A 57,671-nucleotide genomic window follows, 5' to 3' on the forward strand; every position below is an offset into this window, starting at 1 on the left:
CTTGCTTGGCGAATCGGCAATCACACTTTTGATATAACGATTTACCGCCCAATAGCTGCCAGTGAAGCCGTAACTGTTTACTAATTTCTGATGGATAGTGCTACCTTGAACGCCACTTTCAATCCACCTATTGACCTTCTCAGCATAGGGTAGGACGGAAGACATACTTGATGATGGTGTGTGCACGGTGACGTTAAGTACCGTTGCCAGTTGCGCGTTATCAGGCAGTGGATTAAGTTTATCTATCCAGCCATGCTCAATCGCTATGTCCCTTAGCTTCTGTGCCTTCTTGCGACCCATTAGGCCACTTTCGGCAATAGCACGATTAGATTCACCCATTCGCATTCGAACGAGTATTTGTCGATATTGATACATTTCAAACCTCTTGTTTGCCATGCGCATCTCCTTGTCTAAAAAGTAGACTTGAAGATACGCTATTTACAATGAAGTTTGAGGGGAAAAAAGGTGCCTAAAGTGGCACCATTAACCGCAAATCGGGTGGCGCCATTAGGTGCAAATTAGGTGGTGCCATTACGCCGCAAACGAAATGGCTCCATAGCGGTGCAAATTAACAACATGCTTCAGATCGATGAAAAGTACCACTTTTAAGTTATCTAGTAAGTATTTAACCAGTATTATGTTACTTGTAGCTTGAAATTTATTCGTTTTGGATTTTCGAATTACATAAAACTGGTTATCACACCAGAATCCAGTTATCTCAAAAGCTAAATCACCAGAATGGTGTTATCTAACGCTGCTAATCTCTGCAGAACTTAAGATTTAACACCAGATTCATGTAGCCTAAAACAAATAAAAGCCAGAATAGTGTTATTTAATGTAAGCTTTCACTGCGAATTAGCGAGGGATAAGAGTAATACATCACTTCAGGTTACCAAGCACACCATAATAATGTAATCACAACCGTAAAGATGACACTATTATAGTCTATAACACCATAAATATGTATTTATAAATATGTACACATGACTGATAACATCCTTTTTAAACCTAAAAACAACACGGTAGGCTAGTGTCGATGAATTCACTTTACATAAAGTTGGTGTACTACACCACTTTTATGTAAACATAAAAATCAATAACAAATTACTACCCACCTAGGAAAAATAAAACAAATAAATTTTAAATCAATAGATTATAACAAAGTCTATTGTCCTAAATTTATAATATATAAGGCAAGATAGCCTAAAGTGGTATTCATAATCCCAATATAATGACACATTTATGGTGGAAAGCTGGTTTCATTACAGATTTATGGTGTAACTCACCACTTTTGTGTATTCTCAACCATAAAAAACACCATTAAAATGTATTTATAGGTTTTATGTTTACATATTTCTGGTGAAAAAAACCAGTATTGTGTACACTCAATAATTATGAATACAGATTTGTGGTGATAGTCAGATGACCAAACAGTTAAGTAATAAGCCAATTTCACGAAATAACCTGCCTAAACATATAAAGCAAGGCCATAAACTCGTGTTTAGTCGTAAAGATCTATCACAACGTGAAGCTGATTTGTTTGCGTTAATGATGGCTCAAATGAAAAGCGGCGACTGGGTAAATACAACACCACAATATACTTTTACCGCAAGCCAGTTATCTGAATGGCTAAATATCGATTCAAAACATGTTGGTTCAATTCTATCTCCTGCTGCTGAGCGCCTTTCTAGCTATAAGATAGGTATTAAAGTCGAGAACGAAGATGGCGACGAAGACTTTGATTACAAACCCTTATTTAAACGTATTAGGTATAAAAAAGGGCTACTGACCATGGTACCAAACGATATGCTGGAGAGTGAGTATATCGAATATCGTCAAGGATTTGCGTTGATCACAACAAAAACCTACCTTGATATTAAACAAGAGTATGCAAAGCGCCTGTATGAGATTTTGAGCCGCTTTAAGAAAGATGGCTACGAGATGCATTTCATTAAAATTGAAGAGCTTAAAGGACTATTTGGGCTACTAGATGAAAAAGGTAAATTAAAGAAAAACAAAGCATCATTCGCTAATAACGGCGTTTTTATGAAACGTTGCATTAGAGATAGTATAGGAAAACTAAGTAATCACCCCATAGCAAGAAAAGAGTTTTTATTTTTAAAGAGTGAAAACAACGAAGTAGGGTATGAGTTAAGAACTCAAGGTAAAAAAATATCAGAAATTAAGTTTTTAGTTCACTGGGTAGACAAAGGAACCGTAGAAGAGCTTAATACTCATGATGCATTAAAAGTAGTTAAAGAGCTTATTTCTAAACAAGTGACTAGCAAACAAAAACTTTCACCAGCTGAGTTAACACAATTAATGCTGGCATATAGGTATTTAGGCCAAGATGAAGAAGCTGATAGAGTTGAAAGAGCACTACAAGCATTTCAAAAATCAGAGCCCGAATTTGAAGAATATGAAGAAGAGCAGGGCGTTAAAGGCGAATTAGCGTCAATAATGCAATTAACTAAAGATATCGAATACTAAACTAAAGCACACCATAAAGGTGTTATCTTAATACCAATTTGCTGATCAATAACACCAATATTGTGATCAACTTGACCAGTAAAATGATCTAAAACACGAGTTTTGTGATCAACAACGCCATAAATGTGATCTAAAGTAGCCTTTAAGTTATTTTAAATCAGTATGTTACAAGGCCTATAGATCTAATACTATTTATAGTTCTTTATATTAATAATAGAATTTATAGTGTATGTGGATATGTTGATAACTATAAATGTATCGCTGTGATTGCAGATAATGTAGATTTATAAACCAACGAAGAGTCATTTTATTTAAACCTAATAAAAAAGGTTATCGTTCTAGTTACTAAAGCTGAAAAAAATTATTGAGATAACACAAGCGTAGTAAATTGGTCTGCTCATTGAAAACAAAGCCCGAATAACTATTTCAGCCCATAAGCAAAACGTTACTTAAAGCTACCTCCTGCTTTAAACAAAAAATCAATTATATAAAGAATACAGAAATCTTCAAAACACCAAGTAAAACAAAACCAAACATGTAATAAGCTATTCTTAGCTTATTACATGTTAATTTCTACTAGAACTAATGATACACTTAAATCAAATTCAATCACAAAGGTTTAAAAATAGTCATGAAAATAGCATTAATGATTGAAAACAGCCAAGCGGCTAAGAACTCAATAATTTTGAATGAACTTGAAAGTGTTGCTTTACCGTTAGAACACAGTGTTTTTAACGTTGGTATGAATAGCGAAAACGATCACCACTTAACTTACATTCATTTTATAGGTTGTACTTAAGAAAATCTTAAGTACAGCCTCTATGTTTAATTATTAATCACCATATACGATAGTGACTTAAGCAATAAGTTTTTTCCTACGCTGATTTGATTATATAGACGATAAAGTATCAACAAAACTGTTGTTCAAGTCCAAATAAAAAACACAATCTATTCAACATCTAACTTTCATTTAATTGCCACACTTTAAAGTTTCGATACTGAAATTTTGTCCACTTCTCCACTTCATTTGGCGAAAACCTATTTTCCCAGAGCCTAAAAGCTTTCCAATATTGACTTCATCAATGACCTCGATATTATCTTTATAATCGTAAGCGTATAGCCAACGACACCTAGCTTTGTTTAATGTTCCAAGGTAACAGCGGTTCAAGGTTATCTGGCTGCTCAGCAAAGTGCTGTAAGCACGTTGATATATAGTCATGCACTACAAGGTTATTTGCCTTTGCTGTTTCAACAAGACTATAGAGTATCGCACTGGCATGTGCCCCCTTGCTGGTATGTGATAACAGCCAGTTTTTTCGCCCTATAATGAACGGTTTTATGGCTCGCTCTGCGCGGTTGTTATCAATTTTAAGTCTGCCATACTCTAAGTAACGTCGGAATTTTTCAAATTGATTTATCGCGTAGTTAATGGCTTGACCTAGCGCCATTTTGGGCGGAATTTTATCTTTGTGCTTGTGCAACCATTGGTATAACTCCGCAACAATGGGTTTGGCTTTTTGTTGTCTAACAGTGTACTTTTCCGTGGCTGATTTATCTTTGATGGCTTGCTCAATACCGTAGAGCTTGCCAATGAGGTTGGGCGCCACATCCGCTTTGCCTGTTTTCTTATTATTGAATCGCCCCGTGCTTGCCAGAGACTCAATAACTTGAGAAATTTCAGCACCATTACTATCAAACACTATTGCCTAATAATAAGTAACATCAGGAACAGCTGTGATATCATCAAACTTAGTTTGACCTGCGCCTAGAGTACCATCACTTACGCAACCTGCGACATTGTCAGAAGTGTTTCTAAATATCTCAACGCTTTAGCATCAATACCGTCTAAATACACATAAAGAACAACCTACAAAAATGATAAAACGTGAACTCGGTTACGAGTGGTATTAAGCTTTGATCGGCAAAATCATTAAGAGCATAAAAGTGATCATTTACAAGTGATTTTAGTGATCAAAGCTGGAGAGAATATGCACTATGACAACTTCATACAGCAAATGGTGATCTGTCGCCAATTGAATATGAGCAAAGTTCCTTAAAAAAAGTGTCCTGATTTAGTTGCGCAGAACACTAGGAGGTGCAATACTGTTCGCTAAATGAACAAATATTATTGTTTTGGTTGTTTGTTGTACAGGTTTTTGACGTGATAAATGGAATGAAATCGTGGATAATGCTGTGAGTGAGCGTTAGTTTTTTGCAATTAAGAGGGATGATTATCGTAACTTGCTCCAGGCAGTGACACTCCTCCTTACCGATTAAATTATGCGTGTTGTTTATTCAGAATGGCGAAATATTTGATTTAAAATGCATCTGAAATAATAAAATGTGCGTCAAATAAAAAGCAAAAAAGCGTTTAAAGTCATTTGCAGGGATATATGGATTTGAATAAAAAGGTAAATTTATGAAGGCGTATATTTTCCCCGGGCAGGGGTCTCAGCATAAGGGGATGGGCGAGGAGTTATTTGATCTATTCCAAGAGTATGTTCAGCGAGCCGACGATGTACTGGGTTACTCTGTCGTTGACTTATGTCTTAATGATGACAAGGAAGTGCTTGGACAAACCCAATTTACTCAACCTGCTTTGTATATAGTCAATTCATTAAGTTTTTTGGCAAAAGTAAGACGTTATGAAGTGTCTGCCGATTTTATGGTAGGGCATAGTTTAGGTGAATACAGTGCCTTGTTTGCAGCCGGAGTGTTCGACTTTGAGGCAGGCTTAGAAATAGTGAAAAAGCGCGGCGAACTCATGTCGCAAGCTCATAATGGCGGCATGGCTGCTGTGGTTTCCTGTACTGCAGAAAAAATAAAACAAATCCTATCCCAAAACAGTATCAGTTCGATTGATATCGCAAACTTCAACTCTCCAAATCAAACGGTTGTTGCCGGCCCTGTCAATGATCTGGATACATTCAGAAAAATTATGGAAGAAGCTGGAGAAATAGTTATCCCCTTAAATGTGAGTGCTCCATTTCACTCTCGTTATATGAAAGAGTTTGGCGAGGAGTTTGGCGAATTTCTCACCCAGTATCGATTCGGAGCGCCGCGTATCCCGGTTATTTCCAATGTGTCCGCTCAACCCTATAAAAAAGAAACGGTGACTCGACTATTAACGGAACAGTTAAGCAGTTCGGTCCGATGGACAGATTCGATTAATTACCTTCTGAGTATCGGAGTTAATGACTTTGAAGAGTTAGGGCCAGGAACTGTGCTGAGCGGATTGGTTCGACAAATCAAGTCAAACTACCAAGAAGTAGAGAGTGTTTCTTAACGACAAGGTAACATATCTTACTCTTAGTGATACTGTTTTGTTAAGGCATCGTTTTCTAACAACATAAATTGTGAGAGCAGGGCTTTTTTAACCCTTGAGGGCTTTAATCGTTGAGGACTCTGTCACCTGACAGACACCTGACAACGATTGATAATAAAATTTTGGTTGGTTTTTGGTTTAGGTATGCTACCTAACCTTGTTAATTAAGGAGCTTGTAGTCTTTGGATTCATTAAGTATTTTTCAAACTTTGGTTCGTCATGCGAGCCATGTCTTAACCGATGTGGATGCTAACCTCATCACTCGCGATAGCAGTTTGGTCGAATTAGGTGCTAATTCAATGGAGCGCTCTGAGATTTTATTAAACGCTCTTGAAGAAATGGATATTTCAATTCCAGTGGTGTCGTTATTTGGCCCTAAAAACCTTGGTGAGTTGTCGGATAAAATTGAGGGCATGGTTAATCTTGACTAAGGCAGTCATTTCAGGTGTTGGCGTTGTTTCGTCTATAGGTGCCGGCAAAGAAGCTCTGGTGGCTTCTTTACGTCGAGCCAAACGCGAGTTTGGTCATTTACAACGGCCAGGGCGGGAGGGTGCGCTACCATTTATTGGTGCCGAAATTCCAGATGAGTTGCTCGTTTATTCTGCTGATGATCGTCAATTTAGAAACACCTCTTTAAGTGCGAGAGCTGCTATACAAGTGGTCGAAGAAGCTTTGGTTGATGCTGATATTGATCATATTGACGCTGAAGATATTGGATTGGTGGTCGGCGGTAGTAATTTTCAACTGCGACAGCAGTTATTGCTGCAAAGAAAATATCCTGAGGCGTCCCCATTTGTTCCGGCACATCACGCTCTCGGATTTATGGATACGGATCTCTGTGGGCTTTGTACCAGCCATTTTGGAATTAAAGGTCTTGCTTATTCGGTGGGTGCGGCATCGGCAAGTAGTCAGGTTGCATTGATCAAAGCTGCCCAGGAAATTGAAGCCGGGAGATTAGCAGCCTGTGTTGTCGTGGGTGCCTTGGCAGATTTGTCTTATTTAGAGTTACAAGCCTTCGCCAATACGGGGGCGATGGCAATTAATGCTTATGAAGGTAACTATCAGCAAGTTTGTCGCCCGTTCGATCGGGATCGCACGGGCTTTTTATACGGCGAATCATCGGCAGCGGTTGTTCTGGTAGCTGCTGAACATAAGCGATATCCCTCAGCCAAGAAATCTTATGCTCTGCTTGAAGGCTATGGATTAAATGTCGATGGTAACCGCGGACCGGATCCCAGTGTTGAAGGAGAGTTAACCGCTATCGCTCATTGTTTGCAAATGGCGCAATGGTCGGCCGATCAAGTCGAATATGTGAATAGCCATGGCACAGGTTCGTCTCTAGGCGATAAGACAGAGTCCGAGGCTTTGCGAAAAGCTCGACTAGTTAATGCAAAAATAAATGCCTCTAAATCTTTGCTAGGGCATGGTCTTACTGCCGCCGGTTTAACTGAGACGGTTGTCACTGTATTACAAATGCAACAAAGCTTTATGCACGCTAATCCCAACCTTCTTAATCCAGTGTGTCACGAGTTAAATTGGGTTGGACAAGAGGTTGAAGAAAGGCCTTTTGATAAAGCAATCACCTTAAGTATGGGGTTCGGTGGAGTGAATAGTGCGCTCGCACTGGCAAAATTATAAAGTTTAAACCGAAGCTATAAACAGTTTAAAACAGGAGATTTTAGGGAAGATGAACGTTGGTATAGAAGACATTTCAATTTACGGTGGGACCGCGTGTTTAGACGTGATGGAACTTGCAAAGCACCGTAAACTGGATGGCAACCGCTTTGAAAACTTATTAATGAAGCAAAAGGGTGTTGCACTTTTAAATGAAGATGCCGTGACATTTGCAGTGAATGCCGCAGCGCCCATGGTTCAGCGGTTAAGCCAAGAAGAAAAATCCAGAATTGAAATGGTCATTACCTGCACTGAGTCTGGAATCGACTTTGGTAAATCCTTGAGTACTTACGTTCATGATTATTTAGGCCTAGAAAAAAGCTGCCGTTTATTTGAAATTAAGCAAGCGTGTTATTCCGGAACTGCTGGTTATCAAATGGCTTTGAATTTTATTTTATCTGGTGTTTCTCCAGGTGCCAAAGCGTTGGTTATCATGACGGATCTAGCCCGTTACACGGTCGCCGAAGGAGGAGACAGTCTCACCGAAGATTGGTCGTATGCGGAGCCTTCAACCGGGGCTGGTGCGGTTGCATTATTAGTAAGCGATAATCCAAAAGTGTTTATTGCTGATGTCGGTGCTAATGGCTATTACGGGCATGAAGTGATGGATACTTGCCGACCGCTACCTGACAGTGAGGCGGGGGACTCCGATTTATCTCTATTATCCTTTTTGGATTGTTGTGATAAGTCTTATCAGGAATACAAGAAAAAAGTTCCCGAAGCCGATTACCTTAAGTCTTTTAATTATCTATCCTTTCATACACCCTTCGGCGGAATGATCAAAGGCGCTCATCGTAATATGATGAGAAAGCAGTTTAAAATGGAACCCGATGCTATTGAAACGGACTTCCGTAAACGCGTGGAGCCCAGTTTGGTGTTTTGTCAACAGGTTGGAAATATTATGGGCGGAACGGTGTTTCTTGCGTTGGTAAGCACAATATATAATTCTGACAATTTGGATGCCGCCCGAGTTGGCATATTTTCTTATGGTTCTGGTTGCTGCTCAGAATTTTACAGTGGCGTTTTCACCCAATACGGGCAGCAATATGTCAAGTCATTGAACTTTGCCCAATTACTGTCACAACGTTACCGTTTGAGTATCGATGAATACGAAACCTTACTAAGAGAAAATGCATTAGTCGCTTTCGGCACTCGGAATATCCAACTGGATCAAGAATTACACACTAAGTTTTACACGCCCAGTTCAGAGAGTAGTTCTGGTAATAGTCCTAGCAATAATGTCAGCAAAAGTTCCGGCAAAAGACTGTTTCTCTCAAAGATCAACGAGTTTCACCGAGAGTATCAGTGGGTATAAGTATGACGGAGCCACTAAAAATTGATTATCAGCAAAAGGTGTTAACTATCACCTTTAATCGGCCCAATCAAAGAAACGCCATTAACAGCGAAATCATTTTTGAATTTGAGCGTATTTTGAATGATCTGCCTCATGATATTAAAGCTCTGGTGCTGCGAGGTGACGAATCGTATTTTTGTTTTGGTGCAGACTTCGACGATATTGACGAGTTATATCAGAGTCGTCACGTATCCGATATTCCGGTACGGTTATTCGACATATGGAATAAGATTTCAAATGGTCCCTTTACTTCAATTGCCGTAGTAGAGGGTAAAGTTAATGCCGGAGGACTTGGGTTTGTTGCTGCCTGCGATATCGTCTTGTCTTCTGAAACGGCAACTTTTTCTTTGTCGGAAATGTTATTTGGGTTATTTCCCGCCTGTGTGATGCCTTTTATGATGCGAAAAACTGGACCTCAGGCCTGTCATTACATGTCTCTTGCAACTCGCCCTATTGATGCCAGCCGCGCCAAAGACTGGGGGTTGGTTGATGCAATTGATAACAACATTGATATTTTGCTTCGGCAACATTTGATAGGCGCAAGGCGACTGTCCGCTAAGGCAATAGGCCGTTACAAGAGGTATATGAATCGATTGATTGCTTTGAATACCCATGAAATAAAGTCCATCGCGGTAGAGGCTAACCGAGAAATTTTTAGCGACCAGGAAAATATTCAAGCAATAAAAAACTATCAACAATCAGGACTGTTTCCTTGGGAAACGCCCTAATAAACTCATTGAAAGAAATACGATAAAAATACTATCAAGAAACAGTTTATAGCAACACGAAAGAACAAAACGAAAGAACAGTACTAAAAAGAATTACCAAAGAGAATCACCAAAAAGGTAGCTTGGAATTCAATTAATGAGGGGAATTATATGTTACAGGTCAAAGAGATCTGCAAAAGTTATCGAGATCAACAAGCGTTAAAAAATGTTAGCTTTCAGGTTAATCCTGGCGAAAGGGTCGCCTTACTTGGGGCGAACGGTGCGGGTAAAACTACAACTATACGAGCTATATGTACCCTGATTGAATATGAAAAGGGAGACATTTTATTTGATGGCGAGCCGATCAAAAAGAAGAAAGATTACTTGTCTTGTATCGGTGCTGTACTCGAAGGCCGACAAAATTTAAATTGGCGTTTATCGGTTGCGGAAAATGCTTATTACGCGGCAGGTATTAGAGGCGTGGCCCCGGCAGATGTTAAAGCCAATTTAAAAGAAATTACTCAGCAGCTGGGGCTGGAGCAATACGGTAAGCGAATCGTTGGTCAGCTTTCGTCTGGCAATCGACAAAAGGCTGCATTAGCCAGTGTTTTGTCTTACGAGCCTAAACTATTGTTACTTGATGAGCCCACCCTAGGACTTGACGTAGCAGCCGTTGACGACTTGAGTAATATCATCATAGATCAATCCAATCAACATGAGCGTGGTTTGATCATCACCTCACATGACATGGGTTTTATCGATAAAGTTTGTACTCGCGTGGTTGTTCTGAGCCATGGAGAAGTTATCTTTGATGGCTCTAAAGAAGATATTCGGACCAATTTCTTTAAATATGTTTTCAAACTCAATTTACCGAACAATGATATTAAACGATTGATTAAAGACAATGAAATTCATTTACAAACGGGTAAATTGAACTGGAATGTTAAAGATGATTCTTTCTTTATGGAGTACGACGATATTGATCGGCCATTGCCGCTCATCAATTGGATTCATAAAGAATCATTGGTGCCTAAAGAATTACAGATCTCACCCATTTCTTTAGAAGAAGCGTATAAAAATAGTTGTGTTATTAATAAGGTAGCTTAGAGGACTCATTATGCCATTTTGGAGGTTATTTCAAGCTGAATATCGACTGCATATGTCAATGACAATTCAGTATTGGTTTGAAAGTATTTTATTTGTATTGATCTACAGCGCGATATTTCTTGGTTTATTCTATGGTGCTAAAACGTTTATTCCAGGTCAAGTTGAAGACCTTAATAGTTCATTAAATGGCCTTATGTTCGGCTATTTTATGTATATTTTTGCCATGCTCGCGTTTAACTCCGCACCCCATGGTGTGGTGGAAGATAACAACCGAGGCTATATCGATCAGCTCGTGATGTGCCCCAAGGGATTTTTAAATCTGTTATTTGCTCGTGTGATCGTTAAAGTATTTTGGAGTCTGGTTCAACTGGTGGCAATTGTTTACGTCGCTATGGCGTTATCGAGCAATTGGATCGATTTGAATTTCTTCAAACTCTTTACGTTGCTGATTATTTCCGCACCTTCGTTGGTGGGCATTGGTTTAATCAACTGTGGACTGGCATTGGTGTATAAACGGGTGGCTATTGTGACCGGCTTGATGACTATGTGTTTGATGGGATTGGTTGCGTTAGACGCATTTCCAGTGAACGCATTCAGTTTCTTGCCATTTGCGTTCGGTGCGTCAGCCGCTAAGGCATCCATACTGAATGGTGCAGAGCTAGTCATGACCGATTACTTAATTATTTTGTTGAACTCATTTGTCTATATGGTGATTGGTATTTTTCTTTATAAAAAGATGGAAAAACGAGCAAAAAGATTGAATTTAATCGGCATCTATTGATCTTATTGATCGAGTTGAATTCGTTATGACCAGCGCCGAACACCAAACGGTGTTCGGCGCGTCGGCTTAGCAAGACTTACATTATTAATGATTTCTAGATGAAGCACTGAGTTGGCTGGTGTTAGTAGAAGAAGATATAAATATGGATGTTTGTCATTATGATAAAAACAATAACTGTAATTGATAATTTACGCGATTTTTCTCAGCGACAGGGGAATACTCAAGCGTTAGTGGCGGGAACAGAGAGCGTTTCCTATCAGTCGCTTGACGAGTTAACAAACCAGTTGGCTCATTACCTGATTTCTCAGGGCATTGGCAAAGGTTCGGTGATCCCGATTGTGATGGAACGATCCGCGGAATATGTCATTAGCACGATTGCGGTCATGAAGACGGGCGCTGCTTATGTGCCCTTGGCCGTCGATCTTCCGATTAATCGGTATCGAACCGCATTTGCTATGGTGGGGGCAACTTTCTGTCTGTGTCATGCTGGTCACAGTGTCTTACTATCCGCGACAAACACAGACACTTCTCTAATAACCCTTGATTATGAACTGCTCACTAGTCGCGCTAGTCGCTACCCAGTATTTAAAACTTCGGTGAATTTCGCGCCAGACAATATCGCCTATATCATATTTACTTCAGGAACAACGGGTATTCCTAAAGCCGTTCAAGTTTCTCATGCAGCTTTGCTGGCGCGAACTCAAGATTTACAGGCTAGGTATCAAGTCACTTCCAATGACCGTACCACCTTTACTGCTGGTGTCGCTTTCGACGCTGCATTATTTGATATTTGGTTAGCGCTTGGCGGCGGTGCCACACTCTATATTCCTGACGAAGATACTAAGTTATCTGCACGACTGTATTTAAAGTGGTTAGCAGAAAATCAAATTTCTTTAAGTTGGTTACCTACAGGTTTGTTGGAAATCTTATTAATATCTTATAAAAATAATCCCCTAGAGTTACCACACCTTAGGTACATGATGACCGGTGGTGAGCGATTAAAAGTTAGACCGCCAAAAGATTTCCCTTGTCCAGTTGATAATGTTTATGGACCCTCTGAGACCACCATCATGGCAACGATAGGGTTAGTCGAAAATGAATCTGAAGCGAACGATATGCCACATATTGGCCAGGCGGTCGAAGGCGTGCAGTTATATATTGTCGATGAAAATCTAAATCCGGTAGTGGATGGTGAAATTGGTGAATTACTGATCGGTGGCATTGGCGTCAGTCTTGGCTATCTTGGACAAAGTGAGTTGAACCAAAAGCACTTTATTGACGATCCTTTTTCTAAGAAAGAAAGAAGCAAATTGTATGTCACAGGTGATCGATGCCGTATGCGCAGCGATGGCAATATTGAGTATGTCGGCCGCAGTGACGACCAGATCAAAGTACAAGGTAATCGTGTTGAACTTGGCGAAATTGAACGTTGCCTGATTAATATGCCGATGGTGGATCGGGCTTACGTATGCACTCATGCTTTTTCTGAAACAGGTAATTTGCAGGTTGTTAGTTATGTTGTGGCTGCGCCAGGTTATCAATTAAATGAGTCAGATTTAAAGCAGCAATTAGAGCAGCAATTGGCTGGCTACTTAGTACCGAATCATCTTTATCTTCTTCCTGAGTTTCCCGTGACCAGTAATGGTAAAGTGGATAAATCTAAGCTCCCTAAACCCGATGGACGAGGCAATCAAATGAACGCAAGTATCGATAATAGTAATAAACTGTCTACCATAATGGAATGTTTTCGTTCTGTACTGAGGGTTGAGATTGATGAAGATAGTCACTTCTTCGCTAAAGGGGGCAATTCTATTGGCATGTTGCTGTTGCTAGAAAAAATTCAAGCTGAGTTGGGAATTATGATACCCAAATCCAGTTTTTCTGAAATCGCCACACCTAAAAAGTTATTGGCTTATCTAGAAAGTCAGCAAGATAGTACACAAAAAGACTGGGTTTCTATTGAAGTCGATCCTGAGTTAACGACTGCCGCTAGCTTACCCTTTTCAAATAACCAGCGGGCGATTTGGTTTGAAGCGCAGCGAATAAGCATGGATAAAGCCTACAACTTTGCCGCTAAATTATCGTTTAAAGGCGATTTAGATGTGGCGGCACTACGTAACAGTTTATCTTGGGTACAGTCACGCAACCGGTTAGCCAATTGTATTGTTAAAGAAATCAATGACGAGCCTGTCATGCTCTATCGTCCTAATCAACCCTTGGTTTTTGAATTCTTGGATTTATCCTCCGACGAAAGTCAGCACGAGAGTTTAAGCGTCGATGATTTAGTGAATGAACAGATCAATTATCATTTCGATATTTATAACGAATTACTCTATCGATTTGTCTTATATAAAGTGTCTGCCGATGAATACGTGCTCTTGATATTGGAGCACCATTTCATTCACGACGGCTGGTCATTTAATTTATTTCTCGAACGTATTTTCGATAAATATAAATTGTTTTCAGAAAATGCCGTGCTGGATGAAGCGCAAGAACCCAATGCGCCGATAGATTATTTTGATTTTGTTCAAACACAGCAGAGCTGGGTGAGCAGCGAGCAAGCTGATCAACAAAGGCGGTATTGGAAGAAGCAGCTGCAAGGTGTGCGCGGTGACCTTAACTTGCCCAAGATTAACATCAATAATCAGGCGGAACCAGAGGGGGCGTTCAAGCGGGTCATGCTCGATCGAGAAACCTGGGAAGCTTGTGAAAATTATTGTCGAACCAATCATCTGACAACTTACTCTTATTTTATCGCTGCATTCAAACTCACGTTAGCAAAATATTCCAATCAAAAAGAAATTTCTCTTGGTTCGCCAATGGCGAATAGAAGTTGGAAGAATGCTGCCGATATTCTTGGGATGTTTGTGAATACGGTGGTACTGGTTAATCAGGTGGATCAAAACCTGCAATGGTTAGAGTTTGTGGAACAAGTAAAGAGCACGATTTTGCAAGCCCAAGATAACCAAGAGCTGCCATTTGATGAAGTTGTGAAAACGGTTAGCCCAGAAAGGCACAGTGGTAGTACGCCATTTTTCAGCATAATGGTTGGTTTCCATGACTCACCTTTAGGAGAACTGACGCTTCCAGGGGTAGACACCCGTCTGGTTGAGGGGTTAACGTCAGGAAATCCTAAATTTGAAATGACTTTGGCTGTCGTGCCGAGAAGAGGGAATGAGGGAGCTGGTGATCCGGTGCATATCGTATGGGAGTATCGAAAAGATTTATTCGCAGAGGCATTCATCGAGGAATTTATTAACAGCTTCAAAGCTATTTTCTCGCAAGGTTTGTCTGACACGCCGAGACCTTTAAAAGAGTTTAAACTATGCTCAGGCGCCGCCCCTATCTTAACAGAGGAACCATGTCTCCCGGCGGACTATCCTATGCTTCCCACCCTCGATGCCTTGGTTTCGAGTTGGGCAAAGTCGCCGCGAGATACTCACTGGGCTTACCAATCAGAAAGTAATAGCACGAACTATCAATCATTGCATGAACAGAGCGATTTGATGGCCAACGTCATTATGCAACACAAAAGTACCGGTTACATTGGTGTCGCTATGGGAGTCAGTGAACGAACCCTGATTGCCATGATGGCTATTTTAAAAGCTGGTTGTGTGATAGTTCCTATCGACCTGAAATTACCTGAACAGCGGATTGATTTTATCGCAGACGATTGCGGTCTCGACTTTATTCTTGTTGATGAAGCGCAGGGCGGGATAATATCCGGCGTGAAGACAAAACAACATGTGTTTAGTAAATTGACCCTCCAGCAGACCGTGCGTTTAACCACGCCGTTTTCGAGACCGAATAAAACCGCGTACGTAATATACACCTCTGGCTCAACGGGTCATCCGAAGGGAGCCGAGATCACCCATCAAGCGGTGGTTAACTTATTGCAGGATATTGACAGTATCAAGCCGTTAGAGTCATCCACCAACGGCATGTTATGGACCAGTTTGTCTTTTGACATTTCTATGTATGAGATCTTTTCGGTACTCTGTTTTGGTGGGTGCATTAAAGTTTTACCAGAATCCTACAAAACCGATGCCCATCTGCTGTTTGATTGGCTCTGTGACCAGCAAATCGCCTCTGCGTGGATTCCACCATTTTTCTTAAAATACTTTGATCAATGGTTGACCTCGGATAAGGCTAATCGATTGTCTTTGCAGCGGTTGTTGGTAGGAATTGAACCGGTTTCTGAAAATTTACTGCGCAGTATTCAAGCGAGAATTCCAAACTTACAAATTATTAATAGTTATGGGCCCACAGAAACGACGATTTGCAGTACTTTATATCCTGTTCCACAGGCGGAAGTTGATGCGATCGATAGAATTACCCCGATAGGAAAGGCCCTTTCTAATAGCCACTTATTGGTACTTGATGACTACGGCAACCTTTGTCCTGACAATGTTGTTGGTGAACTTTATATTGGCGGGATCGGGGTTGGTAATCGCTATGTTAATAATCCTACTTTAACTCAGCAACAGTTTGTTATTAACCCGCTCAGTCAAGACCCGAGAGATATTGTGTATCGAACGGGAGATATGGTGCGGCGAGCAGAAGACGGCAACCTGTTTTTTGTTGGAAGAAATGACAACCAAGTTAAGATACGGGGTTTTAGAATTGAATTAGCCGAAGTAGAAATAGCGCTTCAACAATATCCAGAGATGTCGCAAGTTGCTGTGTTTGCTCAGACCACCGAATCTGGAGGACGCTTGGTTGCCTGTTATGTAGCCGACCAAGAATTCGAGTACTCAGAGTTGAGTCGCTTTTTAAGTGAGAGATTGCCAAGTTATATGGTGCCTGAACAGTATCAAAGACTCGCTGAAATCCCCACAACACTGAGCGGCAAATTTGATCGAAAAAAATTGCCAGAGTTGATTGCTGCGACAAAACAATTGCAACGTCCCGATGTTGCACCTGAGAATGAGATGGAAGAATCTATGGTGAAGTTGTTTTGCCAGGTATTAGAGATTCTGTCAATGTCGGTCGATGAGCAATTTTTTAGTAAAGGCGGGCATTCACTGATGGCACTGAAGTTAAAAGCTCTTATTTTCAAAGATATAGGTGCTTACGTCGATGTCAGAGACATTATGAACAACCAAACGCCTAGGGCTCTGGCTAATTTGCTTATCGAGAGAAATAAACAAATTCCGGAAGACGAAGAAGAGGAAGTTTTTACTTTTTAATTGAGTGATGGCTGATTGGTTCGATAGATCCTTTTCAAGAATGGATAATATAAATACACAGTAGGATTCCAAATGAAAATTTCTCAATTTGTTGAAAGACTCACGAGTAAATATATCGCTTTATCAGAAAATGCGGGTAAGTTAGAAGTCCGAACAAAGTCTTCGGGTCTTAAACCTAATGAAGCCGCATTTATTCGTGATCATAAGCATGAAATCCTCCAGTATTTGCGGCAAGGAACTGAGCCGGAATCGATAACCGATAATAGAGCCGACTCTTCGTCTTCGACGACTTCGCATAGTTACCCATTGGCAACGCAGCAGTTGCCAATTTGGTTGGCTGCTCAACACCAAACCAATGCTTACAATGTGCCCATCGCCTATCGACTTAAAGGCCATTTAAATCAGGAACATTTAATTGCGTCTTTTCAGGGACTTTATCGACGCCACGGCGTGTTGCGCACGCGCTTTGCTCTGGAGCAGGGTGAGCCGGTGCAGTTTGAAAGACCAGTCGAGGATAGCTTGGAGATCAGAGTAGAAACAGGCGTTAATATTGCTGACGTTCTTGCTTATGAGAGAGATTATATTTTTGATCTCGAAAATGAACCTCTGTTTCGTGTTCGAGTTTTGTTTGAGTCAGACGCTTCCCATGTCTTAATCATTAACACCCATCATATTCTTTCCGATGGTATCACAACCCAAATCCTATTTTCTGAATTGAGCACTCTCTATCGACATGATGGCAAGCTATCGGCATTGCAGCCGATAGATTATCACTACCGCGATTATTGTATTTGGCAGCAACAGGTGCTAAGGAAAAGTAAAGCTTTCTCCAACAGCTTAGATTTTTGGTACCACCGACTGCAAGACTTTCCACCATGTATTAACTTAGAAACCGATTTTGAGCGCAGTGGTCAGCGTACTTTTAGCGGCAAGAATGTGCGCTTCAATCTTCCTGCTAACCTAGCTCAACAAAGTCGCCAATTTGCCGAGCAGCAACAAGTGACTCTCTATATGGTATTTTTGAGTGTCTACTACTTAGTACTCTGGCGTTATTCAAGTCAAGAAAAAATAGTGGTCGGTACACCTCAAGCAAACCGAATGGAAGAGGCGTTTGAGAACATTCCAGGTTTGTTTATCAATGTGCTACCAATGGCTTGTGGGTTAGAACCAGAAGAATCATTTATTGATTTGGTTGCAAAAGTTAAGAATATCGTTTTGGATACTTTTGACAATCAGCATGTCTCGTTACTGGATATTATCGAGCGCATCAAACCGGATCGTGATGTTCATTATGATCCGATTTTCCAGGTCTTTTTCTCTTTCCAAGAAGACACATCGAAACGCATGTCATTAGGTGAACTTCAAATTGAACCCGCTGCTACGCCAGTCAATTTTTCAAAGCTCGATATGTCACTGTATATGTCACAGACTGACAATGGCGACATTTTAGGAGTCATAGAGTACAGCACGGATTTATTTTTAGACAGTTCCATTCAAAGAGTTGTCGAAAGTTACTTAGCAACACTGACTCTGGTGCTTGAGCGAGCGAGAGCTCCGTTGAAAAGAATTCATTCGGTGGGGCGAGATGAAGTCAATAGATTAGCCTATGGTCCACAAGTTCCGTTTGAACGCAATCAATCCTTAGTTGCTTTGATTGAAGAGCAAGCGCAAGCTCATCCAGACCAAATCGCACTGGTCGACTGTGTTAGGGAAGTCAGTTACGCAGAACTGATAAAAATGGTTGATTATTATTGCCGTGCTTTTGAAAATTTGGGGATGGAATCTGGTAGCCCAGTGGGTGTTCTTCTTGATCGGACCATTGAAATGCCGGTTGTTATGCTGGCAATTATCAAGTTAAAGGCCCATTATATCCCTCTTGACCCCTCGTACCCTTTAGCTCGAATCAATGACATTATTGACAGTGCCAAGCTTGAGCGTATCGTTACCAAGTCAGCAATTGTCGGCATTTTACCGCAACCTTCTGGCTTAGATTGTTTTGTGCTTGATGCGCCAGAGAATCTACTATCGGCCACCAAAGACTTTGATAGCTCTCCGCTGGTCACTAGCCTTGTGGATGAGGGCAGTCTGGCTTACGTTATGTTTACTTCTGGCTCAACCGGAAAACCCAAGGGCGTCAAAGTTACCCACCAAAACCTGAATAATTTTTTCGCCGCCATGACGCAACAGTTTCCCGACGTGAATTCAGATTCAGTCTGGTTAGCTGTGACGAGTATGGGATTTGATATTTCGGTTCTCGAATTGTTGTGGACGCTAACCCGCGGGTGTCAGGTGGTTCTACAACCGGATTTACCGGTACCCACGGTGCAAAGCAAACCATTAGACTTTAGCTTGTTTTATTTTGCCGCTTATGATGCGAGTGACAGTCAGAATGGCTATAACTTATTACTTAAAGGTGCGGAGTACGCGGACCAACATGGGTTGCGAGCCGTTTGGATTCCAGAACGGCATTTCCATTCATTTGGTGCACTCTATCCGAATCCTTCAGTCGCAGCCGCAGCGGTGGCCGCGCAAACCAGCCGTATCAAAATTCGCTCTGGAAGTGTTGCCTCGCCATTACACGACAGTATTCGTATTGCTGAAGAGTGGTCTATGGTTGATAACCTTTCCAATGGGCGAGTTGAGCTTTCATTCGCCTCGGGGTGGCACCCCAATGACTTTGTGTTCCGGCCGGGTTCCCACCAAAATCGACATCAAATTATGCGCGAACAAATCAGCGAAGTGCAATCCCTTTGGCAAGGGCAATCGGTTACGCGTATCAATGGTGTTGATCAAGAGATTCAGGTAGAGGTGTACCCACGGGCGGTGCAACAAGAACTGACAGTTTGGTTAACCGCTGCGGGAAGTTCAGAAACTTTTCGCTACGCCGGAAGTATTGGCGCCAGCCTTCTGACGCATGTGTTGGGTCAGGAATTAGAAGTGTTAAGCAAGAATATTGATATTTATCGCCAAGCGTTAACCGATCATGGGTTTGCTGAGAGCTGTGCTAAAGTGGCGGTGATGTTACACACTTATTTAACGGATGACGCAGAGACACTAGAGGAAGATGTTAAAGAGCCCTTTAAAAACTATTTACGCTCATCGCTAAACTTACTTAAACCACTGGCTGAGCAAACTAATTTAGACATTGAAACTCACCAGGAAGATTTGATCGAACTGGCATATCGTAAGTATTCTCAAACGGCTGGCTTGATTGGTAGTGTTGAGGTTAACTTGGCGATGACGGATCAACTTGCTGCAATGGGCGTGACAGAAGTTGCCTGCCTAATTGATTTTGGTGTTGAAGAAAGCAAAGTTCTCGAAGGATTAAAGTCGCTGACGCGGCTGAAGCAGTTAAGAGAAAGCTTTCGGGTGCAGCAGCAGTTCTTGTCCTCAATGAGTGACCGATATCAATCACCTGAGTCAATGATCCTTGCCCATGACGTTACGCATATGCAATGTACGCCATCGTTTGCCCACCAGTTGCTGGCGAGTGAGACGGGTAAAATTGCCTTAGATAAGTTAGACACCATCTTAGTCGGAGGTGAAGCGCTTCCTGAACATGTGGCAACAGAACTGAATGAAACAGTGGGTACTCGGGTATTTAATATGTATGGCCCAACCGAAACCACCATTTGGTCCACTGCTAAACAAATCAGTTCTTCGGCGATCTCATTAGGTAAACCGATTGCCAATACCTCTGTGTTTGTGATGAATCAACAAGCGGAAATACTTCCCCGTGGAGCTTCTGGTGAGTTGTACATTGGTGGAGAAGGGGTAACCGCTGGCTATTTGGGTAAGCCAGAGTTGACTGCGGAACGCTTTGTTGACTATCAACTGGTCAATGGTGAAGTGGTTAAACTTTACCGTACAGGTGATTTAGTCAAATGGTTAGCGAACGGTGAATTACAATTTCTTGGCCGGATGGATCATCAAATTAAAAAAGGCGGTTATCGTATTGAGTTAGGTGACATAGAAACCCATCTGATCAATTTGGATGATGTAGACAATGCAGCGGTCGTTGCTTGTGCAAAAGAATTGCCCGGTGACAGTGAATTGGTCGCATTTGTGGTCATCGATCAACAACGCAGCGACCGACGTACTGAGCCCCAACAAAAATGGTCACAGTATCTACGGGCTAAGTTACCTCATTACATGTTACCCGACGATTATGTCGTGGTCACAGAAATGCCGCTGACGCCGAATAAAAAGTTAGACCGCAACGCACTTCTCAAAAGCTATCAAGAAAGAGAAGAAAAAACATCTGAGCCAACCCGGCCGCTGAGAGAGTTTGAAAAGCAAATAGCATCACTTTGGAGTAGTGTATTAAATATCTCTGCTGACACAATAAGTGATCCCTCGACCACCTTCTTTAAAGCCGGAGGAAATTCACTGTCTGCCATCCGATTAATTGCAAAAATCAGTGAAGAGTTTTCAATTAAACTGTTACTGGCTGATTTTTGGGAAAACGCGTCGTTGCAGTCTCAGGCGGATCTGATTGAAGCAAAATTTGGCCCCGGCATGTTGCTAAAACAATTACATGCGTTAGATATCAAATTATCCACATCCGATCAGGGGGGACTTATCGTTGACGCGCCGGGAAGTTCATTAACGGAAGCCATCAAAGACGAAATTAAGCGCAATAAAGCCGCGTTATTGACTTATATTCGAGACAATAAAAATGACGCCAACGAGCATACTTTACCATTAAAAAGAATGGCATTGAATCGAGTTCAAGCGACCTTTACCCAGCAAACTCTCTGGTTTATCGCAAAGCTAAACAAGCAGCTCGCGGCGAGTGGTAATGCCATAATGGTAAAAAGATTGACCGGTCACTTGAATAGCGAGGCTTTTGAGCAGAGTGTCGATCAGCTAGTAGCCAATCATGAATCGTTACGCGCTCGATTAGAAATAAGTCAAAATCAACTTTATCTTGTGATTGATGATGCCCAGTCAATGGTACTAGAAACTCAAGATTTTAGCCATTTAAATTACAATCACGCCTTGCAACAAGTCGATAACTATATCAAACGTGAATCTGAAACGCCGTTTGACTTTGTTAAAGAGTTTGGTTTTAAAGTTGTGCTATGTAAGTTTCGGGCAGATGAGCAACTGTTAGTGATCAAAACTCATCACTTATCGGTCGATGGCAATTCAAGACAGCTAATATTGTCCGAGCTGTTCGACCGTTATCAAACAATGTGTCAAGCTGGAGCCCCAGTTTCGAGCCAAACACAAACATTGCATTTTTCAGATTTTGCACACTGGTATCGGAAATGGCACGAAGATAATAAGTTGCAGCAACAACTTGATTTTTGGCGCGATAAAATTGATTTGTTAAATAGCCAATCGAGCTACTGGGTGCCAGAGACATCAATGGCATTGATGGACTATTTGCCGATTAATATCGAAACCATCGATAATCGAAGTATTTCTGAATGGAGCCAGTTAAAAAACACCACGCCATACAATTTATTAATGACTGCCTACCAGTTGGCTTTGTTGCAATTCTCCAAGCAAAATATTCAGGCGGTGTGTATTGACCTAGAGGGACGAAACTATCCTGAGCTATTTAACTCAATAGGAAATTACGCCTGTAGTTATTATCTAGTGACCGACATTGATGAAGGATTATCCTTAGCTGACTTTTTGATGTACATCCAAAAGTCACTCGCGGAAATGTATGACAATACCCATATTGATGCAAACTATGTGAAAGGCCAATGCCCGTTGCAGCAAGAGTTTAATTTGCTAGTTCATTTTCATTACATTGAAGATGATAACCATTTTGCAACACAAAACGTGGCCGGATTAACTCTGGAAAATTATGAGGTAGAACTGGAGCCCGCTCCCTCACTCAGCGCTCTGGATATTAACATTACTCGCTTAGACGGCGAGTTTCTCGGACGACTAGGTTACCACGGCAGTGCATTTTCAAAAAATGACATGATCAATTTTGTGGAGCTGTTTAAGAGCGCTCTGGCATTAATTGTGACAGAGCCTGAGCTGAATGTTTCTGATGTGTTGCGGATGACCACAAAGTTAACAAATTTAGATTAACTGACCCAATAGTTGAAGGGATGAGTTTTAATAAAAAAGAGGTTGAGCATGACAATTGCAGATTTTAACAAGGATTGGGTTGAGTACTTGGTTAAAAATATCAAGAGCATTAAACTTAATGGTATTTTATCTAGAATGATCAAATACATGCGAGATGAAGCGACACACATCGTGCAGATGGCACCGATTCCGTTATTGATAGACGAACGGGAGTTTTTCGATTTACAGAAAAAAGGCAACTTATTAAAAAGTGCCGTCATGAAGATGTATTGCAAGGAGCGATCTGAACTCGATCATGAAACCTTTCTTAAAGAGTATGCGGTGCCTGCTGAGTTAGAATTTTTAGTCGATTGGGAAAGTCTTTCTCGTGGATTTGAGGATGCGAGCCGGTTTGATATCATTCAAGACACAAACGGTCAGTTTTTCTTTATTGAGTTTAATGTCGGCTCCACCGTTGGGGGCTATCAAAGTTATCCGCCGCTAAAATCCTTTATGGATGAGTTTGATTTTCCGTATCGCCCGGCTCACTCTCCAGCATGGATGTTAATGCAACGGTTGGCCAACGTATGTCGAACACAGGGAATTAATAAAGTTGTATTTTTTGGCGATAGTCTCTTTGAAAGCGCCGGATATTTAAGCAAAGGGGTCTATCGAGAGGTTCTTGAAAGTGTACTGCCGGGTATCGAGATTGTTTTTGTGACCGAAACTAACATACGAGAACATTTTTCAAAGGGGCAACCTATTGCGATGTTTAATTGGATGCCATTGGAGTATATGGATAAGCACATTGACATTTTTAAGGAAGCTAAGCGATGTAGTGTCCAAATTGTATCGGGTATAGAGGCAAATGTTCTGTCCAATAAAAAATGGGTTGCCAAACTTCATGATGAACAAAACTTTCCCTTTTTAACAGCCCAGGAGATCGAAGCGGTTCAAGTGAGTATTCCTTACTCTTTCATATTGACCCAAGATAACAAGTCGCAAGTCATCGCTCAAAAAGACAAATATATTTTTAAAGTCACCAATTCAATGGGAGGAGACCAAATTTATGTTGGTAAGGACAAATCCGTTGCTTTCCTCGATGAATGTCTCGATCTAACCAGTGAATGGATAGTTCAAGAATTAAAAGAGACCGTTGAAATAGAAATTCCTGTGGTTGGGGTTCGTGGACTGCATAAACATAAATTTGTTTTAGGATTATTCAATCATGGCGAGATCAGTTGTGGGCTTGATATACGTTTGAGTCAGAGTAGCAGTATCGTGAATGTGACGACGGGAGCAATTTCTTCGGTAGCCTTCCCAACGTCAGAACAAGACAAGCTAGTCTACATTGAGCAAGATAAATTACAAAGCCTGTCAATGGAAGCGGTTGCTGATTGATTTTTGCTAAAAGAGTTTAAAGAGAGTTCAACGGGAGCCCAAAAAAGAGTTTAATGAGAGTTGGTTGTTGTGTGAGCGGATGAGTTTGTTAATTGAACAGTGCGTGTTTATTCGGTCATTTAGGTAGTTAACCATCAGGTTCGCGACGAATTCTTAGAGAAGCGGTAAGTGACTATCCATGGGTTACATTATCTATAGGTTACATTTTTATCTCTGATTGTTTAGGGTATTGTTGTAAATGATTCATTTTAGACAATTTATTTAGGTAATTAGTTGACTACTAAGTTGTCGATTTGAGGTTGAATAATTTAGTGGGATGTTCTAATCTGACACTCAAAATAGAACAAATATTATCTAATAAGTTAAGAGATCGAAAAATTAAGAGATCGAAAAATTAAGAGTTAGAAAAGCTCCAAGTCACTGCATGACAGTATGTAAACTGTACAAATTATGGAAAAAGGTGCGTTAACAGCGATGAGTTTAGATAATAAAAAATTAATTAGTGAGTTGATGAGCAAAGACACGGAAGTAAACGAGTCTAATGGCGGTAAAGTTACAGTCCTCGTTGTAATATCTCTAGTATCACTCTTTGCTATTGCCGGTTATGCCTTGTTTGGTTCTGCTGAGCCGGTTGTCGAAAAAGCGGGAGTCGCTGTGACGGAGAAGCTTACTTCTCCCATGCCCATAGACCCGCCAGTCAGGGATGAGTCGAAATATCTGACTGAGTCTGCTTCGGAGTTGAGCGCCTCAGGGTATGTTGTGGCACGAAAAATTGCGACGGTTTCTTCAAAAGTTATGGGGTTAATTCAGGATGTTAAATTTGAGGAGGGCATGCGGGTCACTCAGGGAGAGATACTGGCTCAACTAGACAGCACAAATATCAAAAAGAAAATTGAAATTGCCAATAAAAAAATCGACATCATTGCTGCACAAAAAAAGTACGCAGAAATTGAATTGAAGTTAGCAGATATTGAATTACAGAAGTTAAAAAAGAATCAATTTACGGTGGAGCTTGAATTAATCCAAGCAGAATTCAGTCGGCAACTTCGTGTGGCCCGATTAAAAGAAAATGAAGCGAACCTAGCTCATGCGAAGGCAGAGCTGGCCTCATTGCAAAGTTTGGAGGCGGATTATTCGATACGCGCACCTTTTACCGGAGTCGTGATAGAAAAAAATGCCCAGGCAGGAGAAATTGTTGCGCCATCATCCGCGGGTGGTGGATTCACCAGAACAGGGATCTGCACCATTGTTGATATGAGTTCTTTAGAAGTGGAAGTCGATATTAGTGAGGCAGTGATCGGACGGGTTCGACACGGTCAGCAGGTATCGGTGGTTTTGGATGCCTATCCGGATCAGTCTCATCAGGGTTCAGTGATAGCTATTATACCCGCTGTTAATCGAGCCAGGGCGAGCATAAAGGTTAGGATTGAACTAGACCAATTGTCCCCCAATATTTTGCCCGAGATGGGCGTCAAGGTTTCTTTTATGAAAACAAATTTATCCGAGGTGGAAGCATCCGGGTTGCAAATCTCATCGTTACCCGTTCGATAGCTCGGGCGACTCAATAGTTTTGGTGATCCCATAGCGCCAGTGATTCAATAACTTGGAGACTGGGAAATTCGTAATAAAGACTTATAAAAAGTCATTGAATAATAAATAGCGGTGCCTGAACCGAGTTAGATATTTATTAGACAAATAATAAATGGAACAAGAGGATTTCTGAGCATGTTGGATCGGATCAATCGTGTAGCCCATGGGTTTGTTATTGCTCACGTTGTTTTACACAGCTTTCGACATAATTTAATTGATACTATTCGCGCTAACATGCCAATCTCTGAATTTGATTTGGCAGCAAAACTGAATGCCAATCGAGGCAATTTAAATGTAGTTTTGCGAATGTTTGAGTCTATGGGGTGGCTCGAAAAAGTGGTCGATGATCGCGGCCAGCGGGATCGCTATGTGATTCCCCAGGGAAGCATAGTGGAATCCTTTCGCCCCGATTTAAACCGCTTGGAGCGTCTTTTGGCGTTTGATCTAAACCAATTTACCCCTGATAAATCGATCGATTTTTGCCGGTTGGTCGAACAAGCAACACCTTCATGGGAAGAATCAGAATTACTCGACTATCTTGATGGTGCTTGGTGTCTGCAACTTTGGCTGTTATTTAAAAAGCAAGAATGGCTACGAGTTGAGTCGGGAGGATTGTTATTGAGTGATGCTTTCAGTGCGGATGCACAACAAAAGCTAATAGAGTTGTTTGTGTATCGCGGGTGGCTTAAAGTGGGCCATGCTGATCGACAAAAAGCCAACCACCCACTCACTCATTTTGGACAATTTTTGTTTGATCGCGTCGGAACTACTGCCGCTCTGGTTTCTTACAAGAAGATGTTTAACCAGAGTGGCGAACTTTTATTTGGCAATTGCAGGGGGGTTTTTACTCGCGATGAGCTGGGTGATGAAGAACACCTTGACCGAAGTCTCAATGTCACCGGCAGTGGTTTTCAACATCAAAAATACTTTAAAGATCTGCAAAGTATCATTTCAACTATCTTTGATAACCAAGACTTTGCTTCTCAACCAAAATATATTGCGGATATGGGATGCGGTGATGGAACACTACTGAAAAGTGTCTACCAGCATATTGTACAGCACAGTAGACGTGGCCAAGTTTTAGATCAGTTTCCGCTATTGCTGATTGGCGTTGATTATAACAAAAAGGCACTCATTGAGACCGAGAAAACGCTGCAAGGATTACCCCATAAAACCTTGTGGGGTGATATCAATAAACCCGAACAGTTGTTGCAAGATTTGGCACAAAATGGTGTACAAGATACTGAAAATGTGTTGCATATTCGTTCGTTTCTTGATCATGATCGGCCGTTTGTTGCGCCGGCGGATGAACTCGGGGCTGCGGCCAGAATCGGCAGTAGCACCAGCGTGTTCGTCGACTCTGATGGGGATTTAATCGACAGTGGCCAAGCAGTACAAAGCCTGGTGGAACATCTTGCCAAATGGGCAGCAGTGAGTCGCAAACACGGTATGGTATTGCTTGAGGTTCACAGTGTTGAACCTCAAGTTGTGAAAGAATGTCAGGACGAACTAGAAAGTTTACACTTTGATGTGTATCACGCCTTATCACAACAACAGCTAGTGGAAGCGGACGTGTTTTTATTAAGCGCCGCTGAAGCTCAGTTATTTCCATCGCCTAGCTTATTTGAAAAATACCCAAAGTTGCACTCGGTCGGTAGGATAACCCTTAATCACTTTATCCATCAGGACTATCAAATTCGTCCGGTATACCGAGCGGATATTGATGCTTTGCTGGCGTTAGAACAAGCGTGTTGGCCCGCAGCTTTGTGTGCCATTCGTCAAGCGATTGAGCAGCGGATTAAGAATTTCCCAACCGGTAATCTGGTGATGCTCAAAGACAATGAGATTATCGGCGTTGTTTATACTCAGCGTATTGACTCGCTGGACGAGCTAGATAGTACTTCTTACGATAATATTGAGTCACTTCATCAACCTTACGGCAAGTATAGTCAGTTGATTGCAATGTGGGTGGTGCCTAAGTTTCAAGGCACAGCTTATGCAAAACGATTACTGCAATTTGTTAATTTGCGCGCACGTCTTATCAATGGGGTGGAATCGTTAGTCGGTGTGAGCCGTTGCCATCAGTATGATGCTGCTCAATATCCAAGCTATCGTGACTATGTTTTGGCAACTCGGGACGGCCATTGTCCGCTTGATCCGGTACTCGCATTCCACCACTTAAACGGAGCCTCCATAGTCAAAGAGATTCAAGGATTTCGTCCGTTAGATAAAGAGAATCAAACCTATGGCGTTTTGATTCAATACAATCTTAACGAAGCACTATCGGATGATAGTCAACGGCTTTTGGCGGCGAGTGACTCAGCAACCGACGTCATTAAGACCACCGACACCCGAGTCAGCGAGTTAGATGCAAGCCGCTCGTCTAAACCGACTCAGCGAGTCGAGAGTCAGTTACTTAAAAACAGCAAGGCGCTGGTGATCGGAATCATCGGCCAATTAAAAAATGAGACAATCGACCCTGAACGCTGGTTAAATCTTCCGTTAATGTCTTCCGGACTAGACTCGATGGATCTACTTGAGCTACGTTTAGCGATTGAAAAAAAATTAGAGCTTAAATTAGAGCCCTCGATATTTTTTGAATATCCCACTGCGCAAAAGCTTATCGAATTTCTTGCGGTGGCAATCAAACCTCAAGAAGAAAATATATTATCCGTTGACTTAACAGAAGAGAGGGTGGCAATTGAAAATCCGCTGGATTTTATTCTTAACCTAGTCAAGCAACTGGGCCACCATTTAGATGGTTCCGCAAGTTCACTTTCTCAACCGTTAATGCAAAGCGGTTTAGACTCCATGGATCTACTTGAGCTTAGGCTGCAACTCAACAAAAAGTATTCACTCGACCTAGACTCGTCTTTTTTCTTTGAGTTCAGTACTATTGACTCAGTTGTTCGGTATTTGAACTCTCGTCTTCCTCAGACAAATATTCCTCAGTCAAACGAATCCTTATCAGAGTTAAACCATCAACAAGCTTTTACTCCAGTCAATCAAGAGGAAGTTTGTATTGTGGCTATGCAGGGTCGTTTTCCCGGTGCGGAAGATGTCGATGGTTTTTGGCAATTGTTAATTAACAATAACGACGCCTTGGAGCCTTTAAAGCAATCCCGTTGGCCGAATAGTGATGGGAATTTAACGGCTGGATTTATGGCTGATGTGAGCGGCTTTGACGCGGACTTCTTTAATTTATCGGCACGAGAAGCTCGCTTGATGGACCCACAACAAAGGTTATTGTTGGAAACCACTTGGCTAGCGTTTGAATCTGGTAATATCAACGTTCAGTCGTTGCGAGGAGAAAAAGTTGGTGTTTTTGTTGGGGTTTGTAATTACGAGTATCGAGATCTTATTTTACTACACGGGGTGCTAGAGGCAGAAGATCAAGCCTACTTGGCAACGGGCACTTTCCCGTCGATTATCGCGAATCGAATTTCCTTTTATTTTGACTTTATCGGTCCGAGTGTCACTGTCGATACCGCATGTTCTAGTTCTCTCGTGGCGGTTCACAATGCAAGGCAATCAATTTTAGCTGGTGAATGCTCATCTGCCGTGGTTGCCGGTGTCAACTTAATCTCAAGTCCGGTGAACACCTTTTCGTTTCAGCAGGCTGGCATGCTTTCTGGTAGTCAACAATGTCGCGCATTTGACGATTCTGCCGACGGTTATGTACGGGGTGAAGGCGTCGGTGTCGTTATTCTAAAACCTTTGTCAGCCGCATTGGCGGATAAGAATGAGGTGTTAGCGATAGTTAAGGGGAGTGCCATTAATCATATCGGTGAATCCGCATCATTAACCGCACCGAGCCCGGTGGGGCAGGCTAATCTATTGGTCGAAGCTTACCGTAACGCAAACATTAACATTGATAAGCTTTGCTACCTTGAAGCCCATGGCACCGGAACGCCTCTTGGTGATCCGATTGAAATAAAAGGAATAAAATTAGCGCTTGCTGGATTACAACAAGAATTACCGAATGATAGTCGATTAAATCCTTGCGGTATTGGATCGGTCAAAACAAACATCGGGCATTTAGAAGGCGCAGCAGGGATCGCAGGTTTAATTAAAACCGTCTTGATTTTACGGCATCGCATTATTCCGGCGACCCTGCACTATAATCAGTTAAATAAAGAAATTGATCTCGATGACAGTCCACTTTTCGTGGTTAAAGAAAATCAACCACTGAATCAAGATGGTAAACTCATCGCAGGTGTTAGTTCCTTTGGTTTTGGAGGGAGTGGTGCTCATGTTGTAGTAGAGGCGTTTCCACAAGCCGGGTTTTCACCCGACATAATAACCAAAACAGGGGCAGAAACGTCCAGATTAAACAACAACCCTGACAACTTATTGTTTCCATTTTCCGCAAAGTCGCAAGCCAGTCTTGAGCAAATGATTATTCATTTTATTCATGCTCTAGAAGAAAAAGGTGGTGAAACAGGCGGTGAAAAATCTGGCGAAAGAAATCAGGTTGCAGAGGCTTCACAGCTTTCCGATATCGCTTTCACGTTAACCCGTTGTCGTGCAGAATTGCCGATCAGGGTCGCATTTTTAGCTCATACCAAAGCGGAGTTAATTGAGGCTATGGAGCGTTGGATTCTGCTTCACTCGGTGAAAGATGCGAGGGTATTTTGGTACGGAGGAAAGCAACAACAAACGCAATTGGTTAAGGTGTTGCCGACTGTTCTCGGAAAACCATTAAATGAGACAGTGAAGGCGAGAACCGAACAAGAAAACAAGAACAATCAAAAAAGTCAGTTGCAAGCGGCCGGAACAATTTGGGTGAATCAGATAGCTGTCGATTGGGGATTGTTGATGCCTTTGTCTCAGGCAAAACCGGTGCAATTGCCAATGTACCCATTTCAGCGGCAACCTTTTTGGGTGGATATGCAAAGTTCTATCGATGCAACTGGCGAATTAGCCTCAAAACCTATCGCATCAAGTATCCGAGCGGTTAAAGAAAATCTATACCGGTCGTCTCGATTGCCCGTTGATATCTCGGTCTTACAAGCCAAGAAAGCTTCAGAGAAAGTCGACGGAAATATTATCTGTGTCACCGATAACAGAGATATCACAGAACAATTAGAAAGATACCTAGCTAAATCTAATCCACAGAATTGCTGGCAGAGTGTTCCTTATCAAGACTTATTACAGACTGAATTTTGGACTCGAATAAATGACGTCCGTAATTCGGTTAGTTTGGTGTTTATCTGGAGCCCTGAAACCACATCTTCGGAAAATTTATTAGCACACTTGCATACATGTTTAACGCAACTGATCTCCTTGAATAACAAGATTCCGTTCTATCTTGTCACTGTACCGAATGACGACAACTCAAACGTCTGGTCAAGCACTTGGTTTTCTTTGCCTCAGTCTTTATCTCGTCTGAATGCGTCGGTGAATGCGTCATGTCTCTCACTGGAGCAAGCGAAGTCTGATTATGTGTTTACTGCAGAGATGGCCGAAGCGGTTTGCCAGTTTGTTGAAAGCGGGATTAATGAAAACGTGATCTGGCGTGACGGAAATTATTATCGAGATGTCTTGGTTTCTTGCGAACTACCCGAAAGCAATACGATATTTAATCTAGACGGCTTTAAAAACACGTTTAAAGACATCGTGAAAAACACCTTTGTGATTACCGGTGGCATGGGTGGGATCGGATATTCGCTAGCTTGCCACTTGACGACCAACTCAAATTGCACTCTCTATCTTATTGGCCGTCGTCCTAAAGACTCGGTGATAGAGTATAAGTTGCAGAAACTGCAACAACTTGGAGCCACTGTTCATTATCTAACAGCCGATGTGACTTCTCTATCTGAAATGCGGCAGGCGTTTCAGTCAATGACCGATGAAAAGTCTCCTATCTGCGGAATTTTTCACTGCGCGGGATCATTTCACAATGAAAGCATATCTTGTTTAGACCTTGATAAGGTTCACGATATATATGCACCAAAAGTAGCGGGTAGTGTCAATCTATTAAAAGTTGCGAAACAGTATCAAGCACAATTTGTTTATTTGTTTTCTTCCATTTCAGCCTATTGTGGCGACTTTGGTAGTGCATATTATGGTGTGGCAAATCGATTCCAACAGTGTTTAGTTGACACTACAGCGGATAATTTAAATGATCAACTGAGAGTTATTTCGATTGCTTGGCCGTTATGGGCCAATGGCGGAATGAGGGTAGGTGATGAAACCACTCAGCACCATTATTTAACCGATACCGGTCAAGTTCCATTGCCTGAAAACATCGGATGGAATCTGGTGTGGCGAGTATTGAGCAGTGATATCAATTCACTGGTTGTTACTTATGGTGAGAAGGAACAAATTGAATCCAGTTTGCTTAAAGACTTTTTGGTATCGAAAAAAAGTTTGTCCCCAGAAAGCAAGCATCCAATTAATCCTACCAATCGGGAAACAGTCGAATTTAAAATAGCTCCTCAAGAGCTCGAAGTTCTGCTGTTAGAAATGGCGGCTAACTATTTAAAGTTGGATGCGTCGAATCTTGATCCCAGTCAAAAGCTTGCCGAGATTGGATTTAATTCAATTGGCTTACGTCATTTTGCCGAATTGATTAATGCGCAGTTGGCAACGGATATTGCTCCGTCTCTGTTTTTTAAAGCGGGAACAATCGCTTCAATTTGTGATTATTTATTGAATAATTATGGCTTGCAGCTCGGTTCAATAAAACGTGAAATAGAAGAGCACGTAAGTTCGGAGTCTCATGACCGAACCGATATAGAGAAGCAGGCGCAAGCGGCTAACGCTTCTCCAAGCATTGATTTAGTAAGCGATTCAGCAGACGAATCAACTGACACCCATTCCGCAAATACCGATGTGACCAATATCGCTATTACCGGTTACAGTGCCAGAGTTTCAGGGGCTCGTGATTGTGAAGAGTTTTGGCGAATACTTGAAAGCGGCCAAAACACAATTAGCGCGATTGACTCTAACCGTTTTGATTGGGAGCAAGTCACTTTAGAGCAAGGCATTGATGCTGACTCTAAGTTCGGATGGTTGGGACAGGTACCTGGCATCGACGAGTTTGATCCCTTGTTTTTTAATATTTCACCAAGAGAAGCCGTCAATATTGATCCACGTCAACGACTGTTACTTTTGGAATGTTGGCGTGCTTTGGAGCAGGCCGGTATTGGCAATAAACATCTGCGTGAGCGTTTCGCAGTTTATGTTGGTGTAGAAGATGGTGATTATGCGGAGGTTTCCTCCCATGCCGGCCAAATTGTCGATAATCACAACGCCATTCTCGCCGCTAGACTCAGTTATTTTCTTGATCTAAAAGGCCCGGTGTTGGCGATTAATACCGCCTGTTCTTCTGGGTTGGTTGCATTTCACCAAGCCTGTTTAGCATTGAGAACGGGAGAGGTGGATGCTGCGTTGGTGGCAAGCGCTAATCTCATTTTAAGTGGTCGTTATTACACCAACATTGTGAAAATGGGGATGCTGTCACCGGCTAAAAACTGTCAAGCCTTTGGTGCTCATGCGGATGGTATGGTGCCTGGTGAAGCAGTCGCAGCCTTGGTATTAAAACCTTTAGCAAAAGCGGTGGCAAACGGCGATGATATTAAAGCGGTGGTTCGCGGGAGCGGCATTAATTACGATGGCGCGACCAATGGAATGACTGCACCAGCAAGTGATAGACAAGCTGAATTAGTTGCAAGCGTCTATCAACAATTTGCTATCGATGCCGACGATATCGAATACATTGTCAGTCATGGCACCGGTACTGTATTGGGTGACCCTGCGGAGGTTAACGCGCTTGCCGAAGTGTTTCGTAAGCAGAGTGATAGAACACAATTTTGTGCATTGACTTCTAATAAACCAAATATTGGTCACAGTCTTGCAGCCTCAGGTTTGGTCAACCTGATTAATTTGGTGAAAGCGTTAGAAAAACAGTGTATCCCGGCGAGTATCAATGCAAGCCCACTAAATGATCAAGTGAATTGGCAAGCGTCACCATTTTACGTGAATCTCGAAAATCGACCATGGCCCTCAAAAGACAATTCGTTGCGCTATGGTGCGGTTAGCTCATTTGGGATGAGTGGCACTAACGCCCATGTTGTTTTGAGCGACTTTCATCGCAGTAGCGATCCCATTAATTATTCACACGATGGTGTGTTGTTAGTTTTGTCCGCCAAGTCTGATTCTGCATTAAGGGTAATGGCAGAGGAATATCTGAACTTGTTTAGTTCTGAGGAGATTGATCAAGAGCAACTTCTCCGTGCTAGCTATACCTTATTATGTGGCCGAGTCTTTTTCCGCTATCGTTTGGCTATTGTTGCCCATGACATTGAGGAGGCAAGACAAGCGCTGGATCGATTTTTAGTTAATCAAACGGTTGAGTTTGCTGGTGTGTCAGCCCGTAGCTTTAGAGCCGATGATAGTTTAACAGAAGAGTTAGCACACATTTTTTCTCAACAACACATCAGTCGAATACAACTGCAGCGAGCGGCGGAATTATTTTGTCAAGGGTATGAGTTAGACTGTGAATCATTGTTCCAGTCCAGTGGAGTGACTAAGCGTGTCCAGCCTGGTCATCCGTTGGAACTGAAACGCTATTGGCCGGGAAATAAAAAATCGATTGCTATTGCAGAGGCGCTTTCAGCAGAGGACCGTTTTGCAGCGAAAAATAGGACTATCAATCGCTCTGCCAATCACCGCCTTAAAAGAGAGGCTTTTGTAACCGAGGCATTAGAGAGACCTTCAAGCACGCCTTTAAACACCGTTCGCCTAGAGCCTTGTGCTAGCTTTGTTGGCCTACCTGATGTTGAGAAAACTTCTGTAGCAAAGCGTGATGCAGGATTGTCAAAAACCGATCCATTAAAAGCACTACCATCCATATCGCTGTCACCTCTGCCAAATGGTCATCAAATGCCGGTTAGTCAAAGTGCTCGCTTTTTCGAGATTGAGCGTCTCAACGGTTATGTTATTTTTCGCTGCGGGTTCAGTCAATTAACTTGGCCTGAGCTACTGGCATGGTTAACAGAACTTGAATCAAAGTTGCGTCATGTTACTGACGAAAAAGTGGCGCTTGTGGACTTTCCGGCGGAGCTTGTGGCTAGCGAACTTTCTGAACTAGAATTGAAGCAGCTTCTTCAGCAACTTGAACATTTGTTTTCCATTGATCACCTTCTTACAGTCGCTATGATCGATGGCAGTCAGGGTTCAGTCGGTTCTCATTTATTATTGAGTGCTTTCGACTTTAGTTTTGCTCATAACTTGTCGGTTGATGGTGAGTGTCCCGACTTTTGCCAAACATATTTTAAACAACGTTACTTAGGTATTGATGAAACTTTATTTAGCGGAAACTCATTGAATGACGGTGCCTGCTTAATTGCGAATGTTGCAACACCACAAGATGTAGAACAGCAAGCCGCTGCATTTGTTAATCAATTAGTACAAGCCTATGTGCCTGTGTCTACTCAATTGTTAAAGCAACGTTTAAACAGTCATTTGCAAATTCTAGTTAGTCAACCCAGTGGCGAACAATATCTATCCGTTGGAAAAGATATTCAATCGCTGTGGTTAGCTAAGATTGAATCATCTCCACTAGCTCCATTATCAGAGGGAGCGAAATCAAGGATTTCAATCTCTACAGAGCTAACCACAGTAGACTCGGTGATCAATTCTGCAGAGTCAAAAATTTTACTAACAGTCGATTGCGTTAGCTTGGTTGAGTGTGATAATAATATTCTGCTGCTGCAACTAAAAAGTGCTGCAAACGCGAATATGTTCAGTGCCCAAATGATGCAGGATATTTATCAGGCGTTTCAATTCGCCGCTTCCTTAGAACAAATTAAGGTTGTTGTAGTCACCGGGCATGACCGCTTTTTTGCATCCGGTGGTGACGAGGAGGGATTAAAGGCAATTGCCGAAGGAAAGAGTAAGTTTACTGATTTCCCCATTTATTCTTTACCTTTAGAGTTGGATGTTCCAGTGATTGCTGCTGTTAATGGCCATGCTATTGGCGCGGGCTGGGCGCTCGCTACTTTTTGCGATCTCGCTGTTTACAATCGAAAAGCCCACTTTTATAGCCCTTATATGGAATTAGGTTTTACTCCGGGTGCCGGTTCAACATTAATTTATCCAGCCAAATACGGTATTGACTTTGCGCGTCGTTCGTTGTTATTGGCGGAGCACTATCAAGGTTATGAATTAGAAAACTTTGCGTTACCTGCTTTATTCAGGGATGCGGATGAGGTATTTGATTGTGCCTTTGGTATGGGACAAGCGCTTGCATTGAATAGCCGACAGCAACTTGTCGAAATGAAAAACACTTATAAGCATGGAGTGTTGGCAAATCTTGATAGTACTTATCAGCAAGAACTAGCCATGCATGAGACCTCTTTTGTTGGGAACAAGAAAGTGCAGAACCGGATTCAGAAATATTTTACTAAGCAGGCGAAACTTGATAACCGTGGTTCGTTTCAGACGGGCTCGTTTCAGACAAGCTCCGATGAATCTAACTTCGCTCAATCTAACCCAGTTGATTCTCAATCTGATGTTGCGGAGAGCAATCCTGAAAGAGCAACGATTGATAGAACCAGCGTGTTAAACGGATTGTCTCAACTGCTGTCAGAAGAATTAGATCTCGGCGACGAATCACTCGATATTGATGTGACATTTACAGAACTGGGTTTAGACTCCGTATCTGGTGTGAGTTGGATTCGGAAAGTCAATCAACGCTTTGATGTGAACATTAAAGCCTCATCACTTTATGAGTACCCTGATTTAGAAAGTATGTCGGGTTTTGTGTTGTCGCTCGCGATCGAAAAGTCGCCATCGACAGAAATATTGTCGCAGTCGGTCGAGCAAGATGCGTCACAGGTTCACTTGGAAAGTGAGGCAACCCCTCAGGCCAATTTCCAAAAAGCAGTCAATGAAAGACAAGCATTATCTGACCAGAAATCTGCGATAACAGAAAACGTACGAGTGGTGAACCAACGGATTGCCATTATTGGTATGGCGGGTCGTTTTCCCGGTGCCAATAATTTGCAAGAGTTTTGGGAAAATATTGTTGCTGGAAAAGAGTGTGTTGGAGAAGTTCCCGCTGAACGTTGGGATATCAATCACTATTACTCAGAAGATGTCAATGTACCTGCCACTACCTATGGTCGTTGGATGGGGGCTGTAGATGCCGTCGCTGAGTTTGATCCCATGTTTTTTAATATTTCGCCAAGAGAAGCCACTTTTATGGATCCGCAGCAAAGATTAATGCTGCAAACCGCTTGGCATGCCTTTGAAGATGCGGGATATAACATTCGTCAACTAACCGATCAATCAGTTGGTGTATTTATGGGCTGCTCCACCGGTGACTATGGTCAAAGTCAGGCAAGCGAGGCCAATATTTACAGTATGACCGGATCTGAAACTTCAGTACTAGCCGGACGCATTGCCTACCATTTTAATTTTGACGGCCCATGTATGGCGATTGATACGGCTTGCTCGTCATCTTTAGTGGCCATTGTCGAAGCGGCGAACCATTTAATACTAGGAAACTGTGACTTGGCTTTAGTCGGCGGAGTCAGTGTGTTGTCTGGACCGCGCATGCATCTATTAACCAGTAAAGCGAATATGCTGTCACCCTCTGGCCATTGCTTTACTTTTGATGACCGAGCCGATGGTTTTGTGCCGAGCGAGGCCATTGCGGCTGTACTACTCCGTCCGTTAGAGGCGGCGGTTGAAATCGGTGATGCGATCTATGCAACCGTCGATGCATGGGGAGTCAATCAAGATGGTCGAACCAATGGCATTACTGCGCCTAATCCCGGTGCGCAAAGTCGATTGCAAAAAAATGTTTATAAAAAATTCGCAGTGCCGGTTGATCAAATCGGATTGGTGGAGTGTCATGGAACCGGTACTGCATTGGGCGATCCTATCGAGGTTCATGCGTTAACCAATACTTTCAATGAATTGAGTCGTACAACAAGCCGGTGTGGTTTGGGTGCCGTGAAAAGTAATATCGGTCATACCCTTGGTGCGGCGGGAATTTGCAGTTTCGTTAAAGTTGCCATGGCGTTGCGCCATCAGCAGTTGCCACCAACAACTAACTTTAGTCAATTAAATTCTAATATCACACTAGAGGACTCACCATTTTTTATTGTTGAGCGCGCTATGGAGTGGCAACGACCTGTGGCGGGAAGACGAAGAGCTGCAATTAACTCTTTCGGCTTTAGTGGTAGCAACGCACATTTAGTCTTGTCTGAGTATCAAGAAGCTGTGTATCAACCTGCTGAGTCAATAAGTTCTGAATACCCAGCATTACAGAAAACCTATTTATTATCGGCTGAAACCGAATCTGGTTTACATCGCCAGGTTGAAGCGCTCAACCAATTTTTAGAAAATTATCAAGGCTCGACAGCTGACCTTGCTTATACCTTGCAAGTGGGGCGCGCGGATTTTGATTTTCGTTTAGCCATCATAGCCGATAGTCTCCAAGGAGTGCAAAGTGATTTGCAACATTTCTTGCAAGGCAGCGCTGACTCTCGCCGAGTTTTTTCTGGCTCTGCGTTAACCGAGCAAAACAGTTTAAAAACATTGGCACTAGACGATGATATTTCTTTAACCATAGCCGCTTGGGTGCGCAAAGGGAAAATCGGTCATCTGCTGCAATTATGGGTGCAAGGATTTGATGTTAACTGGCAGGCGTATTATCAAAATGGTCAAGGTAAAAAAGTTCGTCTGCCACTTTACCCCTTTGAACGAGAAGACTATTGGTTGCCATTGACTTCCATGCGCATGGTCGCTGACACGAGTAACGCTGCGAGGAATATGCTTGGCGATACGAGTCAAATTAAATCCAATGCCCGCAACACTCATCAGGTGCCAATAGCCGTAGTTGGGATGAGTTGTGAATTCCCGCACGCCAAGAATTCTGCTGAATTCTGGGACGTTTTGTCCCAAGGGCGAGATTGTATTGAAGAGATCCCTCCACAGCGTTGGGATTGGCGGGATTATTACGCAAGCTCCGCTTTTGAATCAGGTAAAACCAATGTTAAGTGGGCCGGTTTTATCACTGGTATGGCAGAGTTTGATCCCTTGTTCTTCGGTATTTCCCCGCGGGAAGCTGAGTATATGGATCCGCAACAAAGATTAACCATGACTCATATTTGGCAAGCCTTAGAAGATGCAGCCATTGCACCTAGCGCTTTATCAGGATCAAAAACATCCATCTACGTCGGCACCAACTCGTCTGGTTATAGTCAGTTGTTACAGCAAGCAGGCGTGCCATTGCAAGGCTACAGTGGTTTGGGAATGGCGGCGAATGTCGGCGTCAATCGCATGAGTTATCTTTTGAACTTGCACGGCGCAAGCGAAGTGATCGATACCGCTTGCTCCAGTTCGCTGGTAGCCATTCATAAAGGTATGGAGTGTCTTAATTCGTATTCCACTGATACGGTTATTGTTGGCGGAGTTAATGTGATTGTCTCTCCCGATCTTCACATAAGTTTCAGTAAGGCCGGTATGCTCAGCCCGGACGGAAAGAGTAAAGCCTTTGGCGACAACGCGAATGGATACGCAAGGGGAGAAGGTGTTGCCATGCTAGTGCTGAAACGTCTTGATGATGCCGAACGAGAGGGTCACCATATTTACGGTGTACTTGCGGGTAGTGCAGTAAATCATGGTGGTAAAGCCGCGTCACTGACGGCTCCTAATAAAGAAGCCCAAATGGATGTGATTCAATCGGCGATGCAAGTGGCTAAGGTATCACCGGAACAAGTGTCATACATCGAAGCGCATGGCACCGGCACGCCGTTGGGCGATAAAACCGAAGTGTCGGCATTGAAAGACATTTTTGCGGGAAGCCAAGGTTCGGTTTCCTGTGCTGTAGGATCGGTTAAAACCAATATTGGATCGCTAGAATTTGCTGCCGGTGTTGCGGGTGTGATTAAAGTGTTGTTACAGATGCAACATAGGCAACTGGTACCTAGTTTACACAGTCAAAAACTCAACCCTGCGTTGCAACTGGAACAGAGTCATTTATTTGTGCCACAAAGGGTTACCCAATGGAATTCAAACTTTTCAAATACTAACAATGCAGATGCCGAGTTAGTTGCCGGCGTCAGCTCTTTTGGATTTGGCGGTGTGAACGCGCATATTCTAGTGAAAAGTTATGCACAGACGACGGCAGAAAATCATTTGGCTAGCTCTTCACACAGTTCTCCGCAAAGCATCCTTCTGTCAGCAAAGACTCGCGAGCAACTGCTGCAAAGAATTATGGAGCTAGGGCAGCACTTGGTTCGTCATGGTCAGAATATTGAGCTAACTGATTTAGCTTACACGTTACAAGTGGGAAGAGACGTCATGCCAGTGCGTTTTGCTGTTATGGCGGAAGACATAGTCAGTTTGTCGGAAACTCTGAATCGTATTGCATTCAATGGTGATATACCCAAAGAATGTTTTGGCGAATGGTTAGAGCAGGGACAATCGCTACCAGCTGCACCGGTTAATCACTTTAACGATTCTGCGACGGGACTTAGTGCATCAGAAATTAATCAGCGGTTTTTAAATGGCGATTCCATTGACTGGCAGCCGTTGCATTCAAGCCATCGAAACCATCGCTTGAGCCTGCCTGGATATCCATTAGCTCGTGAAACTTACTGGATAAACGGTCTGAGACAAGACTCGTTCTCATCCGAGAACATGGCGGAAAACGTACCGGGTTTATCGAAACCTGACTTGCAGATTTCAACGACTTCTTCGGCGAACCTACCGGCTAATCATTTTGCTTCGTTTAGTGTTCAGCCGCACTCGTTAGCTGGTAACGGATATCAGTTCAACTTACCCCAAGCCGCATTTTATTTTGATCAACATCGGCTAGGTGACATTATGGTGTTACCTGGGGTCATGCAACTAGAACTGGCTCTCTCAGCCACCCGAGCTTATTGGCAAGCGAACCAACAATATGGCCATCAAAAGAGTAGTCAACGACAGAATAGTAGTCAACTGAATACAAGCACCCAATTAGGCTATCAATATTCTGGCGTTACCTGGATGAGACCGGTTTACGCCCAACAAAATATGAATTCAGTTGCCGTCAAAATCAATGATGAGTCTGATGGCTTGTCGTACCAAATTGTGTCAGAGCAAGATTCGGCGATGGTGTACAGTCAGGGTGAAATTTCTCAAGCCGCTTTCCAAGAAAACCGAGTAGCACTTGAACCCTTGTTGGCACGATTTGATCGGGCTGAGTCATTTGATAACGCTTTTATTTACTCAGTTTTCAATAAGTTCAATCTTTACCATGGTCCTGCGTTCCAGGGTATCGAAAACATTCGCTATCTTAACTCTGCGGAGTTTGGTGAGCAGGCGCTGTCCAAGATTAAATTACCGCGCGGCCATTGCCAACATGATGATAGTTACTTTCTACATCCGGGAATAATGGATTGCGTACTGCAAACCACCATTGCGTTCCCTAAAACACGACAAGGCAAATTTACCCGTTTACCTTTTTTTATCGAGAAAATGTCAGTGCGTTCTCGAACCCAAGATGTTGCTTTCGCCTGGGTTCGTTATTCACCCTCGTCCTCTAGTGAGGCCAGTGTGACTAAGTACGATATTGATTTACTCGGTGAAGACGGATGGGTATTGATCGAAATTAGAGGCTTTGTTTTCCGAGAATTCAAGCCGGATCCCAATCGAATACCCTCCGAGCGAGCGGATTCAAAGCAATTCAGTGCAAGTCGGTTGAATCATCAACCGAGCCGTTCTTCTGTGACTCTACAGCGGACGCCTGAATTAACACAGCATTCAAACACGCAAAAGTTGGCAGTCAAAGAACGGCCAGCAACAAACGCCAATCAATCAGTGTCGTCAAGTATGATTTTTGCGTCCAGTTGGAGCGAGATAAATGACTCCAAGAACTCACCATCTTCGAGTCGCGAAACCAAGGTCATTTTCACCTTTGATCGTCTGTTGCAACATAAACAAGGTAGCGATTTGGCGGCGTCGGTTTGGACTCTAGATGGCCAAGAAACAGAAGCTTTTTTTACGCAGTGTTTGGCGGAGGTAACATCGATTCAAGAAGTCGTATTATGGTTGGATGATGGCGCCACTGAGTTGCGACGAACACCTAATGTTTCTATGAGTCGAAACTTCGCTCTGATAGCGTTTCGCTTAATAAAAGCAATGTCAAAGGCGGCCTCTGTGTCATCAGAACCAAGTTTGAGAGTGATCACTCGGCAAGTCTGTGAAGTTACTCCGACGGATATTATTGACGCGTCTCACGCTGCAGTTCATGGCTTGGTAGGTTGTGCGGCTGCGGAAAAACCAACCTGGCAATTTATCACGTTAGATTTACCCTGTCGATTAGAAGCTGATCCGACAAGTGCTGAAATCCTGAAGGTCAATCCCATCATCAATGCTAACCGTTCAGGTCGAGTTGTTGCGTACCGAAATACGAGTTGGTGGCAGCAACATTTGGCTTCGTGCTTGCCCAAACCTTCGACGTCTTTGCTTCGCCATCGAGGCGTCTATTTGGTTATCGGCGGCGCGGGTGGTATCGGTGAAGTCTTTACCCAGCATTTAATCAGCGGTTATCAAGCGCAGGTTATTTGGATTGGACGACGATCCCCTGACGCAGCAATTAACTCCAATATTGGTCGGCTTGCCGAACTCGGGCCTGCGCCGGAATATATTCAGGCAGACGCAACGGATCTTCAGGAACTAACCACAGTCTACCAAGACTTGCTGCAGCGTTATGGACAGATAAACGGTGTGATTCATTCGGCGCTGGTGCTCGCTGACCAAAGTCTTATGTTAATGGATGAGTCGCGATTTTTATCGAGCTTAGCGGCAAAATTAGATATCAGTATTCATATCCAACATGTGTTTGCTAAAGTGCCATTGGACTTTCTGTTATTTTTCTCTTCGTCGGTCAGTTATTCATTGTCAGCTGGGCAAAGTAATTATGCCGCAGGCAGCACGTTTCAAGACGCTTTTGCTCAGCAGCTGAATCAAACCTGCGATTATCCGGTCAAGGTTGTGAATTGGGGGTATTGGGGAGGCACCGGTGTAGTTGCTTCTGATACCTACCGAAACAAAATGGCGAGTTTAAGTGTCGGTTCCGTTGACAGTGAAGAAGCAATGGCATTCCTTGAACTGTTATTGAGTTCCGATGCTTCACAACTTATGTTCATCAACTTTTTGCAGGGAGTCCACGCTTATCAAGATAACATTCTTGGCTCGCCGGTTAAAGAATGCTTAATTATGCGACCTTCCTCAGATGGCTCTCTTGCAAATGAGAGTCTCAATGATCTGGCGACAATAACTAATGAGGCGGTAAAACTGAATGATTCGGTTGGGTCATTTTGGCGGTTATTAGAAGGTATTGAGTTAGAATCCTTGTTGCTGGATCAGTTAATTGATGCGCTACGCAAGAGCGGATGTTTTTCCGGTAACCAGCTAATTACAGATGCTAGCCATTTTAATGGGCATGTTCAATGGTTTAAAGTCAGTATCGAGAAGCTGATAGCGGCAGGCCGATTGATTCAAAAAGACGGATTGCTGGTACTTTCTGAAGCTGATGCACTAAACAACAAAATGCAAAACACAAAAGCAAATCTACCTGCTCAATGGCAATCCTTTCGAGAAGCGCATAAAAACAATCCTTCATTCCAATCCTTGTTGGACTTTGTTGAGCTTTCGCTGTCCCACTTGCCAAAAATTTTAGCGGGAACAATGCCTGCCGCGGCGGTACTCTTTTCGCCAACGTCTCCCATCATGGACGAGGTTTATGCAAACAACCCTCTAGTGGATTTTTTCAATCAGGTGTTAACTCAAAGTGTTGTGGCGCATGTTGAGAAAATAGTTGCCAAAAATCCAACGACTGCCATCAATATTCTCGAAGTGGGCGCAGGGACTGGCGGCACCAGCAAGATGTTATTTGAGGCATTACAACCTTATCAAAAACATATTGAGCAATATTGTTATACGGATGTCTCGCAACGGTTTTTAAATCACGCAGAGAACGAGTTTAAATCGATCGCGCCTTATCTTAAAACAGACATTCTCAACCTAGAGGCACCCGCTTTAACTGCGGCACAAGCCGATCAAGGATTTGATATTGTGGTGGCAACCAATGTATTACACGCCACTCAAAATATGGCTAACACGCTGAAAAATATCAAAAGCTATCTGTTCCAAGATGGGGTGGTGTTCATTAATGAGATCACTGGATTTTCTTTATTCAGGCATCTGACCTTTGGCTTGCTACCTGATTGGTGGAATGCAAATGATGCGGAATTAAGAGTCACAGGTTGCCCGGCGCTTTCACCGAGTGATTGGTTAACCTTATTGAAAAACTCCGGCTTTAGTGACTTGTATTGGCCAGCAAGTCATGGGCATCACTTAGGGCAGCAGATTATCTTTGCTAAAAGTGATGGTCGAATCTTTACGCCTCTGGCTGAGGGAGAGGTGATTGGTCAGCTTGAAGAAGACGGCCAAGCAGAAACGAGTCGTCAGAAAACAGCGATTGATATTCGAGTTGAGCAGCAACCTGAACAGAATCATTCTTTTGAAAATATTGGTTCTGAATCTAAGCAAGAATCGTTAGTTACTCCACCAAACACAGATGGTGTTGTGGTAATTCAAGAGCTCAAAGAAATTACGCAGCAAGTTGGCAATCTACTGTGCAGCGTAATGAAAATATCGCCTGAGCGTTTGCAGATCACTAAGCCGTTTTCTTCCTATGGTGTTGACTCGATCGCTGCAGTTGAATTATCCGGCCAACTTAACCAACATCTCAACGTAACTATCGACTCAACGAATTTGTTTAATTATCCAAATGTTGCCACATTAGCCAAGTATATCCAGCAAACAAAATCTTCTTTGGCCACCAAAGTTGAACCGTTAAAAGAACTTCAAGAAAGCATTCCGCAGGAGAATACTCAACTGACTGTAGAAAATAGTACTCAAAAAAATTCTCAGCCTATTGGTCAACCAGAAGTACTGGCAGCTGACGCTGCCGAGATAAGCGATGCCTTGTTTCGAGTGTTAGCTTCTTCATTAAAGCTACCGCAAGAAAGAGTACTCGCCAATAAAGCGTTTTCTGAATTGGGTGTCGACTCGGTGATTGCGATTGAAATAGTGGGCGAAATAAATCGCGAACTTAATATTTCGTTAGACTCTACGGTACTGTTTGAACAACCTAATATTTCGCGTTTAACTCATTATATCCAGCGGAACTTTGCGCTAGAAAGTCAATCGTCAAGAGAGGTTGAACCACTAAACATTTCGATAACCCCAGATCAGCACCAAACTGATTTTTCTGCGTCGGCTCAAGATTCGATTGCGACTTGTCCAGTCTTGGGCGTCTCCCATAATGATAGAGTGGTCAGTGGACAAGAATTTGCGTCTGATGATTTAGGGGAGGCTGTCTCAGAAGCCACTGCCTTAGAATCATCTCATCGCACCGCTCTTTTGAAGCAACTCGAAAAGTTATTTTGTGCGGCTCTTAAGTTACCGGATGGCAACCAACTAAAACGAGCAACTTTCGCTGACCTTGGCGTTGATTCGATAGTGGCGGTGGACATTGTTGAGCGAATCAATCGAGCGTTTCAAATTCAGTTAGATACGACGGATTTATTCAGTAAGCCAACCATCCACCGGTTAGCCGACTATATGAGTCAGCAGTATCCATCGCTTACTCAGTATCTAGCAGTGCAAACTCAATCACAAGCACAGCGTTCTCAAGCACAGAATTCTCAAGTACAACAACATCATATACACAGCTTTAAAGAGCAACGGTCTCAAGTGCAAGCAAACGAAACGGCGGACCACAACAAAGCGGCAGGCCACGACAAATCTGCTGCGTCGGTGCCGGCAGCCATAAACGATGTTCAATCAGATGCCACTCTGCAGCAGTCATCGTCTATTGCAGTGGTCGGATTAAGTTGTCGTTTCGGTAATGCTGAGGATCAGTTTGCGCTTTGGGAGCGTCTCGTTGCCGGAGAAAGTCTTATTTCTCATAATACGCGATGGGTGCCACAAGATTTTGCTGACATTATGAGTAGCGGTGAAGACAACTGCTGGCAGCGAGGTGGGCTACTACCAGAAATAGATAAGTTTGACGCCAAGTTTTTTGGGGTTGCTGGTAGTGAAGCTCGTTTTATGGATCCCCAACAACGAATTTTTCTTGAAGAAGCATGGCGAGCTCTAGAAGACGCGGGAATGACCGGCGCTAATTTAAAGGCACAACGGACTGGGGTCTATGTGGGTACTATCGGCAATGACTATTCAAGATTATTCCAAGGGGTATCGCCGCCACAAGCCTTTTGGGCGAATGCGAGCTCCATCTTAGCGTCACGAATTTGTTACCTGCTTGACCTAAAAGGGCCAGCGATATCGATCGATACTGCTTGTTCAAGTTCTTTAGTTGCAACGCATCTCGCGTGCCAGGCAATACGGAGTGGTGAGATTGATTCTGCTTTAGTGGGTGGAGTAACTGTACTGTCTACACCGACCCATTATTTACTAGCTGCTCGCGCAGGCATGCTCTCCAACGATTTTAATTGTAAAACGTTTTCCAATGATGCTGATGGTTTTGTACCCGCTGAAGGTGCTGGCGCGATAGTATTAAAAAGCGAGCAAGAAGCGATCAATAACCAGGATCAAATCTATGGTCTAATCATTGCGAGTGGGAGCAACCAAGACGGTTTAAGCAACGGTATTATTGCGCCAAATGGCGAAGCTCAATCGCAATTGATCGAGATGGTTTATCAGCAGAGTGAAATAAATCCAGCCACTCTGAGTTATGTTGAAGCCCATGGAACGGGAACAAAGTTAGGCGATCCCATTGAGTTTAAAGCCATTAGTCGGGCTTTCGGTCGCTTTACTAATCAGAAAAACTTTTGTGCCATTGGATCGATAAAGTCCAACTTGGGTCATGCAGCGGCTGCCGCAGGTATCGCTGGAATCGCGAAACTACTTTTGTCGTTTAAGCATAATCGATTACCCGCCACGCTGAATAGTCAACCGATTAACGAGAGCATTCAGCTTGTTGATAGTCCTTTTTACATCAATGAACAATCCATTCACTGGCCTGCCAATCAAAATGGTCCTAAAAGAGCCGCGATCAGTGCCTTTGGATTTAGTGGCACTAATGTTCACCTCGTCATGCAAGAGCCCGCTGTCACCGCTAGCCAAAGTAATAACCCTCCAGAAAATTTGCTTTGTTTTTCTGCTTCTAATGAACAATTGCTTGTGCAAGACCTCAGGTTATTTTTACAACGAGTAAAACCAGAATTTGATCAACCATTTCTGACAAACTTAAGTTATTCCATGCTGTCTGGACGGAAACATTTTAACACTCGATTAGCCGTGGTTGCGTCTGAAGTTCCACAGTTATTTGTGGCGATCCAGCAATGGTTAGACACTCGAAAGTCTGATGAGACTTCGGGTCTTTGGTATGATTCAGTTATCCAAGATAAAAATCAGATCACAGAGGCGTTAAAAGCACTCGGAGAAAACTTGCTCAAGAGTTATCGTGAGTTGAATGAGCCGGATACTTATAAAGAAAACTTACAGCTACTAGCTGAACTTTATTGCAAGGGCTACGATTTATCTTGGCAGCAATTGTTTGCCGGATTGAACTGTCGTCGTCTCTCGGTGCCACCGAGACAATTTGCTGCGGATCGTTATTGGTGGAATGACACCATGGCTGATCAAGCAGAAGTGAGTCGGCGGGGGAGTCCTCGATTTACTCACAATGGAATTAACACTTCGATCCCAGAGCTGGTGGCTCGACCGATAACCAAGATACAGCAGGAGCCAGTGAAAAACCTATTACTCGTTCTTTTGAATGAAACCGGAGACCAGCGATTAGAAAACCAGTCATTAGATACGCAATTGGCATCTGAATTCCCAAACGCTAAGATTGTCACGGAACGAATTGATGATAGTTTTGGTTTCAGTCAGAATGACTGGCGTCGAGTATTACAACCTTATCAAGCAAGCAACCCAGTAATATTAGTGAGCGGTATTGCGAAAGTATTCGTTCAACAAGGTTATGCACCTATCACTGATCTGCTTTGTGTATTGAATAGTGACTCACGACAAAAACATCACTTAATTATTGCTGATAATTGCTCAACTGCAACGGAATACGCTTATTTAGAGTCGTTATTTTCCATACCTGCTGCGCAACCATCTGCCTCCAATGTAATAGTGGCAACATTAGTGGGTTATGGTCAAGAACAAGCACTAGCTCATCAAACCTGGGTGGAAAATATTGCGGCTGAGTTGCATCAGGGGCAACCAGGCAATGCGGTTTACTTAGATGGTCTTCGTCATATTGAGTCGCAAATTGCCATTGAGCTTAATGACCAACCTCAGGCCTTTTCAAGACAGTCTTTTCCAACGCGGTCTTTCTCAAAACAAGGCTTTTATATAGTATTCGGTGGCATGGGCGGCATCGGTCGAATCTTATTAGAACGTTTGATCAGTGATGGAGCAGCACAAGTTTTGGTGCTAGGTCGTTCTTCATTAAGCAATAGAGATCAACAGTTTGTTACGCAAAATGAGCAAACGATTCGTTATTGCCAGTGTGATATTGCTGATATTTCCAGTTTAGCTCAGGTGTTTTCTGATGCATTGCTTCCAGGGACAAAAATTGATGGCGTCTTTAATCTAGCGGGCTGTTTTGATGATCGTCCATTAGCTGAGATCCCTCGGGCACGTTTGAAAGACATCGCAGCGCCAAAAGTTGACGGTATGTTGAATCTGGAACATCTACTCAGTCAATACGAGGTTGAATATATTTGCCATTTCAGTTCAATGGCGGCGTTACAAGGTGATGCAGGTACCTATATATATGCGATGGCTAACCGTTTTCAAAGTGCTTTTGTTCGAGCGAACAGATCGCCGTTAAAACACAGGGTTGTTCACTGGCCGGTTTGGAAAAGTGGTGGCATGGTAAATATTGAAGACAGTCAACTGATAGAGTTTCTTAAACTCACGGGGCAGGACGCATTGTCTGATGAAGAAGGCATCGATCTGCTGCAACGTATTCTTGCTTCTGAACATAAGTTAGTTAACGTAACCAAACAACAAAACAATCGTCCACCAGTGAAGCGAGAGTTATTAGATACAGCGCAATCGACTGCAGAGCGGAAGGTTTCTGATAGAGATATTGAGCAGAGAGAAAAAGACGCTTTAACTAAGTCAAGCCAACTAAAACAACCACAAAGCCTCAAGCAATTAGTGGTCGATAAAATTGCTAAGGTATTGCAGATCGCCGCAGCAGATATTTCAGAAACACAAAACTTTTATCAAATGGGATTTGACTCAATCACGCTTAAGCATCTAGCGACGGAGTTAGAATCTTGTTTGGCAATTGACAACTTTATTCATCAACTTTTCAATCACTCTACGGTTGACAAGTTGTTGGACTTTCTTAACTCTCAAGGCGGCGATCAGTTAATTACTCAAATACAAGCCAAGCTCGTCAATGATAATGAGCTTAAACCAGTGAGTTCCAATTCTCATCATGAATCCGAACAGCCGGTTAATCAAAGCAAAGAGCCTATTGCAATTATTGGCATGAGTGGGAATTTTCCTGGCGCAACCGGGGTTGATGGGGTGGATGCGTTTTGGCGCGCGTTGCTAGCGGGTGAGTCGTTTACCCGCAATGTCACGCCTCGATTTGGTGAGCCAAACAGTTCTGCCACTTATTGGTTGGCGAATCTTGCCAATGTTTGGGCGTTTGAGCCGGGTTTCTTTGATATGTCGGCAAAAACCGCTTGCCAGGTTGATCCGCGGCAACGTTTTCTATTAATGGAAGGTTGGAATGCATTAGAAGATGCAGCGATTGGCGATCACGACTTAAACAGTTTACAGGTAGGTATCTACACTGGGTTAGAGGCGGGGGATTTTGGTCTCTCTACTAATTTATTAGATGCAAATACTGCCGTCACGGCGTCTCGTTTGGCCTATTATTTAGATGTCTCCGGCCCAGTATTGTCGGTGAATACCGCTTGCTCCTCTGGTTTAGTTGCAGCCCACCAAGCTTGTACTGACTTGCGCAATCAACAATGTGATTTGGCGTTAGTGAGTGCGGCAAATTTAGTGTTTCAAGAAAGTAGTTTAGCGCTTATGCAAGAGGCGGGGATTATGTCTCCGAGTGGTCGCTGTAAAACATTTGCTGCCGACGCAGATGGTGTTGTACCAGGTGAGGCTATTGTTTCGTTGGCTCTTATGCCTCTTAATCGTGCTCAGCAGGGTGGTTATCCGATTTACGCCTTAATCAACGCGTCTGGTATTAACTATGACGGTGCGACTAATGGTATCGCATCTCCCAATGGCGCCGCACAAAGTCGTTTGATCGCCGATACCTTAACTAAATTTGATATCGATAGCTCGCAACTCGGTTATAACATTTTACATGGCACCGGTACTGAACTAGGTGATCTGGTTGAATTAAATGCTTTATCCGATGCCTTGGAAGGACGCCAACAGCCAAGTGCGATCACCTCTAATAAACCGAATGTGGGTCATTGCTTTGCTGCTTCTGGATTGGTCAGTTTGGTCAATATGGTTAAAGCGCTAGAACAACAAAGGATTCCTAAGAGCATTTTTATTGATTCACTTATGAGTGGCATCGATTGGGATAATGCCCCCTTTTATGTGAATCAAGAAAGCACCGATTGGCCTGCGGACCCAGGTTCGGTTCGTATGGGAAGTGTCAGTTCCTTTGGGATCAGTGGCACCAATGCGTTTATGGTGTTGTCGGAACACTTGCCCGAAAGAGGTAGTTTGAAAAATTGTGCCTCCGATATTCCGAAAAACTCACACATTTCTGCGCCACAGATATTCGCTCTTTCTGCGCGAACGAAACATTCGTTGTTGAAACGTGTGACAGCACTTAGAACGTTTTGTGCTGCTTATTTAAATGATGTGCAGGCAGAAAACGAACAAATAGAAAACGGACAATTAGAAAACCAACAAAATTTACGAGACATCGCTTATACCTTGGCTGTGGGTAGACGTCATATGAAACATCGAGTTGTTGTCATAGGGAGTAGCCTAGTAGAGCTAGTAGCATTGCTGACGGAAATAGAATTCAATGATAACGCCGAAGAAGATATCCTAACGGGTGTTTGGTCAGCTGCCGCTAAGCAAAAGCAAAGTAACGATATTCAGAGTTTACTGTCTCTTGCTGAGGCTTTCAGTTCGGGTGATGAGCAAGAGCTGGTGCACTACTATCAGGCTCAAGGTGTTAGTCGTTGCCATTTACCAGGTTATCCATTCGATACTCAAGAGTATCTTCCTGAACAATTCAACCGGACTTCTGTAGTTGAACATATCGTTAAACCAGAGATAGTTGATCTTGGTAACCAAGACAGTGGTCAATCGAAAAGCAGAGTAGAAAAGAGTGTCCAATCTAAACTTAATAAATTACCGAAGCGGGAATTGTCTCATACTGTGACATTAGGCAAGCCAGAAAATATTCAGTTTGTATCGGCAGAAAGACTACCGCAAGTTCAGCCCGTCATTCTGTCCCCTTTATCAAGTATTCCCAATGCTGACATTCGAGAAAACAGTTTGATTAACGTGTCTATAAGCCATCATAAACAAGTCAGTCATATTCTTCTTGAGGGGGCAGAACATCATATCGATAGCGCCGAACAGTTGCTCGAGAAGCTGCACCAATCACTTAGTAACCTACCGAAAGAAACCACCTTAGTCCGGTTAACTTTAACTAACTTCCATCAAGTAAATAGTGATGTTGCCAGTCGGCAATGGCTTCAACAATTGATTAGTCGATTACAAGGTTGTGAACCGTTAATTATTGCAGAGTTTCAGTGTGAACTTATCGATTCGGTATTATTAGCTGTGTTTGCTTTGGTTGACTTTTCGGTAACAACGAACAGTAGCCAGCTCATGTTTAATCCCCAGTTGAAATCGGATGATCTTGAAAATTTGTATGAATTGTTGTTTGGGTTGGAGGCTAAACTAAAATTGCAGGCATCCCCTCAGGGCTTAGCCATTAATGCGTTCCAAAAGCTGGTGCCAGATACCCTAGTCGTCTCGCCTGAGCAAATGGAGTCATTTATGCAAGATAAATTGTCTCGATTAGCAAGCATCAGCCCATTATCTAGGAAACTACTCAAGCGACACCTCGGGGAGCAACTGATAGCTCACCTGAAAAAGATCGAAAAAATAAAGAAGAAAGACCCAATGAAGAATGATGATGCGACAACCGTTTTAACAGACTCTCCTTATCGGTCTTCCGAGAATCATTTTTTAGACAGTTTGCGCCAACATCAGCAGAAAGGCAAATTGCCATCAGCCGCAAAGAATTCACTCAACGGATTAAAGTAGTATGAAATTAGTTAATGTCACATTGGATTCTCATGGTATTGCATTGGTCGAGATGCAAGACCGACAAAATAAAAACCTAGTCACTCTGTCGTTTATTGATGCGGTTTCAAACGCGTTACATCAATTACAAGATCAGGCCGAGTGCAAGGTGATTATTCTCACCGGCTATGACCAATATTTTTGCTGTGGCGGCTCTCAGGAAGGCCTGTACGCTATACAGCAAGGCACTACTGTGTGTACCGATGGCGTTCTCCATACATTACCACTGACAATTGATCTACCCGTGATTGCGGCGATGCAAGGACATGCGATTGGATCTGGCTGGATCATGGGGATGAGTTGTGACATCAGTATCTTCAGCAGTCAAAGTGTTTACCACTGTCCGTTTATGGAGCTAGGATTTACCCCCGGTGCTGGAGCAACTCGAATCTTTCCGTTACGTTTTGGTCCGCGCTTTGGGCGGGAAATATTGTTTGAAGCAAAAGAATACAAGGGCCGTGAATTACAAGCACGAAATATTGATTTTACCGTTGTTTCCCGCGACCAAGTTGTTGCGAAAGCTTATGAGTATGCCAGAGAACTTTGTCAGTATGACCGGGAATCCTTAGTTGAAAATAAGCTACGACTGGTCTCTGAGTTGAGAGAAGAACTTGAAGATGTATTTGCCAAAGAAATTGCGATGCATGAAAAAACCTTTGTCGGCAATCAAAAAGTTGTTGATAAAGTGATGCAGCGTTTTTCAGAGTCTGATCATGAAAAACAGAGTGAACAAGAACCACAACTCAATCAAGCCGTTAAAGTTGACAAAAACCAGCTAGAGAAAGACGTTGAGCAGAAAGTCATGTCAGCACTCGTGGAAGAGTTAGGTGAGTCAGTGAACGATATTGATGCGGAGGACGACTTTGCTAAGTTAGGAATGGATTCGGTTGTCGGTGTGGTTTTTGTTAAAAAGCTGAATGCCATGTTTCAAGCAAAAATCGACGAAAACTTAAAAGCGAGCGTATTGTACGAGTACAGCTCACCCCTAGCCTTAACTAAGCATATAGTGTGTTTATTGCCGTCGGAAGACATGATTGTTGAGGTCGTTAATCACGATCACCCAGAATCCCAAACAACGCCTAGAGATACTGCCGAAATAGCAGTCACGTCTACTCAGGAAAATCTGGAACGGACCTATCGGTTGCAAAAAGATCAGTTGCATAAAGATCTAGAGCAAAAGTCTTTGGAGCAAGAAGTTAAAAAACTCCTCGCTGAAGAACTGGGTAGTGAGGACCAATCACTTGACCTGTCACTGTCATTCCATCAAATGGGATTAGATTCAGTCACAGGTGTCAGATTTATTCGCTCTATTAACGAGGCCTTTCAGCTTAAACTAAAGGCCAGTTCTCTCTATGAATATGGTACTGCAAGGGAGTTTCTTGACAGTTTAATGGCTTTAACTAATGTTCAAAACTTGCAACCGAGTTTTGCCACGGAAAAACCTCAATCATCCGCTGAGACAAATCATTCAGTTGCACTTGAGGATTTAGCCAACATGGTGGCTGTTATCGGCGTTGCCGGGAAATTTCCCTTAGCAAACCAAGTCAAAGATTATTGGCAAAACCTTATGGATGGTGTCGATTGCGTTCGCACGGTACCTGACAGTCGTTGGCAAAGCAGTCATTATTTCGATGAAAGTGCCAAGACGGGATCCAACAAAAGTTATTCAAAGCGAATGGGCATGCTAGAAGGTATTGATGAGTTTGATGCCGCCTTCTTCAAGCTCACCTTTGCCGAAGCGGAAATGATGGATCCACAAGAGCGATTATTTTTACAATGCGCTTGGCATTGTTTAGAAGATGCTGGCTATACCCCAGAGCAGCTTGCTCAACAAAACTGCGGGGTTTTTGTGGGGTGTACTCCCGTTGCAGATTATCATGACAGGGTTGATGCCATTTATCTAAATAGTGCGATCAGTGGTTCGGTTGTGGCGGGTCGAGTTTCCTATTTATTCAATCTTAAAGGTCCCAGTTTAGCCATTGATACGGCTTGTTCTTCGTCTCTTACGGCGGTGGCACAGGCTTGTGAAAGTATCCGAACGGGTCAATCATCTACCGCGATTGCCGGTGGCTGCTCGGTTCTCGTCACTCCAAAAATGCATATTATGACCAGCAATGCCAATATGCTATCGAGAAGAGGTCGATGCGCTACTTTTGATCAAGGTGCCGATGGCTTTATTCCGGCCGAAGGTGCTGGCGCGGTGCTGTTAAAATCTGCTGAACAGGCTGTTAAAGATGGCGATAATATTTATGGTTTTATTTGCGGTTGGGGAATTAACCAAGATGGAAAAACAAATGGCATAACAGCACCCAACCCAGCATCGCAAAGCCGTTTAATGAGCGATGTGTATCAACGATTTGGCATTGATAAAAATCAGATCCAGTATTTGGAAACGCATGGTACTGGTACGGAGCTGGGTGATCCGATTGAAGTAGATGCCTTGTTAAAGACTTTCGCAGGTCGTTCTCCAGAACGTAAATGTGTTTTAGGCGCGGTTAAAGCGAATTTAGGACATCTAATGGCGGCTTCCGGCGTTGCTGGATTAATAAAAGTCTTGGGGGCAATCAACCAAAATATGATTCCTCCGAGTATTCATTTTCAATCGATTAACCCGAAGATAGAGCTTGACGATACGCCGTTTCAAATTGTCACGGAAGCGAGTCAGTGGCCTGAATCTAACACTGATCGAATGGCAGCGGTCAGTTCCTTTGGGTTGAGTGGAACCAATGCGCACTTGGTTGTTAAAGGACCGCTTGGTAGCGCCGATGAAAGTTGTCGAGCTAGCCAAACGCCGAATCAGTTGTCAAACCTAATACCTAAGGAGTGTCAAGGGTTCCTCCTGTCTGCTAAAAGTTTAAAGCGACTATTCCATTACGCCGCAGACTTTTTGCACTTTTTAAACAACGATTTTGCAGAAGCTGAACTGCCAAGTTTACTTTATACCTTACAAGTAGGCCGAGTCCCGATGTCACATCGACTGGTGATTGAAGCGAATGATCTTGAATCGATTCGACGTGGATTAAAACGATTTATCGAAAAGAATAGCTCGGACGGTATGGACATTTCTGACCTAGCACCGCAAGTGTGTTACTGCAACACCCTTGAAACGCCAAACGCATCTTTTTCTGATGTGGCCCCAAGTTCGTTTGCCCAACCTATATCACAGTGGTTGAATGGCGGCGCTATCGGTGACACTATCGGCAATATTATCGGCAACACTATCGACTGGCATGCATTGTGGACTGCCCATGGCAAACCTCCAAAAAGGGTCGCTCTGCCGGTTTATCCGTTTGAACCTGCGTCATTTTGGTTAGGCGATAGCCGTCGACCGGAGGTTATGAGTTTGCCAAGTTGGCAGCCGCTTTCGATTTCAGAAGATCTCAACACCGGAGACGACCAGACGATCACCGAGAACCGTCAAGCGACCAAATTATTTGCTCGACGTAAGATCGCCTTTTTGGATATTTCACCAACCTTACAAGATGCGCTCAAACAAAGTGTTGACTCCGAGGTGTTAGCTATAGAAGCAATACATGCCAAGAAAGACCAATGGTTTATCGACTTGGCAGTGGAATTATTTGCCTACGCAAAGGAGAGCTTAGCAGAACCTTCAAGACCCGAATTGATTCAACTATTGGTCGCCGCAGAGTCGCAAGCGTTAGATGCGGTGACTGCTTGTAATGGATTATTTAAAACTATCAAATTGGAAAAGCCTGGTTTGATCATGCAGGTGGTCATGCTTACCGAAGATGTTGATGCTAACCGGTTACTTAACCTATTATCTTTCACCGCCGCTTATGGTCAGGCTGGCGTATTCCAACTAAGCCAAGAAGGCATTCATCATAGGCAGTGGCAGTTACAGAATATTGCTGCATTACCAGAGCCACAAAAACGCTGGAAAAATCATGGCGTTTATCTAATCACTGGAGGACTCGGTGGGATCGGTCAAATATTTGCCAAAGATCTATTAAAGTCGGTACAGGGAACCAGACTTTATTTACTAGGACGATCCTCGTTAACCGGTGAGCGCTTAGAATCAGTTACCGCGCTGCAACGACTTTATCCCAAATCACAGATCGAATATCGATCAATTGACGTTAACGATGGCGGTGCCGTGTCTGAGTTACTGGCAGAAATTAAACGACAGCATGGCAAACTGGATGGCATTATCCATAGTGCGGGCGTGGCTAACGATGATTTTATTCGTCACAAAAGTCGCGCAAGTTTCGCCGCTGATTTATCGACTAAGGTAACCGGCACGGCTAATTTGGATCGCGCTTGCCAAGGATTAACGCTCGATTTCTTCGTTATGTTTTCTTCCATTGCCAGTGTGATTGGCAATGTCGGTCAAAGTGCATACGCGACGGCCAATTCGTTTATGGATAGCTTTGCGAACTATCATCAACTCCCTATGGATCGAAACAATGAAACGGCTGGTGGTCATTACCGAAAAGTATTATCCATTAACTGGCCTCTTTGGCGTGATGGTGGCATGTCAGTAGATTCCGTCACGCAACAAAGTCTCTACGACAACCTCGGTATGCAACCCTTAACGGCTCAGCAAGGCCTGTTTGCATTCCATTCATTACTATCCGCTGATGTTAGACAGGCGGTAGTGATGTCTGGCGATAAAAGTGCGATCAGTGACATATTGAATGAACAAAGTTCAGCGGCTAAACCGAAAGCATTAACAACGGAAAGTCGTCATGCCGGAGCGCAGCGACGCTCAGAACAAAAGCCAACAGAGCAATTGAAAAAACAACAGCCCACTCGGTTACAACCGAAGGACGCGTTATATGAACAAATTAATAGATCGTCAGCGGTTGTAAATGTTGATCTCCTTACCGCAAAGCTGAAAGGTATCTTGGAACAAGTCACTCGAATCCCCGCAGCAGATCTTGATGCTTTAGCGCCATTAGAAAACTATGGGATCGACTCGATTAAAGTGATGTCACTGAATCAATTATTAGCGCCCATTTTTGGCGAACTTTCTAAAACCTTGTTTTTTGAACACCAAAATATTAAAAAGGTAGCGCAATACCTATGTGATGAATATTCATCGAGCGTGATTCGCTGGTGTGAAGAAGGTGGACAGTATGAAGATGGACAGTATGAAGATGGACAGTATTATGAGTCGACGACAGATGATCATTTTAGCGCTGCAGCGTTGGATGTCGGTGTTAATGATACGGATATTGCCAAACCAAACTCAACCGAAGAATTAATGTCTGGCCGCGCATCAGTGGATGACGCGAAAGACATCGCGATTATCGGTTTAGCGGGGCAATATCCTGGCGCGAACAACCTAACGCAGTTTTGGCAAAACCTAGCCGAGGGAGTCGTATCGATTGAGGAAGTACCCATAGATAGATGGGATATGGAACAACTGTTTGAGCCCGATCCGATTCAATCGGCAAGAGAGCATAAGAGCTACTGCAAATGGGGCGGATTTCTCCATCAGTATGCAGAGTTTGATAGCGCATTTTTTGGGGTGTTACCCAAAGAAGCGCTCAATATCGATCCCCAAGAGCGACTTTTTCTGCAAAGTTGTTGGCACACCCTAGAAGATGCCGGATATCCACCACACCGATTGCAACAAGTTTGTGCTGGTCGAGTAGGCGTTTTCGCTGGAATTACTAAA

Annotated in this window: 16 protein-coding genes and 1 pseudogene (1 of these 17 running past the window's edge); 15 read left to right on the forward strand and 2 right to left on the reverse strand. The window is 43.0% G+C overall.

Translation table 11 applies throughout. The features are described from left to right. A pseudogene (locus tag QMA12_RS12035) lies at window positions 1–396 on the reverse strand (IS21 family transposase); the annotation flags it as partial. Window positions 397–1,422: 1,026 nt separating this feature from the next. Here QMA12_RS12035 and QMA12_RS12040 point away from each other — a divergent pair. Both QMA12_RS12040 and QMA12_RS12045 read left to right on the forward strand, forming a co-directional pair. Further along, window positions 1,423–2,490, forward strand: a complete 1,068-nt coding sequence (locus QMA12_RS12040; RefSeq protein ID WP_290210238.1) for a replication initiation protein — start codon at window positions 1,423–1,425, stop codon at window positions 2,488–2,490. A 631-nt stretch (window positions 2,491–3,121) separates the two neighbouring features. Further along, a complete protein-coding gene (locus QMA12_RS12045; protein WP_290210288.1) occupies window positions 3,122–3,289 on the forward strand; it encodes a hypothetical protein in 168 nt (55 codons plus the stop codon). A gap of 331 nt (window positions 3,290–3,620) precedes the next feature. On the opposite strand, the gene QMA12_RS12050 is transcribed toward QMA12_RS12045, so the two are convergent. Further along, window positions 3,621–4,190, reverse strand: coding sequence for a transposase (locus QMA12_RS12050; protein ID WP_290210239.1), 570 nt, complete (start codon window positions 4,188–4,190; stop codon window positions 3,621–3,623). A 719-nt stretch (window positions 4,191–4,909) separates the two neighbouring features. Between QMA12_RS12050 and fabD the strand changes: the two genes are divergently transcribed. The 13 genes from fabD to QMA12_RS12115 all read left to right on the forward strand — a co-directional run. Next, window positions 4,910–5,776, forward strand: a complete 867-nt coding sequence (fabD, locus tag QMA12_RS12055) for an ACP S-malonyltransferase (RefSeq protein ID WP_290210240.1) — start codon at window positions 4,910–4,912, stop codon at window positions 5,774–5,776. Window positions 5,777–5,997: 221 nt separating this feature from the next. Next, window positions 5,998–6,246: a phosphopantetheine-binding protein gene (locus QMA12_RS12060; protein WP_290210241.1), complete on the forward strand. Its 249-nt coding sequence runs from the start codon at window positions 5,998–6,000 to the stop codon at window positions 6,244–6,246. Continuing rightward, a complete protein-coding gene (locus QMA12_RS12065) occupies window positions 6,239–7,453 on the forward strand; it encodes a beta-ketoacyl synthase N-terminal-like domain-containing protein (RefSeq protein ID WP_290210242.1) in 1,215 nt (404 codons plus the stop codon). Before QMA12_RS12060 ends, QMA12_RS12065 begins: the two co-directional genes overlap by 8 nt. Window positions 7,454–7,502: 49 nt before the next feature. Continuing rightward, a complete protein-coding gene (locus QMA12_RS12070) occupies window positions 7,503–8,804 on the forward strand; it encodes a hydroxymethylglutaryl-CoA synthase family protein (RefSeq protein ID WP_290210243.1) in 1,302 nt (433 codons plus the stop codon). Between the two features lie 2 nt (window positions 8,805–8,806). Further along, window positions 8,807–9,571, forward strand: coding sequence for an enoyl-CoA hydratase/isomerase (locus QMA12_RS12075; RefSeq protein ID WP_290210244.1), 765 nt, complete (start codon window positions 8,807–8,809; stop codon window positions 9,569–9,571). Window positions 9,572–9,721: 150 nt separating this feature from the next. Further along, a complete protein-coding gene (locus QMA12_RS12080; RefSeq protein ID WP_290210245.1) occupies window positions 9,722–10,657 on the forward strand; it encodes an ABC transporter ATP-binding protein in 936 nt (311 codons plus the stop codon). Window positions 10,658–10,667: 10 nt separating this feature from the next. Then, window positions 10,668–11,438 (forward strand): hypothetical protein, encoded by a 771-nt coding sequence (locus tag QMA12_RS12085; RefSeq protein ID WP_290210246.1) that lies wholly within the window; start codon window positions 10,668–10,670, stop codon window positions 11,436–11,438. A gap of 158 nt (window positions 11,439–11,596) precedes the next feature. Next, the gene (locus QMA12_RS12090) at window positions 11,597–16,627 is read left to right on the forward strand and encodes a non-ribosomal peptide synthetase (protein ID WP_290210247.1); all 5,031 of its coding nucleotides are present in this window, start codon (window positions 11,597–11,599) and stop codon (window positions 16,625–16,627) included. 72 nt (window positions 16,628–16,699) lie between these two features. Beyond that, complete coding sequence (locus tag QMA12_RS12095; protein WP_290210248.1) at window positions 16,700–22,684, forward strand: MupA/Atu3671 family FMN-dependent luciferase-like monooxygenase; 5,985 nt, start codon at window positions 16,700–16,702, stop codon at window positions 22,682–22,684. Between the two features lie 48 nt (window positions 22,685–22,732). After that, entirely contained in the window at window positions 22,733–24,064 is a 1,332-nt protein-coding gene (locus QMA12_RS12100) for a hypothetical protein (protein ID WP_290210249.1), read from the forward strand. 450 nt (window positions 24,065–24,514) lie between these two features. Beyond that, window positions 24,515–25,615, forward strand: a complete 1,101-nt coding sequence (locus tag QMA12_RS12105) for an efflux RND transporter periplasmic adaptor subunit (protein ID WP_290210250.1) — start codon at window positions 24,515–24,517, stop codon at window positions 25,613–25,615. 174 nt (window positions 25,616–25,789) lie between these two features. Further along, on the forward strand, window positions 25,790–51,991 hold the full coding sequence (locus tag QMA12_RS12110; protein WP_290210251.1) for an SDR family NAD(P)-dependent oxidoreductase: 26,202 nt from the start codon (window positions 25,790–25,792) through the stop codon (window positions 51,989–51,991). A gap of 1 nt (window position 51,992) precedes the next feature. After that, a protein-coding gene (locus tag QMA12_RS12115) for an SDR family NAD(P)-dependent oxidoreductase (protein WP_290210252.1) crosses the window boundary here: on the forward strand, window positions 51,993–57,671 show its 5' end (the start). The gene runs 7,557 nt beyond the window's last position; 5,679 of the gene's 13,236 nt are visible here — the first part of the coding sequence; its start codon is at window positions 51,993–51,995; its stop codon lies off the right edge, out of view.

This window comes from Pseudoalteromonas sp. APC 3893 (assembly GCF_030408095.1).
Classification (GTDB): Bacteria; Pseudomonadota; Gammaproteobacteria; order Enterobacterales; family Alteromonadaceae; genus Pseudoalteromonas.

Coding starts and splice junctions, on each gene's coding strand:
- QMA12_RS12040 (WP_290210238.1), top strand. CDS start 1,423: ATGACCAAACAGTTAAGTAATAAGCCAATTTCACGAAATAACCTGCCT.
- QMA12_RS12045 (WP_290210288.1), top strand. CDS start 3,122: ATGAAAATAGCATTAATGATTGAAAACAGCCAAGCGGCTAAGAACTCA.
- fabD (WP_290210240.1), top strand. CDS start 4,910: ATGAAGGCGTATATTTTCCCCGGGCAGGGGTCTCAGCATAAGGGGATG.
- QMA12_RS12070 (WP_290210243.1), top strand. CDS start 7,503: ATGAACGTTGGTATAGAAGACATTTCAATTTACGGTGGGACCGCGTGT.
- QMA12_RS12075 (WP_290210244.1), top strand. CDS start 8,807: ATGACGGAGCCACTAAAAATTGATTATCAGCAAAAGGTGTTAACTATC.
- QMA12_RS12080 (WP_290210245.1), top strand. CDS start 9,722: ATGTTACAGGTCAAAGAGATCTGCAAAAGTTATCGAGATCAACAAGCG.
- QMA12_RS12085 (WP_290210246.1), top strand. CDS start 10,668: ATGCCATTTTGGAGGTTATTTCAAGCTGAATATCGACTGCATATGTCA.
- QMA12_RS12090 (WP_290210247.1), top strand. CDS start 11,597: ATGATAAAAACAATAACTGTAATTGATAATTTACGCGATTTTTCTCAG.
- QMA12_RS12095 (WP_290210248.1), top strand. CDS start 16,700: ATGAAAATTTCTCAATTTGTTGAAAGACTCACGAGTAAATATATCGCT.
- QMA12_RS12100 (WP_290210249.1), top strand. CDS start 22,733: ATGACAATTGCAGATTTTAACAAGGATTGGGTTGAGTACTTGGTTAAA.
- QMA12_RS12105 (WP_290210250.1), top strand. CDS start 24,515: ATGGAAAAAGGTGCGTTAACAGCGATGAGTTTAGATAATAAAAAATTA.
- QMA12_RS12110 (WP_290210251.1), top strand. CDS start 25,790: ATGTTGGATCGGATCAATCGTGTAGCCCATGGGTTTGTTATTGCTCAC.